Source organism: Shewanella sp. CG12_big_fil_rev_8_21_14_0_65_47_15 (assembly GCF_002783505.1).
Lineage (GTDB): Bacteria > Pseudomonadota > Gammaproteobacteria > Enterobacterales > Shewanellaceae > Shewanella.
In genome coordinates this window covers 57,672-115,342 of record NZ_PFGL01000045.1, presented here as the reverse complement: position 1 = coordinate 115,342, position 57,671 = coordinate 57,672, and the positions used below count along the sequence as shown (strand labels likewise).

General features: G+C 47.7%; 50 protein-coding genes, 1 pseudogene and 1 riboswitch (2 of these 52 cut by a window edge). Of the genes and pseudogenes, 33 read left to right on the top strand and 18 right to left on the bottom strand.

Features of this window, described 5'->3' with window-relative positions; genetic code table 11:
- The 7 genes from speA to COW15_RS12845 form a co-directional block, all read left to right on the top strand.
- On the top strand, nt 1–1,462 hold the 3' portion of the coding sequence (speA, locus tag COW15_RS12875; protein ID WP_293632936.1) for a biosynthetic arginine decarboxylase. Its footprint begins 452 nt before the window's first position; only the last 1,462 of its 1,914 coding nucleotides appear in the window; its start codon lies beyond the left edge, outside the window; its stop codon occupies nt 1,460–1,462.
- Between the two features lie 163 nt (nt 1,463–1,625).
- Nucleotides 1,626–2,567: an adenosylmethionine decarboxylase gene (locus COW15_RS12870; RefSeq protein ID WP_293632952.1), complete on the top strand. Its 942-nt coding sequence runs from the start codon at nt 1,626–1,628 to the stop codon at nt 2,565–2,567.
- Between the two features lie 28 nt (nt 2,568–2,595).
- Nucleotides 2,596–3,234, top strand: a complete 639-nt coding sequence (pdxH, locus tag COW15_RS12865) for a pyridoxamine 5'-phosphate oxidase (protein WP_293632935.1) — start codon at nt 2,596–2,598, stop codon at nt 3,232–3,234.
- 44 nt (nt 3,235–3,278) lie between these two features.
- Nucleotides 3,279–3,731: a YaiI/YqxD family protein gene (locus COW15_RS12860; protein ID WP_293632934.1), complete on the top strand. Its 453-nt coding sequence runs from the start codon at nt 3,279–3,281 to the stop codon at nt 3,729–3,731.
- Nucleotides 3,732–3,932: 201 nt separating this feature from the next.
- Complete coding sequence (locus COW15_RS12855; protein ID WP_293632933.1) at nt 3,933–4,508, top strand: YceI family protein; 576 nt, start codon at nt 3,933–3,935, stop codon at nt 4,506–4,508.
- 175 nt (nt 4,509–4,683) lie between these two features.
- Complete coding sequence (locus COW15_RS12850) at nt 4,684–5,040, top strand: DUF3802 family protein (protein WP_198780289.1); 357 nt, start codon at nt 4,684–4,686, stop codon at nt 5,038–5,040.
- 43 nt (nt 5,041–5,083) lie between these two features.
- On the top strand, nt 5,084–5,464 hold the full coding sequence (locus COW15_RS12845; RefSeq protein ID WP_293632932.1) for an STAS/SEC14 domain-containing protein: 381 nt from the start codon (nt 5,084–5,086) through the stop codon (nt 5,462–5,464).
- Nucleotides 5,465–5,520: 56 nt separating this feature from the next.
- On the opposite strand, the gene COW15_RS12840 is transcribed toward COW15_RS12845, so the two are convergent.
- The 3 genes from COW15_RS12840 to nhaB form a co-directional block, all read right to left on the bottom strand.
- A complete protein-coding gene (locus COW15_RS12840) occupies nt 5,521–8,133 on the bottom strand; it encodes a PAS domain-containing protein (RefSeq protein ID WP_293632931.1) in 2,613 nt (870 codons plus the stop codon).
- Between the two features lie 174 nt (nt 8,134–8,307).
- Complete coding sequence (gene dsbB / locus COW15_RS12835) at nt 8,308–8,835, bottom strand: disulfide bond formation protein DsbB (RefSeq protein WP_293632930.1); 528 nt, start codon at nt 8,833–8,835, stop codon at nt 8,308–8,310.
- A gap of 98 nt (nt 8,836–8,933) precedes the next feature.
- On the bottom strand, nt 8,934–10,532 hold the full coding sequence (nhaB, locus tag COW15_RS12830; protein WP_293632929.1) for a sodium/proton antiporter NhaB: 1,599 nt from the start codon (nt 10,530–10,532) through the stop codon (nt 8,934–8,936).
- A 304-nt stretch (nt 10,533–10,836) separates the two neighbouring features.
- On the opposite strand from nhaB, the gene fadR reads away from it, so the two are divergent.
- Nucleotides 10,837–11,553, top strand: coding sequence for a fatty acid metabolism transcriptional regulator FadR (gene fadR / locus COW15_RS12825; protein ID WP_007649088.1), 717 nt, complete (start codon nt 10,837–10,839; stop codon nt 11,551–11,553).
- Nucleotides 11,554–11,635: 82 nt separating this feature from the next.
- On the opposite strand, the gene COW15_RS12820 is transcribed toward fadR, so the two are convergent.
- The 4 genes from COW15_RS12820 to sodB form a co-directional block, all read right to left on the bottom strand.
- The gene (locus COW15_RS12820; protein WP_293632928.1) at nt 11,636–13,156 is read right to left on the bottom strand and encodes a SpoVR family protein; all 1,521 of its coding nucleotides are present in this window, start codon (nt 13,154–13,156) and stop codon (nt 11,636–11,638) included.
- 9 nt (nt 13,157–13,165) lie between these two features.
- On the bottom strand, nt 13,166–14,434 hold the full coding sequence (locus tag COW15_RS12815) for a YeaH/YhbH family protein (RefSeq protein WP_293632927.1): 1,269 nt from the start codon (nt 14,432–14,434) through the stop codon (nt 13,166–13,168).
- 66 nt (nt 14,435–14,500) lie between these two features.
- Entirely contained in the window at nt 14,501–16,435 is a 1,935-nt protein-coding gene (locus tag COW15_RS12810) for a PrkA family serine protein kinase (protein WP_293632926.1), read from the bottom strand.
- A 259-nt stretch (nt 16,436–16,694) separates the two neighbouring features.
- Nucleotides 16,695–17,279 carry a superoxide dismutase [Fe] gene (gene sodB / locus COW15_RS12805; protein WP_011622352.1) on the bottom strand — a complete coding sequence of 195 codons (585 nt, stop codon included), beginning with the start codon at nt 17,277–17,279 and terminating at the stop codon, nt 16,695–16,697.
- 225 nt (nt 17,280–17,504) lie between these two features.
- On the opposite strand from sodB, the gene COW15_RS12800 reads away from it, so the two are divergent.
- Nucleotides 17,505–17,837, top strand: coding sequence for a Grx4 family monothiol glutaredoxin (locus tag COW15_RS12800; protein ID WP_011789626.1), 333 nt, complete (start codon nt 17,505–17,507; stop codon nt 17,835–17,837).
- 108 nt (nt 17,838–17,945) lie between these two features.
- Here the strand turns inward: COW15_RS12800 and COW15_RS12795 are convergent, their stop codons facing one another.
- A complete protein-coding gene (locus COW15_RS12795; protein ID WP_293632925.1) occupies nt 17,946–19,184 on the bottom strand; it encodes a uracil-xanthine permease family protein in 1,239 nt (412 codons plus the stop codon).
- Nucleotides 19,185–19,401: 217 nt separating this feature from the next.
- Between COW15_RS12795 and COW15_RS12790 the strand changes: the two genes are divergently transcribed.
- Together COW15_RS12790 and hda are read left to right on the top strand one after the other, a co-directional pair.
- The gene (locus COW15_RS12790; RefSeq protein WP_293632924.1) at nt 19,402–20,493 is read left to right on the top strand and encodes a DUF2066 domain-containing protein; all 1,092 of its coding nucleotides are present in this window, start codon (nt 19,402–19,404) and stop codon (nt 20,491–20,493) included.
- Nucleotides 20,494–20,575: 82 nt separating this feature from the next.
- On the top strand, nt 20,576–21,286 hold the full coding sequence (gene hda / locus COW15_RS12785) for a DnaA inactivator Hda (RefSeq protein WP_293632923.1): 711 nt from the start codon (nt 20,576–20,578) through the stop codon (nt 21,284–21,286).
- 79 nt (nt 21,287–21,365) lie between these two features.
- Here hda and COW15_RS12780 read toward each other — a convergent pair whose 3' ends face one another.
- The 4 genes from COW15_RS12780 to COW15_RS12765 all read right to left on the bottom strand — a co-directional run bounded on the left by COW15_RS12780 (nt 21,366) and on the right by COW15_RS12765 (nt 25,985).
- Nucleotides 21,366–23,318 carry a hypothetical protein gene (locus COW15_RS12780; RefSeq protein ID WP_293632922.1) on the bottom strand — a complete coding sequence of 651 codons (1,953 nt, stop codon included), beginning with the start codon at nt 23,316–23,318 and terminating at the stop codon, nt 21,366–21,368.
- A 243-nt stretch (nt 23,319–23,561) separates the two neighbouring features.
- Nucleotides 23,562–23,942 carry a DUF2069 domain-containing protein gene (locus COW15_RS12775; protein ID WP_293632921.1) on the bottom strand — a complete coding sequence of 127 codons (381 nt, stop codon included), beginning with the start codon at nt 23,940–23,942 and terminating at the stop codon, nt 23,562–23,564.
- Nucleotides 23,943–24,023: 81 nt separating this feature from the next.
- On the bottom strand, nt 24,024–24,374 hold the full coding sequence (gene arsC, locus COW15_RS12770) for an arsenate reductase (glutaredoxin) (RefSeq protein WP_293632920.1): 351 nt from the start codon (nt 24,372–24,374) through the stop codon (nt 24,024–24,026).
- A 141-nt stretch (nt 24,375–24,515) separates the two neighbouring features.
- Nucleotides 24,516–25,985 (bottom strand): M48 family metalloprotease, encoded by a 1,470-nt coding sequence (locus tag COW15_RS12765; RefSeq protein WP_293632919.1) that lies wholly within the window; start codon nt 25,983–25,985, stop codon nt 24,516–24,518.
- A gap of 114 nt (nt 25,986–26,099) precedes the next feature.
- Between COW15_RS12765 and COW15_RS12760 the strand changes: the two genes are divergently transcribed.
- Both COW15_RS12760 and COW15_RS12755 read left to right on the top strand, forming a co-directional pair.
- Nucleotides 26,100–26,324, top strand: a complete 225-nt coding sequence (locus COW15_RS12760; protein ID WP_293632918.1) for a sulfurtransferase TusA family protein — start codon at nt 26,100–26,102, stop codon at nt 26,322–26,324.
- 94 nt (nt 26,325–26,418) lie between these two features.
- Entirely contained in the window at nt 26,419–27,501 is a 1,083-nt protein-coding gene (locus COW15_RS12755) for an AI-2E family transporter (RefSeq protein ID WP_293632917.1), read from the top strand.
- 77 nt (nt 27,502–27,578) lie between these two features.
- Here COW15_RS12755 and COW15_RS12750 read toward each other — a convergent pair whose 3' ends face one another.
- Nucleotides 27,579–28,499 carry a LysR family transcriptional regulator ArgP gene (locus tag COW15_RS12750; protein WP_293632916.1) on the bottom strand — a complete coding sequence of 307 codons (921 nt, stop codon included), beginning with the start codon at nt 28,497–28,499 and terminating at the stop codon, nt 27,579–27,581.
- Between the two features lie 112 nt (nt 28,500–28,611).
- On the opposite strand from COW15_RS12750, the gene COW15_RS12745 reads away from it, so the two are divergent.
- Nucleotides 28,612–29,229, top strand: coding sequence for a LysE/ArgO family amino acid transporter (locus COW15_RS12745; protein ID WP_293632915.1), 618 nt, complete (start codon nt 28,612–28,614; stop codon nt 29,227–29,229).
- Nucleotides 29,230–29,379: 150 nt separating this feature from the next.
- On the opposite strand, the gene bcp is transcribed toward COW15_RS12745, so the two are convergent.
- Nucleotides 29,380–29,850, bottom strand: a complete 471-nt coding sequence (bcp, locus tag COW15_RS12740) for a thioredoxin-dependent thiol peroxidase (protein ID WP_293632914.1) — start codon at nt 29,848–29,850, stop codon at nt 29,380–29,382.
- Nucleotides 29,851–29,853: 3 nt separating this feature from the next.
- Entirely contained in the window at nt 29,854–30,402 is a 549-nt protein-coding gene (locus COW15_RS12735) for an ACT domain-containing protein (protein WP_293632913.1), read from the bottom strand.
- Between the two features lie 172 nt (nt 30,403–30,574).
- Between COW15_RS12735 and dapA the strand changes: the two genes are divergently transcribed.
- The 4 genes from dapA (at nt 30,575) to COW15_RS12715 (ending at nt 37,093) form a co-directional block, all read left to right on the top strand.
- The gene (gene dapA / locus COW15_RS12730; RefSeq protein WP_293632912.1) at nt 30,575–31,459 is read left to right on the top strand and encodes a 4-hydroxy-tetrahydrodipicolinate synthase; all 885 of its coding nucleotides are present in this window, start codon (nt 30,575–30,577) and stop codon (nt 31,457–31,459) included.
- Nucleotides 31,460–31,462: 3 nt separating this feature from the next.
- A complete protein-coding gene (gene bamC / locus COW15_RS12725; RefSeq protein ID WP_293632911.1) occupies nt 31,463–32,560 on the top strand; it encodes an outer membrane protein assembly factor BamC in 1,098 nt (365 codons plus the stop codon).
- Nucleotides 32,561–32,918: 358 nt separating this feature from the next.
- Complete coding sequence (locus COW15_RS12720; RefSeq protein ID WP_293632910.1) at nt 32,919–34,001, top strand: efflux RND transporter periplasmic adaptor subunit; 1,083 nt, start codon at nt 32,919–32,921, stop codon at nt 33,999–34,001.
- The gene (locus COW15_RS12715; RefSeq protein WP_293632909.1) at nt 33,998–37,093 is read left to right on the top strand and encodes an efflux RND transporter permease subunit; all 3,096 of its coding nucleotides are present in this window, start codon (nt 33,998–34,000) and stop codon (nt 37,091–37,093) included. Before COW15_RS12720 ends, COW15_RS12715 begins: the two co-directional genes overlap by 4 nt.
- Nucleotides 37,094–37,470: 377 nt before the next feature.
- Here COW15_RS12715 and COW15_RS12710 read toward each other — a convergent pair.
- Nucleotides 37,471–37,665 (bottom strand): annotated as a pseudogene (locus tag COW15_RS12710) (PQQ-dependent sugar dehydrogenase); the annotation flags it as partial.
- 545 nt (nt 37,666–38,210) lie between these two features.
- Between COW15_RS12710 and COW15_RS12705 the strand changes: the two are divergent.
- The 9 genes from COW15_RS12705 to COW15_RS12665 all read left to right on the top strand — a co-directional run bounded on the left by COW15_RS12705 (nt 38,211) and on the right by COW15_RS12665 (nt 51,432).
- Nucleotides 38,211–38,561 (top strand): cytochrome c3 family protein, encoded by a 351-nt coding sequence (locus COW15_RS12705; protein WP_293632907.1) that lies wholly within the window; start codon nt 38,211–38,213, stop codon nt 38,559–38,561.
- A gap of 492 nt (nt 38,562–39,053) precedes the next feature.
- Nucleotides 39,054–41,933 (top strand): molybdopterin-dependent oxidoreductase, encoded by a 2,880-nt coding sequence (locus COW15_RS12700; protein WP_293632906.1) that lies wholly within the window; start codon nt 39,054–39,056, stop codon nt 41,931–41,933.
- Nucleotides 41,933–42,838: a uroporphyrinogen-III C-methyltransferase gene (cobA, locus tag COW15_RS12695; protein ID WP_293632905.1), complete on the top strand. Its 906-nt coding sequence runs from the start codon at nt 41,933–41,935 to the stop codon at nt 42,836–42,838. Before COW15_RS12700 ends, cobA begins: the two co-directional genes overlap by 1 nt.
- A complete protein-coding gene (locus COW15_RS12690) occupies nt 42,831–44,258 on the top strand; it encodes a hypothetical protein (protein WP_293632904.1) in 1,428 nt (475 codons plus the stop codon). The genes cobA and COW15_RS12690 overlap by 8 nt, the downstream gene beginning before the upstream one ends.
- Nucleotides 44,258–44,857, top strand: coding sequence for an ANTAR domain-containing protein (locus COW15_RS12685; RefSeq protein WP_293632903.1), 600 nt, complete (start codon nt 44,258–44,260; stop codon nt 44,855–44,857). The genes COW15_RS12690 and COW15_RS12685 overlap by 1 nt, the downstream gene beginning before the upstream one ends.
- Nucleotides 44,858–45,103: 246 nt before the next feature.
- Complete coding sequence (nirB, locus tag COW15_RS12680) at nt 45,104–47,743, top strand: nitrite reductase large subunit NirB (RefSeq protein WP_293632951.1); 2,640 nt, start codon at nt 45,104–45,106, stop codon at nt 47,741–47,743.
- Complete coding sequence (nirD, locus tag COW15_RS12675; RefSeq protein WP_293632902.1) at nt 47,740–48,087, top strand: nitrite reductase small subunit NirD; 348 nt, start codon at nt 47,740–47,742, stop codon at nt 48,085–48,087. The genes nirB and nirD overlap by 4 nt, the downstream gene beginning before the upstream one ends.
- 6 nt (nt 48,088–48,093) lie before the next feature.
- The gene (locus COW15_RS12670; protein ID WP_293632901.1) at nt 48,094–49,554 is read left to right on the top strand and encodes a NarK family nitrate/nitrite MFS transporter; all 1,461 of its coding nucleotides are present in this window, start codon (nt 48,094–48,096) and stop codon (nt 49,552–49,554) included.
- 117 nt (nt 49,555–49,671) lie between these two features.
- The gene (locus COW15_RS12665; RefSeq protein WP_293632900.1) at nt 49,672–51,432 is read left to right on the top strand and encodes a bifunctional protein-serine/threonine kinase/phosphatase; all 1,761 of its coding nucleotides are present in this window, start codon (nt 49,672–49,674) and stop codon (nt 51,430–51,432) included.
- Between the two features lie 122 nt (nt 51,433–51,554).
- On the opposite strand, the gene COW15_RS12660 is transcribed toward COW15_RS12665, so the two are convergent.
- Nucleotides 51,555–52,301: a cytochrome b/b6 domain-containing protein gene (locus COW15_RS12660; RefSeq protein ID WP_293632899.1), complete on the bottom strand. Its 747-nt coding sequence runs from the start codon at nt 52,299–52,301 to the stop codon at nt 51,555–51,557.
- 299 nt (nt 52,302–52,600) lie between these two features.
- Between COW15_RS12660 and COW15_RS12655 the strand changes: the two genes are divergently transcribed.
- Nucleotides 52,601–53,236, top strand: a complete 636-nt coding sequence (locus COW15_RS12655; RefSeq protein WP_293632898.1) for a LuxR C-terminal-related transcriptional regulator — start codon at nt 52,601–52,603, stop codon at nt 53,234–53,236.
- 169 nt (nt 53,237–53,405) lie between these two features.
- Here COW15_RS12655 and COW15_RS12650 read toward each other — a convergent pair whose 3' ends face one another.
- The gene (locus tag COW15_RS12650) at nt 53,406–55,172 is read right to left on the bottom strand and encodes a peptidase M61 (RefSeq protein WP_293632897.1); all 1,767 of its coding nucleotides are present in this window, start codon (nt 55,170–55,172) and stop codon (nt 53,406–53,408) included.
- A gap of 145 nt (nt 55,173–55,317) precedes the next feature.
- Between COW15_RS12650 and hinT the strand changes: the two genes are divergently transcribed.
- The 5 genes from hinT to COW15_RS12625 form a co-directional block, all read left to right on the top strand.
- Entirely contained in the window at nt 55,318–55,674 is a 357-nt protein-coding gene (hinT, locus tag COW15_RS12645; protein WP_293632896.1) for a purine nucleoside phosphoramidase, read from the top strand.
- Nucleotides 55,671–56,198 carry a PaaI family thioesterase gene (locus COW15_RS12640; protein ID WP_293632895.1) on the top strand — a complete coding sequence of 176 codons (528 nt, stop codon included), beginning with the start codon at nt 55,671–55,673 and terminating at the stop codon, nt 56,196–56,198. Before hinT ends, COW15_RS12640 begins: the two co-directional genes overlap by 4 nt.
- On the top strand, nt 56,185–56,718 hold the full coding sequence (locus COW15_RS12635; RefSeq protein WP_293632894.1) for a PaaI family thioesterase: 534 nt from the start codon (nt 56,185–56,187) through the stop codon (nt 56,716–56,718). Before COW15_RS12640 ends, COW15_RS12635 begins: the two co-directional genes overlap by 14 nt.
- A gap of 13 nt (nt 56,719–56,731) precedes the next feature.
- Nucleotides 56,732–57,127 (top strand): YcfL family protein, encoded by a 396-nt coding sequence (locus COW15_RS12630; protein ID WP_293632893.1) that lies wholly within the window; start codon nt 56,732–56,734, stop codon nt 57,125–57,127.
- A gap of 90 nt (nt 57,128–57,217) precedes the next feature.
- A riboswitch (TPP riboswitch) is annotated at nt 57,218–57,342 on the top strand.
- 54 nt (nt 57,343–57,396) lie between these two features.
- A protein-coding gene (locus tag COW15_RS12625) for a TonB-dependent receptor (protein WP_293632892.1) crosses the window boundary here: on the top strand, nt 57,397–57,671 show its 5' portion. The gene runs 1,915 nt beyond the window's last position; 275 of the gene's 2,190 nt are visible here — the first part of the coding sequence; the start codon lies at nt 57,397–57,399; the stop codon falls past the right edge of the window.

The window sequence follows — 57,671 nt, the reverse complement described above, 5'->3', positions numbered from 1 at the left end:
TGGTTATAAAGACAACGAATATATCCGCTTAGCTTTGATTGGTGAGAAATTAGGCCATAAGGTTTATATCGTTTTAGAGAAACTGTCAGAGCTTAAGATGGTATTGGCAGAGTCTAAACGTTTGGGCGTTAAGCCGCGTTTAGGTCTACGTGCGCGTTTAGCATTCCAAGGCAAAGGCAAATGGCAGGCGAGTGGCGGCGAGAAGTCTAAGTTTGGTCTATCAGCTGCACAAATTTTGCTGGTGGTTGAACAGCTTAAGCAACACGATATGCTGGATTCGCTGCAGTTACTGCATTTCCATTTAGGTTCGCAAATCGCCAACATCCGTGATATTCGCCAGGGTGTGAGTGAAGCGGGTCGTTTCTACTGTGAATTACGTGAATTAGGTGCAAGTGTTAACTGCTTCGACGTCGGTGGTGGTTTAGCGGTGGATTACGATGGTACTCGTAGCCAAAGTAATAACTCGATGAACTATGGTCTGACCGAATACGCCAACAATATCGTTAACGTATTGACCGATATCTGTAATGAATACGAGCAACCTATGCCACGTATTATTTCAGAGTCTGGCCGTTACTTAACCGCGCATCACGCTGTGCTTATCACCGATGTTATCGGTACCGAAGCCTATCAGCCTGAAGATATTCAAGCACCAGCGGAAGAGTCACCACAGTTATTGCATAACATGTGGCATTCATGGTCAGAGATCAGCGGCCGTGCCGATCAACGTGCCTTGATTGAGATTTACCACGATAGCCAGAGTGACTTACAAGAAGCGCATTCGCTATTCGCTCTAGGTCAATTGAGCTTGGCGGAGCGTGCATGGGCGGAACAAGCTAACTTGCGTGTGTGCCATGAAGTGCAAGGACTATTGAGTGCGAAGAACCGTTATCACAGACCTATCATTGATGAACTCAATGAAAAGTTAGCCGATAAGTTCTTCGTTAACTTCTCATTATTCCAGTCATTACCGGATGCTTGGGGTATTGACCAAGTGTTCCCAGTATTGCCGTTATCGGGTTTAGATAAAGCCCCTGAGCGCCGTGCTGTGATGCTCGATATCACCTGTGACTCCGACGGTATTGTTGATCAATACGTTGATGGTCAAGGGATTGAAACCACATTGCCAGTACCAGCCTGGAGTGCGGATAGCCCGTATTTGATTGGTTTCTTCCTAGTGGGAGCCTACCAAGAAATCTTGGGTGATATGCACAATTTGTTTGGTGATACTAACTCTGCAGTGGTTCGCATCGAAGATAACGGTGTGACTAACATTGAGTCGGTATTGGCGGGTGATACTGTCGCTGACGTATTGCGTTACGTTAACTTAGATGCGGTCGATTTTATGCGCACCTATGAAGAGTTAGTGAATCTGCATATCGCCGAAGATGAACGTGCACAAATTTTAGAAGAACTGCAAGTTGGTCTGAAAGGCTACACTTACTTGGAAGATTTTTCTTAAGATATTTTTCTTAAGATTTAGTGTGTTAAAATAAATCAGCCTAGGGTGACTTAGGCTGATTTTTGCTTTCTGGACGATATCTATTTATCGTTCGCGGGAGCCAAATTGGTGTAAAGGATGTCAACAGCAAGGGCGTATAGCGTTTAATGGGGTTAAGGATTTGATGTTTTTTGAAGGCTCAGAAAAGAAACTTGAGATTATCGTGGCGGCGTCTGCGCCGAATTTACGCGAACTCGATGTGAGCTTTTGGTCTGCCTTAGTCAATTGTGCCCATGCCGAGATTTTGTCGCAGCTAAGTAATGCTGACTGCGATGCCTACCTATTGAGTGAATCCAGCTTATTTGTATGGCACGACAGATTTGTCATGCTCACCTGCGGCAATAGCACTTTAGTGGATGCCGCCTGTTATTTTATCGACGCGCTTGGCGTACCTGCCATGGCGTTGGTGAGTTATCAGCGTAAAAACGAATACCAAGCCCACCTGCAGGCCAGCAGTTTTGCCGATGATGTTGGCAAGCTGCGTCAGCGTATTGCGGGTAAGGCAATGAGAGTGGGGCATTTAGACTGTCATCATCATTATTTTTTCTGCTCTGATAGTGATTATCGTGCACCAAAGGATGATCAAAGCTGTGAGCTGTTGATGTACCACATTCGTGGTGAGCTAGCCGATTATCTAAATGGTGGCTCGCAAAGCAAAGCTGAAATTTGTGCCGCGCTCGAGCTTAACGATTTATTCCCAGACTTTGAGCTTGACGCCCATTTATTTGACCCCTCAGGTTTTTCGATGAACGGTCTCTGGGGCAAGTATTATGTGACCTTGCATATCACGCCCCAAAGCGAGAATGCCTGCGCTAGCTCCTATGTGAGCTTTGAAACGAATCTGGATTTAACCCACTATCCGCAAGAACTCTTAGGGCGATTATTAGCGCTGTTTTCTCCCATTAGTTGGGACACCATCGGCTTTAATATCGACGACTCAACGCAGGGTTTTCCTGCCCATTTATGCTTAGGGCGTGGCTCATTAACGACCGAGCAAGGTTATGATATTAGCTTTAGCCACTATCAGCAGCTTGATGCTGAAGTGCTGATCCCTGAATTCATGTAAATTTTTGGCATTTGCTTAAGGAAACCCCATGACAGATCTCAGTGATATTCGCCGCGAATACGCAAAAGGTGGCTTACGTCGTGCCGATTTACCGCAAAACCCGATGGACTTGTTCGAACTGTGGATGACGCAGGCGAGGGATGCAGAGCTTAGCGATCCAACGGCCATGTGTGTGGCGACTGTGGATGAGCATGGCCAGCCGTTTCAGCGCATCGTATTACTTAAACGGTTCGATGACACAGGTTTCGTGTTTTTTACCAACTTAGGTAGCCGCAAGGCGCAACAAATTGCCGTCAATAATAAAGTCAGTTTGCATTTTCCTTGGCATCCTTTAGAGCGACAAGTCTCAGTGCTCGGAGAGGCGCAGCCGCTCTCAACCGCAGAAGTCATCAAATATTTTATGACACGCCCTAAGGACAGCCAAATTGCCGCTTGGGTGTCGCAGCAGTCGAGTAAACTCAGTGCTAGACAAGTGCTCGAGGGCAAGTTTATGGAGATGAAGGCAAAGTTTGCCAAGGGGGATGTGCCCTTACCCAGTTTTTGGGGGGGATATCTGATTAAGCCTTCCAGTATTGAGTTTTGGCAAGGTGGAGAACACAGGCTGCATGATCGTTTTATTTATACGCGTCGTGATGGCATATGGGATATTGACCGCCTAGCACCATAATGCCGCTGGTTCGCGTTGATGTTAATGATATTGGAGTGACCTCGTTGAGTCAGTATAAAATTTGGGTAGATGCCGATGCTTGCCCAAACCCCATTAAAGAAATCCTCTTTCGGGCTGCGGAGCGTAAAGCGATACCGCTAGTGCTGGTGGCTAATCAACTGATCCGTATACCGCCATCGCCTTATATCAGCCAAATTCGCGTTGGTGCGGGTTTTGATGTGGCGGATCAATATATTGTTGATCATGTCGAGCCAACGCATTTAGTGATCACCGCGGATATTCCCCTCGCGGCATTAGTGGTTGAGAAAGGGGCTTTGGCACTCAATCCCCGTGGTGAGTTGTATAGCGTCGATAATATTAAGCAAAAGTTGACTATGCGGGATTTTATGGAAGATCTGCGTGGCTCAGGTGTACATACTGGCGGTCCAGAGGCATTTTCCCAGGCGGATAAGCAAGCTTTCGCCAACAGTTTAGACAAGTGGTTAGTGAGAACTTAAACGATAGTTTACTGGTCGCTAATGGATAAACAGAGTATCTTTAGTGACGCTTAGTTGATCGACACCTACACTTATCTAAAATTGATATCTTAGGGTGGTTTGGGTAGTAAGTGACAGATAACTGAGCAAAACCTTAGCCCGATACCGAGGTTGATTACAGCCGCGGTATCCTTTTCAACCCCACTGTTGAGGACCGATACAATGAACAAATGGATTGGAATTGTCGCCTTATCTGCAATGGCCAGTTTTAGTTGTGCCGCACAATGGCAAGTGATGGAACAGGATTCGAGAGTCAGTTTTATTTCGGTGAAAAAAGGCGATATCGGTGAAGTACATCATTTTAAGCAGCTTAAAGGGACGTTAGCAGATAGCGGTCAATTTGACTTGACTATCCCCTTAGTGGGGGTGGCAACAGGCATCGAAGTGCGTGATGAACGATTACAGAATCTGTTGTTTGAAGTCTCACTCTATCCTGAGCTGAAGCTCACTTCACAGGTAGATAGTAAACTGGTTAAGGATTTAGCGGTTGGTGAAAGCAAAGTCGCCGATTTTGATGGTAAAATTTCACTGCATGGCAAAGAGCAAACAAAAACTTTTTCGGTAATTATAACCAAAGTATCTGATAATAAACTGATGGTTAGCAGTTTTCAGCCGATTATAATCAATGCCAATGAGTTCGATTTAGTGGCTGGTGTCGATAAATTGCGTGATATTGCGGGTTTATCGAGTATTAGCCAGGCTGTTCCAGTGTCATTTGTACTAACCTTAACTCAGTAACTTCAATAAGATTGGTGTAGATCAACACGTCAGCTAACTTATTTAGGATATGGTGAGTCGGTGGCTGACGTGATGCATTGAGTGCTTGATTGAGTGTAAAGTGTGTCAATGTTTGCATTTTTGTTGTAGATGGGGCCGTGAGTGGCACTAAGTTTATGGGTGTTAAGGGTAAAAAATGGTCACAGATAAAGACGGTTACATGCATTTGATCCAGTATTTGACTGAGCACCTTGGCTTATTTGAAACGCCAGATACCCAAAGTGTTTCCGATGATACAGTGATGGAATTATTCGAAGAGCAATTGTCTGCCCAAATTATTATGGTGTGCGGCCAGAATCCTTCCTTATCCTTTGCCGAGCGCAATATGATCATCCGAGAAGTGGACGCCATAGTCTACGACTTAGAGGAAATTTTAGCCTCGGTGGCAAATCATAAAGCCACTCCCGCGCAGATGCTATTTGTGGCGGAGTTTTCCGGTTTGATTAAAAATCTATTCGACCAAGAAATTGCTAAATTGCAGGCCCATGCTTAATTGATATCTGCTTCCCATGTTATCTGTTGATAGGGGATCTTGTATGTTGACCATATCGCCCGGTTATGCCGATGATATTTTGACCATTGCAGTTTCTGGCAGAGTGAGCCATCAAGATATCGCTTCCCAACTTATCCCTGCCATTGAGGCTAAATTACAGGATCACGCCTGTATCCGTTTATGGTATGAGTTTAGTCCAGAATTTATGGGCATTTCAGTGGGCGCCCTGTGGGATGACGCTTGGTTGAGCCTATTTCATCTCAGCGATTTTGCGCGCGTGGTGATGATTGCCGACACTGTAAGTATGGGGACTATGGTCAATGCATTAGCCTTGATCTTGCCTTGCCCCGTCAAAGTGTTTTCTGCCAGTGAGCGTCAGCAAGCTCAGATTTGGTTAGATCGAGTCGAAGTGACAGAGGTGTAATTTCATGATTTTTGCGGCATGAAATAGATTTGAATCTAGGGTAAGTACAGTGGTACTTACAATGGCCAACTGCAAACCACCCGCGTGCCTTTATTGAGTTCACTTTCAAGGTAGAACACACCGTTAAGATCGTTTTTCACCCACAAACTTAAGCAGGAGAGCGTGCCAAGGCAGAGATCCAGCGCCATTTCCTGTCTTAATTGGGTGAGCTGTGACTCGCTCATACCTACACCATTATCTTCGAGTTGTACATGGAGTTTATTGGCTTGCCTGGTGATGTTTATGTGCAATTCACGGGACTGATTGTGCTCTTTAAATGCATGATTCAAGGTGTTGCTGATGAGTCGGTAGAAGAATTGTAGGTATTGCCATGAACTGCCATCGACAACTAAATTTTCATCGCATTTTAGGCTGACGTTGACATTCACCCGCGTAAGTTGCCCCTGCAGTAACCCAAGTAAGTGGCGAATAAATTGGGCAAGATGTAATGGCCTAATATCGGATTGATGGGCGGTAAATAATTGTGAAATATGCCTTAATCTATCGGCTTGGTGTGCCATCAACTCGATGGTATGAGTTTGATATTCAGGGGGCGCCTCGGCTTGGGTTTGACAAATTTGCCCAAGTAGATGGTCTTGCTCCTGCATCAGCTGTGTCATGATATCGGCAAGAAAATTCTGCATTAATTTTTGGCTTTGTAACCGACTGAGATTAAGTTGCTGTTGTTGCTCTATTTCATGGTGGGCGCACGCAAGTTGTTGGCGTAGTTTAGTGTTTTCATCGCTGGCTAATTGGGTTTTAGTTTGCTGTTTTTGTATGCTGACGACCTGAGTTTGCAACAGCTTTTCTAGCTCCAGTTCTTGGCGTTTACGCAGATCCATATCGAAGCCGATTGCACCAACGGCGATCGAATGATCTTCATCATCCCTAATATCGAATTTTGTCATTTGATACACTAATTCTCCGCGGTGGGAGGGGATCACTTCTTCAAAATTGATAGTGTCACGGCTGTGGGTGACCCGTTGATCGTTTTGTTGGTAAATCTGGGCAAGTTGGCTGTGGAACAGATCGAAGTCAGATGCACCGATAATTCGTCGGCGTTCAATTCCAAGCACTTCACAATATTTATCGTTAACGAGAATATACTTCCCATTTAAATCTTTGATGTAAATCAGATTGGGTGAGAACTTTAACAAAGCTCGTAGCTGTTCTTTATGACAATTGAGTTCCTGTTGAAAGAGCTGTTGACTCTGTAGCTGTTGCTCTAGGGCAAGATTGCTGGCATCTAAGCTGGCCATCGCCACTTCAAGTTGTTGGGTGCGGGATAAGAAGGTTTTTGCCAATAAGCCAATTTCATCGTGGCGTTGATTCGCTTTGATTTCAATGGAGGCCGGATCGTTGCGTTTGAGCGCCTGAACCATCTCCATAATGGGTGAAATCAGCAATCTATGTTGCAACAAGAACAGTAAAATGAGCCCAAGCAATTGAATCAAAACCAGATATATGCCTATTTTTTCAACCAAATGCATTGCAGTATCTTGTAATGGCGCAATGGGCGTAACGACTACTATTTTCCAATAGGTATTAGGCATAAGGAAAATGGACACGAGCGAGGGCGTGTTCAGGATAGGGTCCGTCGCTAGGGACATCGAGGCCAATAGCTTAGGTACGGTAAATTGATTTAGCGCGCTGCTATTGACTATGGCGGCAAGCATTTCCCGTTCGTTACCTTTACTTAAGCGGGTGAGGTTGTCCATTTGTTCTTGGGTAAACACGCGCTGGGCAATAGCTTGCTCGACAAAGGCGCGATCGGCACTGGTGAGCGCCGAGGCAACAGGTGCAAAGGCTAATGTGGATTTGGCTAGTGCATCGAAGGTGAGTAACGTTTGCATGGAATTGGCTTGAGGTTGATTGTTATCCTCAGCGTGTGGATAGGCGAGTACTTGATTTTGATGATCGAGTGCGATGACATAGCCACCGACATCCGCCATCGTATTTCGCAGTAGGATATCGAGCTTGCCTAAACTGATATCCACAGTTGCAGCGCCAATAAACTGATGCTCCATCCACATTGCCCCTGAGGCCGTGATCATGGGTTCATGGGTAGTTGGGTCGACGTAGGATTTAGACCAAAAGGTTCTTCCTGTCGGGAAAAAGCGTGTCGGGCGATACCACTCCTCGGTGTGATAACTGGGAAAAGCCTCATCGTTGTAGGTGTCTATTGCAATCAATTCATTGTGGATATTATGTGACCAGAAGAGGCTGTCGCGAAATTTCTGCTGGTTGAAACTGCCTGGCTCTGGCCAGATCCCACCTCCTGAAATAATCTCTTTTTGATTTTCAATAGAAAATAAGGCTGGTATCGCTTTGCTCAATTGCTGCTTATCATAACGATATAGCATGGCAATATTACTGATAGCACCGACGAGATTTTCAACTTGGGATGTCATTTCCTGTAATTTGGCGATGACAATTTGGCCATGATTTTGATTCAGTACCGCCTGTTGCTCTGTGACCTGTTGATTTTGAATACTAAGCATCACCCAAGCCGTGCTAAAAATCAGAATACTGGCGATAACGAGTTGAATAAGACTGAATTTAAAGGGCAAGCTATTTTGCCATTGAGTCGAGGCGGGTTGTGATTCAGTGGTTGAGCTTTTGTCCGTCATCGCAGCGTTCCGTAATACGCTTTCCATTGAGCCAGTGTAGCGCTTTTTAGCTCTTTTGCTATTAGCTTATATCAAAGATAGGGGGATTTTTATGGCGGGAACTCACTGATTAAAACCGTAAACTTCGCCAGAAGTAGTGTAGAAAGGCAGGTATAACACCTGCCTTAGCTTAAGCTATTTATACAGCGAAGGTTTAGTCGAGCGGCTGAGGATTGGCACAATAAACAGTAGCCATACGACCAGGAAACCACTGAATGCCACCACCATCCATTCCGCCATTGTCACTCCCATAAAATGCCATGGAGCATCGGTACACATGCCTGTGGGGAGCATAATCGATGGAAACCATTCGTGAAGCGGCATCCAAGCAGGAAAGTCAGGTAAAAAGGAGCAGGTTGAAAAAGGCGAGGGGTTATTTTGCATATCTACTAATGCGAGGGCGAGTTTCAACCCCCATGTTGCACTCACAGCCCAACCGAGCGCCGCAACAATCCGCACGATCAGAGACTTAGGCGCTATCATTCCAATGAGCCCAGCCGCAAAAATACCAAACACGGCCAACCTTTGGTAGATACACATCACGCAGGGATCGAGTTTCATAACATATTGAAAATACAGTGCAGCAGCCTCTAAGGATAGTGCTGTGCCACCGAGGGCCAACCAAGAGACTCGAGAATGGGCAAAGCGAGTAAGTACAGTCAAAGATATGGGCTCCATAGTAACTAAAACGCCCTCAAAGGCTGGGGGCGTTTTTTGGACTCTACTCATTTAAGAAAGTTCAGTCAACTCAGAGATATATGTTAGTGCCCAGTGGCACCTCCAATCACTTCTTTTGCACTGTGGTGCATGATCATCTGTGAGTCGTAGAAGTATTGCGTTGCCTGTTCTAAGAAACCTGTCTCAATCGCTAACACGCCGACTATCGATAAAACGACAGTGTAGGGGAGAGCCATCCAGACCATTCTGCCATAGGACAAGCGAATGAGTGGGGCGAGGGCGGAGGTTAATAAGAATAGGAAGGCGGCTTGACCGTTTGGCGTGGCAACTGAAGGGAGATTAGTACCTGTGTTGATTGCCACTGCCAGCAAGTCGAATTGATCACGGCTAATTTGGCCGTTAATTAACGCGGCTTTGACTTCGTTGATATACACAGTACCCACAAACACGTTATCACTCACCATGGACAATAAGCCATTGGCGATATAGAAGATGACTAACTGTGTATTCCCTTGATAACTAAGTGCCCATTGGATAACCGGGGCAAACAGTTGTTGATCAATAATGACTCCCACCACGGCAAAAAATACCGCCAAAAGTGCAGTGAAGGGTAATGCCTCTTCGAAGGCTTTTCCGAGCGCATGTTCATCGGTCACGCCGTTGAGGGCCGTGGTTAAAATAATGACAGACAAACCAATTAAGCCGACGGATGCTAAATGTAAGGCTAGGCCTGCAATCAACCAGATCCCCACAAAAGCTTGCACGACTAGCTTGATATTGTCTTTGTTGGTGCGACGGGCATCTTCATAGGCCGCGTACTCACATAGGATCCTATGTACGGCATCGGGAAGTTTGGCTCCATAACCAAAAATATGAAATTTTTCAACTAAATAACAAGTCAGGATCCCCGCAATCAACACGGGCACTGTCACAGGAGACATACGGATTGCAAACTCACCAAATTGCCAATTTGCTTGGGCGGCAATGATCAAGTTCTGCGGTTCGCCCACCATAGTGCAAACTCCACCGAGTGCCGTTCCGACCCCGGCATGCATCAATAGGTTACGCAGAAACCCGCGGAATGACTCTAATTCTGCTTCATCAAGTTGATTATCATCGTCGTTCTTGTCTTCAGAGGTATGATCATGATCGGCCGAGAAGTCTTTTCCAGAGGCGACTTTGTGATAAATCGCATAGAACCCCACAGCGACCGCGATAATCACGGCAATAACCGTTAATGCATCTAGGAATGCGGATAAGAAGGCTGAAGCGAGACAGAACATCAATGACACTAAAATTTTTGAGCGCACTTTAGTGATCATTTTCGTGAAGGCAAATAACAGTAATTGCTTCATGAAATAAATACCAGCCACCATAAAGACCAGTAATAGTAATACTTCGAGGTTGGCTTCTATTTCATGCAAAACTTGACTGGCCGAGGTCATACCAATAGCAACGGCTTCTATGGCTAATAGACCACCGGGTTGTAGTGGATAACATTTTAATGCCATGGCTAAGGTAAAAATAAACTCAAGTACTAATACCCAACCCGCCACAAAGGGGCTGACATAGAAAAAGAGTATTGGATTGATTATTAAAAATGACAGTATTGCGATTTTGTACCACTTAGGAGAATTCCCTAAGAAGTTCCCAATAAACGCCTGGCTCATTGTCACCGGCATGGCATCCTCTCTTCTAATTATGTTGAAAAATTTACACGTGTTATGTTGTATTTACCCGTGTTTGGAAAATCAGTCTAGCCTAAAGAGAATGCTAATGTAATGAGATACTGGGACTCATATTCCAAAAAGCGGAGCTAATCGGCAAAATTGACTCAATAAGCCTTGATGTTAGTCTGTTTTTTGAACGCTTTTGTGACATTTATACTGACACTGTGCGGGGAATTTCAGTCAATGGTTTCCATTTTTTACCGCTCTGGTATGATCAGTGACCATTACGACGCACAACAACTGGATAAGTGGGCTGATGATTATCAATGCCAAAGGACCTGCAAGTTTTGCAGAGAAGTATATTGTGAGATCAATTTGGGAAAATAAATTCCCACCAGGGTCCATTTTACCGGCTGAACGTGAGCTTTCTGAGTTGATCGGCGTGACACGCACCACCCTGCGTGAAGTGCTGCAGCGCCTAGCTCGCGACGGTTGGTTAAAAATCCAACATGGCAAACCGACGCGAGTGAACAATTTTTGGGAAACTTCTGGTTTAAATATTCTTGAGACGATTGCCGATCTCAATCCTGAAGGTTTTCCTGTGCTGGTGGACCAACTGCTCTCGGCCAGAACGAACGTCAGTGCCATTTATTTTCGTGGCGCACTACGTTACAACCCTGAAACGGCGGTCGGTGTGTTGGCAAAAATCCACCAATTAGAAGACACGGCTGAATCTTTCGCTGAATATGACTATTTATTGCATCATACCTTGGCATTTTCATCTGGCAATCCACTCTATGTGCTGATCCTAAATGGCTTTAAAGGTTTATATAGCCGAGTGGGGCGCTATTATTTTAGTAGTCCAGAGGCGCGTTTGCTGGCCTTAAATTTCTATAAAGAATTAGAAGTGCTAGCAAAGGCAAAAAATTATGTGGATGTACCTGCTCTAATGCGTACCTATGGCATTAACAGTGGCAAGATGTGGTTACAATTACGGGACGATATGCCCGCATCCATCGCACAGGATAATTAACTCCTCCCTTTGATGTTAGCTAAATTGCTGATGGTTTTTAAAAAGCCGTTTCCATTGGAAACGGCTTTTACTTTTTACAATCCTACAATTCCGATTTAATGGGTTCTGGGCAGGTCGCTAAAATATTAATGCTGGCATCGGCATTTTTTTGCTCAAGTGTCACTGTAAATCCCCATAGTCGATGTAAGTGTTTCAATACTTCTTTATAGGTATTAGCGAGGGGGATATCGTTACTCGGCACATACCTTAAGGTTAAAGATCGATCACCGTTTATTTCCACATTGTGGACTTGGATATTGGGTTCAATATTCGACAGGTTATACTGCTGCGACAATAATTGCCGAATATCTTGATAACCTTGTTCATCATGGATAGCTGACACAGAGAGATAATTGCGTTTTTCATCGTCATGGATGCCAAATAATTTAAATTGGCGGATGACTCGAGGGGAGAGATATTGGCTGATAAAACTCTCATCCTTAAAATTTTGCATCGCAAAATGCAATGTTTCTAGCCAGTTACTTCCCGCAATCTCAGGGAACCAAACCTTATCTTCTTCGGTTGGACTTTCGCAAATACGCCGGATATCGGTGAACATGGCAAAACCTAAGGCATAGGGATTAATACCATTGTAATAGCGGCTGTTGTACTCGGGCTGTGCTACAACACCAGTATGGCTCTGTAAAAACTCCATTATAAAACGGTCTGTGACCACTCCGTCATCGTATAGGTGATTTAAAATAGTGTAATGCCAAAAGGTCGCCCAACCTTCGTTCATCACTTGTGTTTGCTTTTGTGGGTAAAAATATTGAGCCATTTTACGCACTATGCGAATGATCTCCCGTTGCCATGGTTCAAGTAAAGGGGCATTTTTTTCGATGAAATAGAGAATGTTTTCCTGCGGCTCTGCGGGGAAACGCCGTTTTTTAGCTTCAGATTGACCCTGTAGTTGGTTCGGGATAGTACGCCAAAGGTCATTCACTTGACTCTGTAGATAGGCTTCACGGTCCTTCTGTCTTGCTTGTTCTTCACGGAAGGAGATTTCCGAAGGTCGTTTGTAACGGTCAACACCGTAATTCATCAGGGCATGGCAGGAGTCAATCACACTTTCGACTTGCTCAACCCCGTACCTCTGCTCACATTCGCTGATATAGTTTTTGGCAAAGACTAAGTAATCGATGATCGAGCTGGCATCTGTCCAAGTTTTAAATAAGTAATTATTTTTAAAGAAACTATTGTGCCCAAAACACGCGTGCGCTATCACTAGTGCCTGCATAGTGATAGTGTTTTCCTCCATTAAATAGGCGATACAAGGGTTTGAGTTAATCACAATCTCATAGGCAAGGCCCATTTGCCCCCGTTTATAGCCTTGCTCGGTTTCGATAAAACGTTTGCCGAAGGACCAATGGGTGTAGCCGATGGGCATGCCTATCCCCGCATAGGCGTCCATCATCTGTTCGGCGGTGATGACTTCAATTTGATTAGGGTAGGCGCTGAGTTTGTATAGGGCGGCTACACGTTCAATTTCCTTCAGATAGTCCTGCAGCAACTCAAAGCTCCAATCGGGACCATCGCTCAGTGGTGTTCTTGGTTTCTTCCCCATAATACCCCCTTAAACCGCCTGCTTCTTAAACAACTCTCTAAATACAGGGTAGATATCTTCGGCTTGACGAATGTGTTGCACCGCAATGTTATCGTAATGCTGTTGTAGGGATTCGTATTCGCGCCACAGGGTTTGATGGGCGCGATTGGTGATTTCGATATAACTAAAGTAGCGTACTAACGGCAGAATTTTTTGCTCTAATAACTGCCGACAGGTTGGCGAATCATCCGCCCAGTTATCGCCGTCTGAGGCTTGGGCCGCATAAATATTCCACTCATCGGCGGGGTAGCGTGCCTGTTGAATGTCATGCATCAATTTTAAAGCACTTGAAACAATCGTTCCGCCCGTTTCTTGGGAGTAGAAAAACTCATGCTCGTCGACTTCTTTAGCCTGGGTATGGTGGCGAATATAGACCACCTCAAGGTTTTTATAAGTCCGAGTCAGGAACAGATAGAGCAAGATATAGAAACGTTTTGCCATATCCTTAGTGGCTTGATCCATTGAGCCTGATACGTCCATCAGGCAAAACATGACCGCTTGGCTAGAGGGGATTTCCCGTTTGGCAAAGTTATTAAAGCGTAGATCGAAGGTATCGATAAAGGGAACATTTGCAATCTTTTGTTTTAACTCCTCTATTTGGGCCTTTAAATCGAGGATTAGCTCTGCCTGCGTCCCTGGAATATTCTCAAGCTCCGCCAACTCTTGTTCTAATTCCGCTAATAGCTTCTTTTTACTCGCCGACATTGCAATTCGCCGCGCCAGTGATGAACGTAGGGAGCGGACAATATTAATGTTGGCGGGGACGCCATCGTTGGTAAATCCGGCGCGATAAACCTGATATTCCACCAATTTATTGAGGCGGTTTTTTTGTAGATTCGGTAATTCTAAGTCTTCAAATAGTAGCTCTAGGTATTCATCCTTCGATATTTCAAAGACAAAATCATCGTTTCCTTCGCCTGAATCCGAGGCATCGCCTTTACCCGCACCGCCGCCTGCGCCGCCGAGGGGTCTATCGATTTTATCTCCTCGGGCAAATTGATCATTTCCGGGATGTACTCTGTCCCTGACGCCACCTTTACCTTGGTGAAACATAGGTTCACTGATATCCCGCGTAGGAATACTGATTTTTTCGCCTTTATCTACATCCGTTACACTGCGACGAGTCACTGCATCGCTGACGGCTTTTTTAATTTGTTGCTTGTATCTATTGATAAAGCGTTGGCGGTTGACAGTGCTTTTCCCTTTTGCATTCAACCGTCTATCGATAAAGTTCGCCATACGCACCTCCCAAACCCTAGCGAAGGCTTTGGTAGCACCAAAGCCCTGTACTTAGTGAGCGCAAGTTTAAGAGGATTTACGAACCCGTAAATACCACTCAGACAAGAGTCGGACTTGTTTCTTGGTATAGCCTTTCTCCATCATGCGATTGACAAAATCATCGTGTTTGCGCTGATCGTCATTCGAGGTTTTGGCATTAAAGGAAATCACCGGCAGTAAATCTTCTGTGTTGGAGAACATTTTCTTCTCGATCACAGTGCGAAGTTTCTCGTAGCTGGTCCAGAGTGGATTATTACCCTCATGGTTAGCGCGGGCGCGCAGCACGAAGTTGACGATTTCATTACGGAAATCTTTGGGATTGCTGATCCCTGCGGGTTTCTCAATTTTCTCCAGTTCGGCATTGAGGGCGGCGCGATCGAATAGCTGACCTGTTTCTGGATCGCGGTATTCCTGATCTTGGATCCAAAAATCGGCGTAGGTAACGTAGCGGTCAAAGATATTTTGGCCGTATTCAGAGTAAGACTCTAGGTAAGCGGTTTGAATTTCTTTCCCAATAAATTCCACGTATTTAGGGATTAAGTAACCCTTTAAAAACTCAAGATAGCGTTCGGCGGTATCGCTAGGGAACTGCTCTTGTTCTATTTGACGCTCTAGCACATAGAACAAATGTACCGGATTGGCGGCGATTTCAGAGTGATCGAAGTTAAATACCCGCGATAGGATCTTAAAGGCGAAACGGGTCGATAGCCCATTCATCCCTTCATCAACGCCAGCATAATCGCGGTATTCTTGGTAGGACTTGGCCTTAGGATCGGTATCTTTCAGGCTTTCCCCGTTATAAACCCGCATCTTAGAGTAGATGGAGGAGTTTTCAGGTGCTTTTAGGCGCGATAGCACACTAAATTGCGCTAGGGTTTCTAGGGTGCCAGGGGCACAGGGGGCTTTCGATAGCTCGGAGTTAATCAGCAGCTTTTGATAGATTTGTAGCTCTTCAGATACCCGTAAACAGTAGGGCACTTTGACGATATAAACACGGTCGAGGAAGGCTTCATTGTTCTTATTGTTTTTAAAGGTTGACCATTCCGATTCATTCGAGTGCGCCAGAATAATCCCACTATAGGGCAGGGCCGATAGGCCTTCGGTGCCGTTATAATTGCCTTCTTGGGTGGCAGTAAGTAGGGGATGCAGCACTTTTATCGGTGCCTTAAACATCTCGACGAATTCCATCATTCCTTGATTCGCGCGGCATAATGCTCCCGAATAGGCATAGGCATCGGCATCATCTTGGGAAAAATGTTCAAGCTGACGAATATCCACTTTACCCACTAAGGACGAAATATCTTGATTGTTTTCATCCCCAGGTTCCGTCTTAGCTATCGCAATTTGATCTAGGATCGAAGGGAACACTTTAACGACCCGGAATTTAGAAATATCGCCACCAAACTCGTGCAGTCTTTTCACTGCCCAGGGAGACATTATGGTCTTAAGGTAGCGGGTAGGAATATTAAACTCATCTTTTAATAGTTGGCCATCTTCGTCGGCATCAAAGAGGCAGAAGGGATGATCGTTCACTGGGCTACGTACGCCGTTTGCGCTCAGGATATAAATGGGGACTTTTTGCATTAGTGCTTTGAGCTTTTCGGCCAATGATGATTTACCCCCACCCACAGGACCGAGCAAATACAGGATTTGCTTCGATTCCTCTAAGCCTTGAGCGGAGTGTTTGAGGTAGGCCACGATTTGCTCAATCGCATCTTCCATGCCGAAGAAATCTTTAAATGCGGGGTAACGTGAAATAAGACGGTTGGAAAAAATACGGCTAAGTATTGGATTTTTTGCGGTATCTATGACTTCTGCTTCGCCAATGGCAAGCAAGAGCCGTTCTGATGCTGACATGTAAGCACTGCGATCTTCTTTACAGATGTCGAGAAACTCCTGCAAAGTGTATTCTTCATCGAGTTTTTGTTCGTAGCGCTTTTGGTAATGCTCGAAAATGCCCATATAAACCCCCTGAAACGCCAGTGATGTCATGGAACGGAGAACTGGTTTGCCAGCTTCCTATACTAATCTTAGACACAAACTCGATACCTGTGTCAAAAAAAATATCAAATAAAACAATAACAAATGGTTGCAAATGCAATTGTTGCACTTGTAGTGACATCAACTCTAAGATGGGGGAAGAGGGAATATGGCAGGTTAATGATATAAAAAAGAGCCACAAGGGCTCTTTTATTAGCGTTAATTCTTTGGGTTAAAGAAATTAACCTGCGAAGTTTTGGTTCACAAAATCCCAGTTCACTAATTGCCAGAAGTGGGCAAGATAGTCTGGACGCACGTTACGGTAATCGATGTAGTAAGCGTGTTCCCACACATCTACAGTCAGGATTGGTGTAACAGTGCTGTCAGTCAGTGGTGTAGCAGCATTGCTAGTGTTAACGATAGCAACAGTGCCATCGGCTTTTTTCACTAACCAAGTCCAAGCGCTACCGAAGTTGTTTACAGCTGAATCGGTAAATTGGGCTTTGAATGCGTCAAATGAGCCGAAAGCCGCATTGATGGCATCGGCCACAGGGCCTGTTGGCTCGCCGCCAGCGTTAGGTGCTAGGCAGTTCCAGTAGAAAGTGTGGTTCCACACTTGAGCCGCGTTGTTAAATACGCCACCAGTAGAAGTTTTGATGATTTCTTCTAAAGATTTACCTGCGAAATCGGTTCCTTCGATTAAGCCGTTTAGCTTAACAACATAGGTGTTGTGATGCTTGCCGTAGTGGTATTCAATGGTTTCTTGAGAAATGTGTGGTTCTAGTGCGTTCTTTGCATATGGTAATGCGGGTAATTCGAAAGCCATTAGTATCTCTCCATGGTCTTAGGTTATCGTTTTTTAAACGTGCTCACTGGGGACTATTGTACCGATAAAATTTGTGATGTGAATCATTGTTTGGCTAATTGATTAGATAGGCGTCATCGAAAAATCAAATCTCGACATAACCTTACAAACTGTGGGATTTTGTTCTGTGACTAGCTGTCGTACAATAGCGCCATTGAGTCAATGTCATCGCACTTAGGAATTAAAATGGAAACAGTAGAGAAAATTAAGCAGCAGATCGCCGAAAACCCTATCATTGTTTATATGAAAGGCTCGCCTAAGTTACCGAGCTGTGGCTTCTCGTCTCAGGTCGCCCAAATCATGATTAACTGTGGCGAGCAATTTGCGTTTGTGGATATTCTTCAGCACCCAGACATTCGCGCCGAATTACCTAAGTATGCAAACTGGCCAACTTTCCCACAGTTGTGGATTGAAGGCGAGCTGATCGGTGGTTGCGATATCGTGGTGGACATGTTCCAAAAGGGCGAATTACAACCCTTAATCAAAGCGACTGCTGAAAAGTACAAAACGGCAGAATAAACGCTAATTTGAACGCCATAAAAAGCCGCTGTGATTGATATCCCAGCGGCTTTTTTATGCTGCAAATCTAGGTGAGCAGCTTGGTTCAATCAGCTCCTGTTGGAGCGACTAATGCGAAGCGAGATCCTGTTTGTGGTGTTTAGTCGCGGGTAACAGTAAGTTCATCGTGATAGCCACAATACCGCACAAGCTGATACCTGTCAGGCTAAATGAGCCGATACCAAATGCCATGCCACCAATGCCAAATACCAAAGTGACGCCCACAATGCTTAAGTTGCGTGGCTCGGATAAATCCACATGATTGCGGATTAAGGTATTAAGTCCAACAGCGGCAATTGATCCAAATAACAAGCACATAATACCGCCCATCACAGGGACGGGAATGGTCTGCATCAGCGCACCTAGTTTACCAACGAAGGCTAAGGTAATGGCCGTGATGGCGGTCCAAGTCATAATCCTAGGATCAAAATTTCGGGTTAGGGTCACTGCACCTGTCACTTCTGAATAAGTTGTGTTTGGTGGGCCACCGAAGGCCGCCGCTGCAATAGTGGCAATACCGTCGCCAGTTAGCGTGCGATGTAGGCCGGGTTTTTTCATAAAATCCTTACCCGTGACATTGGATATCGCCAGAATATCGCCAATGTGTTCAACCGCCGGGGCAATAGCTACAGGGATCATAAAGGCGATGGCATGCCAGTTAAACTCGGGGGCGACAAATTTAGGGACCGCAATCCAACTCGCTGCGGCCACTACCGCAAAGTCGACGATACCAAAGGCGAGACTGAGTCCATACCCCACAACGATACCCGCTAGGATCGGCATCACTTTCAGCATGCCTTTGGCAAATATCGCGACCGCAATGGTAGTACAGAGTGACGCGAGTGAAATGATCAGCGCCGTATTGGTTGAGACTAATGTCAGACTGCCATCGCCACTTTTACCGAGTGCCATATTGACCGCAACGGGCGCTAAGCCAAGGCCGATAATAATGATCACAGGCCCCACGACCACAGGCGGTAACAGCCGATGAATGAAGTCGGTGCCGCGCACTTTGACCAAGGCGCCGAGTATGACGTAGACCACGCCTGCGGCCATAATGCCGCCCATAGTGGATGGAATGCCCCAGGTTTGCACGCCATACAGAATTGGGGCGATAAAAGCGAAGGAGGATGCAAGGAAAATAGGGACTTGGCGTTTAGTTACCAGTTGGAATAGTAAGGTACCAATACCCGCGGTGAACAGGGCGACACTGGTGTCGAGTCCGGTCAGTAACGGCATTAATACCAAGGCACCAAATGCCACAAACAACATTTGGGCACCCTGTAGGGGAATTGCGAGTCGTCTCATTTATTATTCTCGTTAATTTTAGGGTAAACCGCGAAATGATATCAGTTTGTTGCATTGAGGGCACAATAAAATACCCATATTTGTGGGTTGCGATCACTGTTTTGGGGAGCGGGGTTAACTGTACCGAATTAAAGCGGGCTAAATTTTGCCAAGACTCGCTTAAGGCGTTAACTATGGTACAATTTGCCCTATCTGACGTTACTTCAACTACTCAAAGATGCTGAAATTCCTATTGAAGCCGAGCTTAATTGCGTTTTTATACTGCCTGTTCACGATTAATAGCCTGCAGGCTGTTGAGGTGAGTAAATTAGATGAGGCCGACGTACCCGTCTCCTCCCGTGCCGTGCCTGAGCGTAATCAAGCGCTAAAAAAAGCATTGGAAAAAGTGGTCATCAAAAATACGGGTACTGCGCGTTCACTCGAAAATAGCGTTATCCAAGCCCAACTGGCCAATCCAGATGCGCTGCTGAGTCAATATGGTTACCTTGAACAGAATGGTCAGTTGTTGCTTAAAGCAAATTTTGAGCACCGCCGGATTGTTTCTTTGCTGCGTCAAGCTCAACTACCCGTATGGGGCACCCAACGTCCGTTAACACTGTTTTGGGTGGCCATGCCGAGTGAAGGCGACACCATTTTATTAAGTGATTCTTCGACATTAGCCGAGCGTCAAGAATTCTCGACTTTTTCCGATGAACGCGGCATTCCAGTGCTGCTGCCTATTTTAGATCTTGATGAGTTGATGGGAATAAACCCCAACGATGTCAAAGGGATGTTCGCCGATATCGTGGCCAGTGTCTCTGGACGTTATCAAGCAGATTTTCTCGCTTTAGCGGCTATCGATCCCGCGGGTAATCAAGTGCGCTATCGCTTAAATCTTTATACTAAGGCCACGATTGATTCGTTAACGCCGCCGCTGTTTAGCTTTAATGGCAGCGCAGAAAACGCGGCTCAGGCGATAAGTGCCATGATGGCGGCATTAGGGGATTATTATTTTACTAAGTATGCCATTGCCGATACTGGTACTCAGGTCGGTGCCAGCGTTACTTTTGTCAATATCGAAAAAATGACACAAGTTGTTGAGATTGAAAAATATTTAAAACAACTGAGTGCAATAAAAAGTGCGACCTTGACACGTATTCAGGGAAATACAGTAACCTTCTCATTGGATTTATTCGGCTCAGAAACTGATTTTGAGCGTTTATTGAGCCTCGAGCCTAGGATCTCTGTCGTTGCCCCTGCGAGTTCTGGGGAGTTCAGCCCTATGTCGAGCCAATTAGGTAAACCCGTCTACCAGTGGCGCTTACCTTAACACTGTGGATAGGCAAGCTGGGGTGAATACACATCTTCGCCCACTTTGTGTGATTTTTAGCTAATTTTATTGAGGCGTACGAGTGCCATTTAACTCACCGCTACAACTCTCATTACCCGTGTATTTACCGGATGATGAAACCTTTAACAGTTATTACCCCGCCGCGGGTAATGATGAACTGATCCAAAAGCTTAGAGCCAATGCCGAAGGTCATGGTGAGGCCGCGATTTATTTATGGGGCCCAGTTAAATCGGGTCGTACCCACTTAATGCATGCGGCCTGTGCCCATGCCAATGAACTCGACCGCCGTAGTTTCTATATTCCCCTTGGCATTCATGCGAGTATCTCTACGGCGTTACTCGAAGGCTTAGAGCAATTAGAGTTAATTTGTATCGATGATGTGGACGCGATTGCGGGACACCCAGTGTGGGAAGAGGCGATATTCGATCTCTACAACCGTGTTGCCGAGCATAAAAATTGCGCTTTAGTGGTCAGTGGTCGTTCATCTCCAGCGGAGGCTGGATTCCTGTTACCCGATCTCGTTTCCCGGATGCAATGGGGGCTTAATTATCAACTTCAGCCTATGGCCGATGATGAGAAACTCGCCGCGTTGCAGCGCCGGGCGGCCATGCGAGGCTTACAATTGCCCGAGGACGTTGGTCGCTTTCTGCTCAATCGTATGGCGCGGGATCTACGCACGCTATTTGATGTTCTCGATAAGCTAGATAAAGCCTCATTGGTTCACCAGCGTAAGCTCACTATCCCGTTTGCGAAAGAGACGTTGCATCTATAGCGATAGCAAATTAGGATCCGCAAAAAGCCCGCCATGCTGAATGCATGCGGGCTTTTTGTTTATCTAAAACTCAAACACTCTATTGCTGTGGATGACGGTGATGGTCACCACTTAAACGTAGTTCGGGTTCGGTGATTGTTTGGCCGTTCGGCGCCACATTCTGCAGGCCTTTAAACGACGCATTGGTCGGTGAAATCCCTAAGGCTTGGCGCCAGCTCTGACCTTGGATCATGGCGATGGGATCGGGCAGGCTCGCTATTAAGCTTATTCCATCAAGTTCGGGCAACATCTCGTCTATGACTAATGCGGCGCGGTTTTCTAGGCTGCTTTCACCAATTCTGCCCCTTTGTCCCCAATCGACAATGACAGTATCTGCGGTTAAGACCGCGGGTTTATTGGTGACGGCGACATCCCGCAGTATGTGGTAACGGTAACTCATCATAGCCTCTTCAAACAGCATCGCCGTGTCTTCACGAGTGCTGGAATAAGCATAGAAATCACTGGCGATATCCGTAGAGAAAAAAGTTGTAATATCTGATGGTTGATAAGCCTTTTGAGTCGCATTGGCACTGGCACCTAAGAAGCTGACCCCCGCAAGCCCTGCCATTTCTGTGCTCGTGAGCGGATACTGCTTGCTCACTTGATCCGATACCAGACTCTTATTGGTATTGCGGCGATTATAGTCATCAATCAATCTGGGCCCTGTGAGTGAGGCATGAACGCTACGGGGGAAGAAGTCATTGGCGTGTGCCAGCTCATGGTACAAGAGTGACGCCAAATCTGGGGTGATTTGGGCGAGGGTGCGAGTGGCGCGGGTCGTCACGGGGAATCCCAGCGACGCATACTGATTATCTTTGACATAACGCCAGGGCATAATGAAATTCAGGTCGTTGCCAAAGTCGCTGCGATAATCCGGAGCTTCGTTGATGCTGTCTCGCTGTGCGGGCGTTAGCCACAGATCGTTTGGGTCCAAATAAATTGCTCCCGTCAGCACCCAATAGAAGGAAGGACGAACATCATAACTGATGACTACTGCGGTAACGGATTGTAATAGGCGGGCAAAATCGCTATTAGGGTCCATTTGTGCTAAAAAAGCGGCGAAATTATCGCCCATCCAATCGTGTGAAACTAGCACTCTATCGAGGATAGCCTCTGTATCGAGTGTATTGGATATTTGGCCAATCAGAGGTAATTTATTGATAGTGCACGCATTATTCAATTGATTTGAATAAACGCAGCTTGTGAGTGTGTTGGCATAGGGTGAATCCCCACGATAGGCATAGGTGCGTGCGACTGGCGTATCGAAATACTGTGAGCTAATCGCAGGTGCCGCTGTCGTCAGGACAAAAGCATCGTCTTTGACTAGGGAACCATTGATATTGGCGCTAGCTTGGAGTCTTAACACTGTGTCTTGACTGGCGGCGGGGGCGGTAAACAAAGGCCTAAAGGGATCGCTAAGATCGAGGGAGATGTCAGGGCCTGAGGTGATACACCAAGAAATATTCGTGGCACTGAGCCCGGCTTGCTGGCCAACCCTTAGACTGACCCCATTACCTTCAACAACTTGATGATCCTGACGAATATTGAGTAATCCGTCCGTTGCAGTATCGGCGTTAATGCCAATTTCCCCGGTCACATCTAGATTGCTGCCGGTCACATGCAGACTAAAGCGGTAACTGCCGCTGGTGGGAATATCGAAGGCTAACACTGGGCTATTTTGGCTGACGAGTTCAATGGCTGGACCATCTATTTGCTGCCAACGAAAATGCAGATCTTGGCTATCACGGTTTTGAATACTGGCGATTATGGCGCTGGATTGTCCTGTAACATACTGCGCTTCCGTTTGAAAACGGATTGAGGATGAGCTGGTGGTGACTAATGCCGGAAGGGTTGAAGTACAGCGCGGTATATTACTCGAGGGTGGAGTGACGGTTCCTCCATCTGCCTCGCTATCCCCACCGCCGCCACAGGCAACCAGTATTGCAGAGCAACTAATGAGCCCTAATAGGCGAATTGGATCCCATATCCCCATAATTCCACACTCCAATGCTAACTGACTTTAGTGGTTAGATTTATCGTCATGCTATCGACCCTATGCAGACCATAGCTCGGCATGAAAATGACTATAGCATGGTAATCAGGTTGCAAAAAAGTGATAAAAGGTAACTTAAGTGTTGTGAACTCAGGACTCGGTTGGGAGTAAAAAAGCGCAGTCCTACAGGGGACTACGCGAGGGTGCAGGTTTTTTATGGGTATATTGTCGCTATGATCCGCCCTAAACCTCTTTAGCGGATTTTTTCTTTAAGCCTAAGCCTAATTCTCGGCCACGAATACGGGCGTAGAAGGGAAAGGCAACAAGGAGGGCACCAATCAGTAATGCTTCTATTAACGCAAAGGCAAAGGCATCCGTAGTGACATAGAGCAGGGTGAGAGCGTGTAGCATGTACAGGCATAAAATAAAGCTCGCCCATGCATAGGTATAGGGATGGCCTTTGAGAATGCCTTTGATGGGTAACAGGAGTGGCACAAGCCATAGGAGGCTAAACAATAACGTATATTCGCCATTGAGCCCTTGACCAATAAACCAGCCGCCAAGCAGCAGTACCAGAGCAAGATAGCCTAAGCGGCTAAGAGTAAATAGGGTATTTGAGGTCATGGCCTACCTAATATTGATAAATAATAGCGTATTGAAAAATAACAGCATATAAAAAAATAACAGAGAAAATAACGGCTTCAGCTACAGGATCGCCAACACATTTTCAGGAGGACGGCCGATAGCAGCCCCTTTCACCGTCAGCACAATTGGGCGTTCAATCAATTTAGGCGTGTTAACCATGGCGGCGATCAGTTGTTCTTCAGTGAGTGACGCTTCTGCCAGCCCTAGCGTCTGATATTCATCTTCTTTGGTACGCATTAACTCGCGGGCACTGATATTAAGTTTGGCTAACATGTCGCGGATGTCAGTGGTGCTCGGCGTATTTTTGAGATATTCAACCACAGTAATTTCACAGCCTTGCTGCTCGAGTAAGGCTAAGGTCTCACGGCTTTTGGAACAACGTGGGTTATGGTAAATCGTCGCTTGGGTCATAGTGCAATAGGCTCAATGTGGGCTGAAATGTGGGCTGAAATGACAATGCTGCGGATGATAACAGAAAAATGTGCGCCCCGTCAGGGTGTGCGGGGCGCAATTGGCGTGACTAGATTGAATTTTTAACCACAATTTGGCCGCTTATTTAAGGGCTTCCATTTCTTTATCTGCTTGTTTAAATTGACGAATGCGCGCTTCAATTCGAGCAAGTTGCAGTGGATTATCTTCCGATGCGCGATAGGCAAAGTTGAGTTGATCAATCGCCCCTTTATAATTGGCCCCTAGTGCCATTAATTCGGCACTGGAGAAGTATTCCATGCCCTGGTTGCCTATCTTTTTGTAGGCCAGATTGAGCAGTTGATAGGGCAGTTGATTCTGTTTATCGAGGAAAATCATATCCTCTAGCAATGGGATGGCCTTGGTGGGTTCTCCCGCCTCAATGTAAATATTGGCTAAGTTAGCGTTAATGACCTGCGAGGTTGGCTTCATTTTACGCTGGGCCTCGAGGAGTTTAATCGCCTTAGGGTAATCTTTGCGCTCGGTGAGTAAATCGGTTTTAGTGTCGAGATAGAATAAGTTGTTAGCGTCGATTTTTAACAGTTCATCGATAAGCTTCTCTGACTCATCAAATTTTTTGAGTCTAAAGAGTGCGAGGGCTTTGCCATAGAGTGCAGCTTCTTTAAAACCATAGGTTTGTTTATTTAGCTGCTTTTCAAACAAGCCCAACACAGCATCATCGCTGTAGCTCGAAAAACGCACTTGGATACGTGCCTTAGCGAGTTGGAAGTTGAGGTTATCAGGGATATATCTATGGGGATATTGATGTGCCCGGTCGCGGGCCTCGGAGATCCGAGACTCTGGTAAGGGGTGAGTTAACAGCATTTGCGGTGGCGTGGTAGTAAAGCGATATCGAGTCGCGAGCTTACCAAAAAACTCCGCTGCCGCATTGGGATCAAAACCCGCATCCACTAAAATTTGCATACCGATACGGTCGGCTTCTTTTTCATGCAAACGGGTATAGTTAATTTTGGACTGAGTCGCTAAGGCTTGGGTGGTGGCCAGTGCTGCCATCCCCGCCTGAGGTACGGCAATGGTCAGTAAAATCGCCCCGAGTAATCCCGCGACTGTCGCTGGACCGCTCTTTTGTTGTGCTTCGAGGGAGCGGGCTAAGTGACGTTGGGTTACGTGGGTGATTTCGTGGCCTAAAACCGAGGCCAGTTCGCTCTCATTGTCGGCGTTGAGGAATAATCCCGTATGCACGGCGACATGACCGCCGAAGAAGGCGAAGGCGTTAATCTCATCATTTTGCAGTAAAAAGAAATAAAAGGGCGTTTTAACCCCCGTGGCATGGGCGACTAATTTATTGCCAAGTTCGGTAAGATATTGACTCAATACGGGGTCATTGAGCATCGGGGCCGAAGAGCGAATGACGCGCATATAGGCATCGCCATAGACCATTTCTTTTTCGAGGCTGAAGGTGTTAACCGCAGCCGTCCCTAAATCCGGTAAGTCATTGTTTGCAAAACTTTTGGCGGTGCCAGTCAACAGCATCAAAGAGAGAGCACCAACGACAAAAGGTTTACATTGAGTCAAAAACGTCAATTTACGCAAGCGGATCCTTTATTTCTTCTAATTATCTCAACTAAGGCTGCGACACTGCAGTTAGCTTGTAGTTTGAGTGGCAACTTAGGATAATAGCCCAAGTTCGTTCATAGCAAGTTCATTATGATTTTTATTGATTTAACCCCATTTCGCTGTCCTGTCCCTTTGGTCAGAGTCAAGCTTGCATTGAAGTCCATGTCTTCAGGCGAAACCTTACATATTTTACTCTCTGACTCAGGTTCACGGCGAGATGTTCCCCTCTTTTTAAAAAAACAGGGCCACAATATCCAAGTCCTGTGTGATGATGCGATCCAACTAGCCTTAATAGTCACTAAAGTTGATTTATGACAGTGTTAAGTCAATGATATAGCGTTAATGATCTCTGAATAAACCGCTTTCTTGCATATAGGGAAAGCCTAACCATCATTATTGGAACGAATCCATGCTTACTTTTTTCTCTCGTTGGTATCAAGAGCGGTTTAGCGATCCACAGGCAATCACCTTAATGGCTATTTTGGTGGGTTTGGCTTTAGTTATTTATTTTGCGGGGGGATTGCTTGCCCCTTTGCTTGTGGCGTTAGTGTTGGCATTTTTACTCGAGTGGCCCGTCGCACAAATGCTCAAATTAGGCATTAATCGCACGACGGGGGCATCCCTGATGTTAGTGCTTTTTCTTGGGGTTGTGGTGCTGCTGACCTTTGGCTTGATCCCGAGCATTTGGCGTCAAGGCGTGAGCCTAATGACAGATTTACCGAGCATGATAGATAAAGGGCTGCAAACTCTGCAGGCGTTGATTAATCAATACCCACAATTTATTAATCCAGAGCAGCTCAATGTGATGGTGGCAGAGCTTAAAAAACTACTGGATACTCAACATGTCATTGATATTGCTAAACAACTTATCGGTTATTCCGCTTCGCTGCTGGTACTGATGGTGTATGCGATTTTAGTGCCTCTGTTGGTGTTCTTTTTTTTAAAGGATAAAGATCAACTGATTAATGGCAGTAAGCGATTTTTCCCCACCAATCGGCAGCTAGCCCGTAAGGTGTGGTTCGAGATGCACCAACAGATATTTAACTATATTCGTGGAAAAGTGATTGAAATCGTCATTGTAGGCATAGCGAGTTATGTCTTATTCGCCGTGATGGGACTCAGCTATGCGGCTTTGCTCGGGGTGCTCACAGGTTTATCGGTGCTCATTCCCTATGTGGGGGCCACCTTAGTGACTCTGCCAATTACCTTAGTGGCGTTTTTCCAATGGGGATTTAGCGCTGAGTTTGGCTATCTGATGTTAGGTTACGGCATTATTCAGGCATTAGATGGTAATTTGCTGGTGCCGATTTTATTTTCCGATGCGGTGGACTTGCACCCTGTGATTATCATAGCAGCGGTGTTGGTTTTTGGTGGACTGTGGGGGGTATGGGGAGTGTTCTTTGCTATCCCCTTGGCATCTTTAGTTAAGGCTGTGATTAATGTCTGGCCGAAAACGGAAATTGAACAGCCGCTCCCTTTGCCGGAGAGCTAAGCCGGTAGGGATGTCATATCAACCTAAAAACTGCGCCAAAGTGCGCAGTTTTTTGTTTTATATCAGAGGCTCAATGGCTAGTTTTGCAGCAAATGGTGCTGCGCCGTGGCGGCAAGGGCGCGGTAAACTAAGGTTGTCTGTTTAGCTTTGATATTCCAATGTTGCCAGTAAAGCGGCACGCGCATTCGCTGCTGCGGGGTTAATTCGATAAGGATCCCGTTATCGATTAAGGGCTTGGCCTGTAAGTGGCCCACTAAACCATAACCAAGGCTTAAGTTAATGGCCTCTAAAAAACTCTCCGATGATGGAATGCTATGTTGCCACCATTGGCCTGGCAGCATTTGAAAATACTGGGCAAGGTATTTTTCATGCATTTTATCTTTGGTCGAAAACACCACGGCCGGGGCTTTAGTAAGCTGAGCTTGGGTAATTTGTGCACTGGTATTGTCGCTGGCTTTTGTCCATTCAAAATAGCGCGCCGCAAATTCAGGAGTGGCAACCGCTAAATATTCCATTGTGCCTAAAAACTCACTGCTACAGCCCGCCATCGGATTTTCAGTCGTGGTCACGCAGCCGACGGCTTCACCATTTTTCAGTAAGTGATGGGTATAGGACTCGTCATCGACGATCAATTCCAATAGCCAGGCATGGCGACTGAACATGCCTGCTATTGCGGGTAAAAACCAAGTGGCAAGACTGTCGGCATTCACGGCAATGCGTACTGTCGTTGGATGGTTGGGATCGTCGGCATCTAATTCAGATCTTAATTCGCTTTCTAATAATTGTACCTGCGAGTAGTGGCGTAAAAGGCGCTTACCCGTGGGCGTTGCCACTACGGGATTTGAGCGAATAAGTAATGACTGACCGACTTTTTCTTCCAGTTGTCGAATGCGCTGTGAAACCGCCGATTGGGTTATGTGCAGCACTTTGGCGGCGCGGTCGAAGCCGCCTTCCGAGACCACAACGGCAAGCGCCTTAAGATTGGCATATTCCAACATTCCATTTACCCTTATGATTATTAATATTTCTTATGATATGTAAAAAACATTAGTTATATTAATTTTGTTGTTTTGATTATGCTAGCGCCTTCTTCGAATAGGTGAGGTGGTTATGCAAGCGGCGTTTATACAGGGGATGGGCATTGGGGGCAGTTTGATTATTGCCGTTGGGGCGCAAAATGCCTTTGTGCTCAAGCAAGGCATCAAGCGTGCTTACCCGTTACCTATTGCACTGCTTTGTTCGGTGATCGATGCACTGATGATCACCGCAGGTGTGGCAGGGCTTGGACATATTATTGAAGCATTTCCTACCATTAAACATGTGGCGAGTTTTGGTGGTGCCGCTTTTTTACTCTGGTACGGTGCCAATGCACTGAAGGCATCCTTCGTGGCAAAAGGCATGGAAATGGAGCAAACGCAAAATGCCGATACCCTGCGAACCGCCATTCTCACTACGCTTGGGATCAGTCTGCTTAATCCACATTTGTACCTCGATACTGTGGTGTTGCTCGGCAGTATTAGCACTCAGTTTGATGATATGCACCGCCCCTGGTTTGGCGCGGGCGCCGTGCTGGCTTCTTTTCTGTGGTTTTTCGGTTTAAGTTTTGGTGCGCGTTTGCTCGCGCCGATATTTAGTCGCCCGGCTGCCTGGCGATATCTCGACCGTTTTATTTGGCTAACCATGTGGAGTATTGCCGCCGCGATTATTTGGCCCTATATGGCTGGATAAATTGGCGTTGGGATGTCATGAAATGCGGACATGGCTGAATGCCTTTGCGGATTTTTTGCTCGATCAGACCGTATCTTATGATATGAAAGTGAAAATTTTTCATAAAAAGGTCCCGAAATCAGGACCTTTTTGTTATCGATTGCCGATTATTTATTCAGCCGCAAGCTGCGCGAGCACGACTTGATGGTGATCACTGGTCTTAAACTTATCAAACACATGGGCGATAGTGCCGTCGGTATTGATAAGGAAGCTGATTCTATGGATCCCGTCGTAGATTTTACCCATAAACTTTTTCTCACCCCATACGCCAAAGGCATCGGCGACACTGTGGTCTTCATCGCTCAGTAAGGTGAAGTTTAGTGATTGTTTTTCAGCAAACTTAGCCAGTTTTGCGACCGGATCTGGGCTAATGCCAAGTACTGTGACTTTGTGGTTATCTAATTCGGCTTTAGTGTCACGCAGGCCACAGGCTTGCACTGTGCAGCCCGGGGTTGAGGCCTTAGGGTAAAAATACACTAAAACGGGGCCTTTATTTAAACATTCCTGCAGTAAAACAGGGTTACCCTGTTGATCTTGTAAGGTAAATTGTGGCGCCTTGGCGCCAACTGTTAGTCTGTTCATCGATTATCCTCTATCACTTGCAGTTGCCCCTTGCATACGTTTAATGGTGCAATCTAACGCCATCTCTTGGGCGAGTTGATAGATACTCTGCTCGAGTTTTTCTAGTTCAACTTTTTCAGGAATATTAATGGTGAGCGATACATTTTGTGTCTGCTCACCATCCGGCAGTTCTTCTGAATAGGAGCGCACCGCCGCTAAATCTAATGAGCGATCGGCCAGAAACTGGGTAATGCGTTTCATGGTGCCGCGTTGATCTTTACCCGTGAAGCGAACTTCGAGGCGTGAAATATAATTTTGCGGCGTGTGTTTAGAGGTACGCTTCATCACAGTCATCAGTTCTAGTTCAACACTGAGACTCGGGAGCATGCTTTCAATTTTCGTTATGGATGCCCACGAACCTGACAACATCATGATCAGGGTAAATTCGTTACCAAATAATGCCATACGACTGTCGACGATATCGCAGTCACAGTCACTGGCAAGCCGTGCGAGTTTACTTACGAGTCCAGGGCGATCTACGCCCATTGCGGTGACGACCAGGAAATTGGTCATGAATTTTCCTCACTTTTTCGATATCATGGAGCGAAAACTCAGGGTTAATGCCGAGTTTTTGTGCGGGATGTAATGCTACCATAACTAAATCAATTTGAGAGCCCCGTTAATGCTTGTCATTAGTGGTTGGCATCAGTACCATAGCGAATCCTGAAATCTTGGGGAAAGTCAGATGATAAACGGAAGCATCGTAGCCTTAATCACGCCTATGAACAGTGATGGCTCAGTAGATTTTGCAAGTCTTGAAAGATTAGTCGAATTCCATATAGACCAAGGCACAGATGCCATTGTGGCCGTGGGCACGACCGGCGAGTCTGCGACTCTGCCAATGAATGAGCATGTGACTGTGGTCGCGCAAACGGTGAAATTTGCTGCGGGCCGTATTCCCGTCATTGGTGGTAATGGCGCCAATGCAACATCTGAAGCCGTCGAACTCACCAAGTCCCTCTCTAAGGTGGGTGTTGCCGCCATGTTAGGCGTAACGCCTTACTATAATAAACCGACGCCCAAGGGCTTAGTGGCACACTACAAAGCGGTGGCGGCAAGCACTGATATTCCACAAATTCTCTATAACGTCCCAGGTCGCACCGCCGTCGATATGAAGCCCGAAACCGTGGCTGAACTCGTTAGCGTCAGCAATATTATTGGTGTGAAAGAAGCCACGGGTGATGTATCCCGGGTAAAACGCCTGCGTGAGCTGTGCGGCAATGACTTTATGTTGTATAGCGGTGATGACGCGACGGCGCGGGAGTTTTTACTCCTAGGCGGTAATGGCGTGATTTCAGTTGCCAACAACATAGTGCCTAAAGCCTTTAAAGCTATGTGTGATGCGGCGCTTGCGGGCAATGCTGAATTGGCGGCAAGCATTGATGAGCCGCTGCGTGGGCTCTATAGCACACTGTTCTGTGAAGCCAATCCTATTCCTGTGAAGTGGGCAGCCCATCGCATGGGATTGATTGAATGTGGCCATATTCGTTTACCTTTGACTGAACTTTCTGAGCAATGTCATGGTCTGTTGATAGATGCAATGACTCGTGCCCAGATAGAGGTTAAATAATTAATGCTAAAGAAAGTCACCCCACTGTTCTTAGTCGCTGCCGTTGCAGCCTGTAGTTCGCCACTCGAGCGTCGCCAAGCAAACGGCGGTGAAGACTATGTTCAGGCCGAGCAAGTGCCTTTGCTTAAGATCCCCGAGGGATTGAAAACACCGCCCTACAATAAAGAATATCAAGTGCCTTCCATTGGCCCAAAAGCCAATCCGACACTTGTGGGTAAGAATCTCGATATCCGTCCACCACTGCAGGTTCTGCCAATGGCAGAAGGAACCCATGTGGAAGAGGGCAGCGATAACATCAAGATTGTGGTCGAATCTATCGACAACAGTGTGGATTTGAAACAGGAAATCTTCACCAATATTGATGGTTTCTTAGCAAAGCAGTCCATTCCTGTGCGTAACCGCAATTTTGATAAGGGCAGTATCGAAACCGATTGGATTGAAAGCCGTGAAGTGATCGAATCGAGCATGTGGGGTTCAGATAAGGTTTACCTGCTGCGCCAACGCTACCGTTTCGATGTGGAAACCCGTCCCCATGGGCGTACTGCGAATATCGTGATCCACTTAGTGGAACATGAAGAGTTTTATGACGATAAAGCGCAAGAAGTCCTGTTAAGCGGTGAAGATAAGCAGCGATACACTATTGATATGCTCAACAGTGCTATTGCTTATATGAGTATCAAACGTGAACAAGCGATCCAAGCCAACCGCTTGAAGCAAACCTTAGGCATTAATGTCGACTTAGTCACACCAGAAGACGGCGTCGCCTATTGGTCAGCCAAGGCTCCTTACAAGCAAGTATGGGATCGTTTACGGATCGTACTGCCGGAAATGGGCTTCGAAATTTCCGATATGGATAGTGCTAAAGGATTATACTTCATCAAGTTTTCAGATAACTCTGGTTTCTGGAGCTCCCTCTGGAGTGACGATAAATTATCCTTAAAAGAAGGTAGTTACCGTTTACTGCTCGAAGACGGTGATACGCCTGAAGAGACTAAACTCTTTATCCGAGACGCCGAAGATAAGCCGCTCGATAATGATGTGATTACGGGTGTGTATCAATCCTTGTCGAACCTGATGAAGGAAGAACGTAAGTTACGTTAATCCTATCTTGAGACTAAAAAAGGGCGATTATCGCCCTTTTTTATTGGCCTAGATCCACAAAGCGCAGTGTATTCAAACCACCACAATGTTTGCTTTCCCACTTTTTATACCAGCATTTTCTGAGTGGATTTAGTTTTAACATGCGGTCATTTTAATATAATTAGCGTTAATCACTACCCCATACCGTTATTGCGCAATTTTCAGATGCCGTATCTCTTTTTTAGTGCTAAAGATAAATATTTACACATTTTTTGCGCTATGGTCGTAATTTGTAAGAAAAAGTAAAACGTATTGATGTGATGATACGAGTGGGTAAACTAGCCGTCACTAATGCGAGTCTTCATCATTTGGAAGCCAGATGAAAAAAATTATCATAACAATCGCCATTTTGGCGTCGGCATGGTTTGGATATCAAGCCATGCAACCCCAAGAGACAGGTCAGGCCAAAGCTAAACTCGTGCCTAATGTGGTGATTGCTACCGCAGCAATCGCGCCCGTACGCGATGAGGTTGAAGCCATAGGCACGAACAAGGCCTATGAGTCTGTGACTATTACGCCTAAAGTCACCGATGTCGTGATCTCATTGAAATTTAACGACGGTGATATAGTCAAGAAAGGGGACTTACTGGTACAGCTACAAAATGCCGAGCAAATTGCCCAGGTGAAAGTCGCCCAAGTGAAGGTGAGTGATAATCAGCGGGAATTTAACCGGATAAGCTCTCTGGTGACGAGTCGCACTGTGGCCGAGTTAGAGCGTGATCGTCTGCAAACCTTAATCGACACTACCCGCGCCGAGTTAGAGCAAGCACAATCCTCCCTTAACGATCGCAGCATTCTAGCCCCTTTCAATGGCCGGCTAGGGTTACGCCAAGTGAGTGTGGGAAGCTTAGTGACCCCAGGCACTGAAATTACCACGCTCGATGATATTTCTACGATTAAATTGGATTTTTCGGTTCCTGAGCGTTTTATTCAAGATCTGCTCCCCGGCAAATTGGTCGAAGCTAAAGCCGTGGCATTTCCAGATTTTACCTTTAAGGGCGTGGTGACTTCCATTGACAGTCGTGTGAATCCAACGACCCGTGCCGTGATAGTGCGTGCCGAAATTCCCAATCCAGAGCTGCGCTTGCTACCCGGCATGCTGATGAAGGTTAAGCTCATCAAACGTAGCCGCGAAGCCTTGATGCTGCCGGAGTCGGCCATTATTCCCATCCAGAACAATCATTTTATCTACAGCGTGAATAAAGACAATGTGATTGAACGTAAGCAGGTCACTATCGGCATCCGCACCCGTGGTTGGGTGGAAATCCTCGAGGGGATCGATGTTGGTGAAAAGGTGGTGATCCGCGGCCTACTTAAAGTGCACCCTGGCGATGTGGTCAAGACCGAATTGGCTGAAAAGTTTAGCTATCTTTCCGATGCCAATGCGGAGCCAAGTGTATGATCCTGACAGATCTTTCAGTTAAGCGCCCGGTATTCGCCTCGGTTATCAGCTTGCTGCTAGTGGCCTTTGGTCTGGTGGCGTTTGATAAATTGCCCCTGCGGGAATACCCCAATATCGATCCACCGATAGTGTCGATTGAAACTAACTATCGCGGTGCCAGTGCCGCGGTAGTGGAGAGCCGCATTACCCAGTTGATTGAAGACAGGATCAGCGGAGTAGAAGGCATTCGCCATGTGAGTTCATCGAGCAGCGATGGTCGTTCCCAGGTGATCTTAGAGTTTGACATCAGCCGCAATATTGAAGATGCGGCCAACGATATCCGCGATAGAATTTCAGGCCTGCTTGATAACTTGCCGGAGGAAGCCGATCCCCCAGAAGTACAGAAGGCCAATGGTGGCGATGAAGTGATTATGTGGCTCAACCTAGTGTCGGATCAGATGACGACCCTAGAGCTGACCGACTACACCCGCCGCTATTTAGCTGACCGCCTGTCAGTCGTCGATGGTGTGTCTATGATCCGTATCGGCGGTGGCAAGGTTTATGCGATGCGGGTTTGGCTCGACAGACAAGCCTTAGCCTCACGCAGTTTAACGGTTACCGATGTTGAAGCGGCGCTGCGGGCGGAAAACGTCGAATTACCTGCAGGTTCGATAGAGTCTAAGGAACGTCACTTTACCGTGCGCTTAGAGCGCAGTTATCGCACCGCGGAGGATTTTGCTAATCTGGTGATTTCCCAAGGGGAAGACGGTTATTTAGTCAAATTAGGCGATGTGGCTAAGGTGGAAATTGGCTCTGAAGAAGAGCGCATCATGTTCCGCGGTAACAAAGAGGCCATGATAGGGCTTGGGGTATCGAAGCAGTCGACCGCCAACACCTTAGAAGTCGCACGAGCGGTCAATGCCTTAGTCGATAAAATCAACCCAACCTTACCCGCGGGTATGTCGATTAAACGCAGCTATGACAGTTCAGTGTTTATTGAAGCTTCAATCAAGGAAGTGTATCAAACCCTGTTCACGGCGATGATCCTCGTGATTATCGTGATTTACCTCTTCCTGGGCAGTGTGCGCGCCATGCTGATCCCCGCGATTACAGTACCTGTGTCACTGCTCGGTACTTTTATTGTGCTGTATGCGCTTGGTTATACCATCAACCTCTTGACCTTATTGGCGATGATCCTTGCCATCGGTATGGTGGTGGACGATGCGATTGTGATGCTGGAAAACATCCATAGACGCATTGAAGAAGGAGATTCACCCTTAAAAGCGGCCTTCCTCGGTGCCCGTGAAGTGGCCTTTGCGGTTATTGCCACCACCTTAGTGTTAGTTGCGGTATTTATGCCGATCACCTTCCTCGAGGGAGACTTAGGTAAACTGTTTAAAGAGTTTGCCGTGACGATGAGCGCCGCGGTGATTTTCTCCAGTATTGTGGCCCTAACATTGAGCCCTATGATGTGTTCGAAATTACTGAAACCCGCCGCGCAGGATTCATGGTTGGTGCGTAAGGTCGATGGCATCATGACTCGCATTTCCAATGGTTATCAAAACGCACTGGAAAGGGCGATGGCACGGCCAATGTTGATGTCGATTCTGGTGCTGTGCGCCTTAGGGAGCAGTGTTTTCTTAGCACAGAAAGTGCCGCAGGAATTCGCCCCTCAAGAGGACCGCGGCTCCTTATTCCTAATGGTCAACGGCCCGCAGGGCGCGAGTTACGAATATATCGAATCCTATATGAACGAAGTGGAAAATCGCTTGATGCCATTGGTTGATTCGGGCGATATAAAACGACTGTTGATCCGCGCTCCCCGTGGTTTTGGTCGTGCCGCCGATTTCTCTAATGGTATGGCGATTGTTGTGTTGGAGGATTGGGGACTGCGTCGTCCGGTGAAGGAAGTGATTGGCGATATTAACAAGCGCCTCGCCGATTTAGCGGGTGTACAGGCGTTCCCTGTGATGCGCCAAGCCTTTGGCCGCGGTGTGGGTAAACCCGTGCAGTTTGTGATTGGTGGTCCAAGTTATGAAGAGCTTGCCCGCTGGCGCGATATTATGATGGAAAAAGCGGCGGAAAACCCACAACTGCTCGGATTAGATCACGATTATAAAGAGACAAAACCTCAGCTGCGGGTGGTGATCGACCGGGACAGGGCGGCAAGCCTTGGGGTGTCGATTTCCAATATCGGCCGCACCTTAGAATCTATGCTGGGGTCTCGCTTAGTCACCACTTTTATGCGTGATGGCGAAGAGTACGATGTGGTCGTGGAAGGTGAGCGCAGTAATCAAAATACCGCCGCCGATCTGCAAAATATCTATGTGCGCTCCGAGCGCAGTAAGGAGCTGATCCCACTCTCTAACTTAGTGACAGTGGAAGAGTTTGCCGATGCCAGTTCCCTTAACCGTTATAACCGCATGCGGGCTATCACCATTGAGGCCAGTTTGGCAGATGGCTATAGCCTAGGTGAAGCCCTTGATTATATGAATCAACTGGCGCGTGCCTATTTGCCTGCAGAAGCGGTGATCAGTTATAAGGGGCAATCCCTCGACTACCAAGAATCGGGCAGTTCCATGTACTTTGTATTCCTGCTGGCCTTAGGGATTGTATTCCTGGTCTTAGCCGCGCAGTTTGAAAGTTATATTCATCCTATGGTGATTATGCTGACAGTGCCATTGGCGACTGTGGGTGCCTTGGTTGGCTTGTGGTTTACGGGGCAAAGCCTCAATATTTACAGCCAGATAGGTATTATTATGCTCGTGGGTTTGGCGGCTAAAAACGGCATTTTAATTGTAGAGTTCGCTAACCAACTTAGGGATAAAGGGGTGGATTTCGACCGCGCAATTATCCAAGCCTCCTGCCAGCGCTTACGGCCCATTCTAATGACGGGGATCACCACAGCCGCAGGTGCCGTACCTTTGGTATTGGCCGCGGGCGCGGGTGCAGAAACCCGTTTCGTGATTGGTGTCGTTGTGCTATCGGGAATTTTGCTGGCAACCCTATTCACTATTTTTGTGATCCCCTCGGCATACGGGCTTTTCGCCCGTAACAGTGGCTCACCCGAGGCCATCGCCCAACAGTTAGAAAAAGAACTCGCGCAGGATTAACAGCGCTTCGTTTAAATTAAGGCTCGCTCGAGTCTATTGCTAGTCAGTTAAACCCCGTACAAAAATAGGCGCTTAAGTCATCTTAAGCGCCTATTTTGTTTGTAGATAATTGATGATCAGCAATGGCCTATAGCTTGAATATAGCGAAAAGAGGTTTTCTCAAACCCTATGGCTTCATAGTAGGCCTGCGTCTTTTCCCTAGATACTTTTGTAATTGTTCTGGCGTTGCACTATAGCCAAGCTGATTAAGTAACGTTTGGATTGTCTTAAGATCTGCTATCTCGGCTTGTCTAATCTGAATTAAGTTCATCGTTATTCCTTAGTCATTAATCTAGGGAAGTGAGCTGGCGGCTCCGAATTTAGTGCTATTCATCGTCGCCCTGTGGACCATGCTCGCTAGTCCACAATACTTTGCTAATAGGATTAATTGCTGTGCCCTGCATATTGCGATGGCCAATTGACCAGATCTCAGGCAAAGCGCCTGCCGTATTAACGAATGAACCATCGGCATGAATACGCACCACTTTGCCTAAATGATTGTCTAATGTTTGCGCGCTCTCTTTTTCGCTATAACATGCTGCCGTCGGGTAAAAATACCATGCCCCAGATATTTTTTAACCCTTCTGCTAGGGTGTTGGCTGATGGTTTTGGCGTTAGCGGCTTGGGTAAACATCGCCAGTGAGCTTGCAAGCAGACACAGCACAAGGCTTAGGGTTCTCTGTTTCATTATTTTCCTTAAAAACACTGGGCTCCAAGATGAGGGTTCAGGGTAACAAGTCAGTCACTTAAGGGCAATTTATCCGCATAAAATTGAATCTAAATGTGGTGATGGGTTTTTAGGGTTTCAATCAGATTTTTAACCATTACGCTAGGGCATTTTACCATGTAACCTTGGGGTTGTATGAATGTAAAACTCTTATATAAGCATGTGGTTACATGATACAGCGCACATTTTACCCTTGAGTATATTGGTAAAGTTACCTTTGCTTAGACTAAGGTTGCTTATTGTTCGATCCTTAGCTAAGTTAAATCGAGTCGTGCTATTTACTTTAGGTTGCGAGATGGAAGTCACCCTGACAAGAATTTCCACTGACAATCGCCATTGGAGGATACAATTGTGAGCAAAAAACTATTAAGTGCGCTTTTCGGGGCAAGTCTCGCAGCGTTAGCGCTGTCGCCAACCGCATTCGCAGCAGATCAAAAATTATCTGATTTCCACGCTGAGTCCGGTGGTTGTGAAAGCTGTCATAAGGATGGTACGCCTTCATCCGATGGTGCTTTTGAGTTTGCCCAGTGCCAAGACTGTCACGGTAAGCTTTCTGAAATGGACGCAGTGCATAAGCCACATGATGGCAATTTAGTTTGTGCTGACTGCCATGCGGTACATGATATGAACGTAGGTGAAAAACCGACCTGTGAAAGTTGCCATGATGATGGTCGTACACCTGCGACTATTCTGAAGAAATAAACCAAGCTAGCGCATGTGATGCGCTATTTGTCGTTTTCGTAATGCCAGCCTAGTGCTGGCATTATTGTGTCTGATATAAAATTTATGTTCGCTTCGCTTACAAAACATACTTTGGTTGATGCCTTTTAACACTACTATAACACCCATGCCAACTTCCACATGTTGAACTATGCATTTATTGCTGGTTGTTTTTAAGCCGTTAAGGTTGTCCTGCGGTAGTTGAAGCCTCGGGTAAAGAGATCACTTTTTAACTTAACACTCAGTAGTGATATACCTCTTTATAGGTAGTAAATATCTTTGTTATTCAATAAGATGATCGAAATTGGTGCGTATTGTTGCACCTATGTTGCGCACGGTTGATGTGCAGTGTGGAAGTTAAAAAATCAACCTTTAATAAATCAACAACTTAATTTTTGGCATAGCTTTTGCCCTTATCTTAGTCTGCGTTTAACAGGATTAATGGGGATTAATCCCGATGGATGAGGTGTGCAAATGTCACTAAAACGAACGAGTTGTGCATATTGCGGAGTGGGGTGCGGCGTGATGATCGCATCGCCTAGCGATGAAGAGAATGGTGGTTCATCGGCACCCCACCTGTCGCTGCGCGGTGATCCTGAGCATCCTGCTAATTGGGGGGATTTATGTGCTAAGGGTGAACGCTTACTCGACAGTTTGCCGCTACCATCTCGATTACTTTATCCCCAGCAGCGAGCGACCAAAGCATTGTCTTGGTCTGATGCCATCACACTCATTGCCGATACATTTAGCCAAACCATTATCGAACACGGTCCTGGTTCAGTGGCATTTTATCTCTCGGGGCAATTACTGACCGAAGATTATTATGTTGCCAACAAACTGGCAAAGGGCTTTATCGGCACGCCAAATGTGGATACTAACTCCCGCCTGTGCATGTCATCGGCGGTCAGTGCCCACATTCGCGCCTTTGGTGAAGACGTTGTCCCTGGCTGCTATCAAGATTTCGAGTTAGCCGATGTCGTGGTATTGGTCGGTGCCAATTCGGCCTGGACACATCCCGTATTGTTTAAGCGTATGTTGGCCGCCAGAGCGTCACATGGCTGTAAAATAGTGGTGATTGACCCGTTAAGTAGTGCAAGTGCTAAGCGGGCCGATTTGCACCTTGCACTTAGGCCCGGAACCGATAGCACCTTGTTTGCGGGGCTGCTGGTGCATTTGGCAGACAATGACTTACTCGATAACGCATTTATTGATGGCCATAGCGACGGCTTTTACCCCGCATTAACCCGTGCCCGCGCCATTGCGCCAAGTATTGAGCGTGTCGCAGGTGTGTGTGGTTTATCACCAGCGGCGGTGGCGCAGTTTTATCGCTGGTATCAGCCAAGCCTAAATACCGTCACCGCAAGCTGCCAAGGGGTGAATCAAAGTATCTCGGGTACAGATTGCACCAATGCCATTATCAATGTCCATTTGGCCTTAGGTCAGGTAGGGCGAGCGGGTGCGGGCTTTTTCTCATTGACGGGACAACCCAATGCCATGGGCGGGCGCGAAGTCGGCGGACTGGCGACGCAGCTTGCTTGCCATCTGGGATTTTCAGCACCTGAGCGTCAAATCGTTCAAGACTTTTGGCAGGCGCCAGCGTTAGTCGATGGCGCTGGACTTACAGCGGTCGAATTGTTTGATGCTATCGAACAGGGTGATATTAAAGCGCTGTGGATTTTGGGCACTAACCCCGTCGTCTCCTTGCCCGATAGTGCCAAAATTGCGCGGGCGCTTGAGGCCTGCCCGTTTGTGGTGGTGTCTGATATCACGGCGGATACGGATACCGCGCAATATGCGGATGTACTGCTCCCCGCCCAAGGCTGGGGCGAAAAATCCGGTACGGTAACCAACAGTGAGCGCTGCATCAGCCGGCAACGCAGTGTTGTTACCGCCAAAGGGCAGGCAAAAAGTGATTGGTGGGCCTTGTGTCAAGTCGCCAAAGCCATGGGTTTTATCGGCTTTGACTATGACAACAGCGCGGCAATTTTTCGTGAGTTTGCAGGGTTATCGAAAGTGGTCAATCAGGCTTTTCCGGCCAAACAGTTCTCGATAGCGGCATTTGCCGACATTACAGACATTGAATACGACGCCTTAGTACCGACTCAATGGCCAGTGCACCACAAAGCGCAAATCGGCCAACAACATCAGCGGGTATTTACCCATCAACGGTTTGCCACCGAAACGGGGCGGGCGCAGTTTGTGTGTGCAAGTGAAGGTTCTAGCCATAATGCCGCAGGGATTTTAAACACACATGGCGATCACCACCCCTTAGAAGAATTAGCAACAGATGGCCGCAGCCAAGGGTTATACCTAAATTCTGGCCGTAGCCGCGATCAGTGGCACACCATGACGCGCACCGGGCATATTGCAAGCCTTCGCGCCGCGCAAACTGAACCGACGGTGTTTATTCATCCTGATACCGCAAGAGACTTAGGCATTGAAAACGCGGGCTTTTTGCGAATTGCACGCGTAGGTGAGCCGATAACCGATAAGCGCCAGCTCGACATGATACCCGCAAGCGCCGATGGCGTTGCTGCCGATAGTGTTATTGGCCGGGCGCAGTTTGATGACAGTTTGCCGCCCCATTTACTCAATATGCCGATGCATTGGTCGCAGCAGTTTAGTTTAACGGGCGGCGTGAACCTGGCGCTCGATAGCCGCTGGGATCCGATATCTAAGCAACCCGCATTTAAGTGCCAGCGGGTAGATGTGTCTGCGGTATCCATACCGTGGCAGGGCATAGTGTTTGGCGCTGTCGTTAACCCAGCAAACGAGGGTATCGGTCAACGTACCTTTCCAAATGCGCTGTGGCAGGTGCAGCAAACCTTAACGACAGGAGAATGCATTTATCTCGGCTTTAGTTCGCAGGTGCTGGCACTGCAATCATTAAACTTTGAGCGAAGCTTATCTTGGCATTATGGCCCGCATCAGATCAGTTGTTCATTGTCGCAGGGCAAGCTGGTGGCGCTTTGTATTCTTGCCGAACATGCCATTGAGATTGATGTGGCCGTGGTCGCCAGCTTAATTGGCGAGCCTATGGTGCCCGCACTGGTCAAGCGCCTGCACCAACTTCTGTTAGCGGGCAACAGCCAAATTATCTGCGCCTGCACAGGTGTCACAGCGTCGCAAATTAACGATGCCGTTAATCAGATTATTCAACAAACGCGCGCGCAGGGTGCAAGCACGAGTCTTAGCGCCAACGCCTTTGATGATGAAACGATTGATAAAGTGCAGCAAAGGCTAGGGTGTGGCCGGCAATGTGGCAGTTGTTACAGTGAAGTGCAAACCGAAGTTCGCGCGCAAATTAGCCATTGCCGTAAACAGCAAGTTCACCCCGCAGAGGAGGTCGCCTAATGTCTATCGAATCGATTTTTACGGCAACTAAGGTTATCGAACGCATTCCGAAAAGTCTGTCGCCAAAGCTGTTATTGCCAGGCAGTGTCGCCATTGTCGGAGCAGGATGTGGCGAGCTTGATTTATTGACCATTCAAGCGGCGCGCCTTATCCAAAGTGCGAATGCCGTGGTGTATGACAGCTTAGTCAGCCAAGAGATATTGAGCCTGTGCGCATCAGATTGTGCCCGCTATTTTGTCGGAAAACGTTGGGGGCAGCCCAGTGCTAAACAGGATGATATTAACGTCTTGTTGCTTGCATTAGCGCAAGATGGCAAGCGTGTGGTGCGGTTGAAGGGTGGCGATCCCCATGTGTTTGGTCGCGGCGCCGAAGAAGCGCTTTATCTGGCTGAGCATGGCATAAAAAGTCAGTTTGTTAGCGGTATCACTGCCGCGCTGGGCTGTGCGGCCAGTAGTGGGATCCCGCTGACGTTTCGCGGACTCGCGCGCTCGGTCACGCTAGTCACTGGGATGCAGTGTGACGACAGCGCCGCCCATTGGCACGCACTTCTATCGCATCAGTCGACCTTAGTATTTTACATGGGTAAAGAGCAAGCGAGTCATATTGAGCAGCAGCTACTCACAAAGGGTGCATCGGAGCAATTGCCACTCGCGTTTGTTACTAATGGCGGCCGCATCGACCAAGTGGTGACCTACGGCACGTTAGCGACCTTGGCACACACCGCCAGCGCAATTCGTGTTGCCGGGCCGAGTTTGTTGATCATCGGCGAGGTGGTCAATATTGCCATGCAGCTCAATCAGTTATTAGCGCAAATATCGACAAATGATGATGGCCTGCGGATAAATGGCGAGGTGCACTACAGTCCAGTTTACGCCGCCAATGGCGCGGAGGTGGTTTATGGATAATCCCGTCGCTGACAGAGAATATGCAACTGACCCGAGCCGTACTCACCACGATGGAGCTGTGCATGATGGAACTGCACATAATGGCGCCGTGTCAACGGATCTGAGTATCGCCAATGGGGCATTGATTGCACTATTGCCACCCGCGAGCCCAGGGTTTGATGCCAGGCAGCTGATTAAAGCGCTGGGTAAAGGCATCAAGGGCTCGCGCACCCTGCAGCTGAATGAGGCGCGGCAATTAATCGTCGCGTTTGCGGCCAAGCGAGTGAGCTCGGCGCAGATGGCGAGTGCCATGGTGTTAATGCGTGCCCGGGGTGAAACGGCAGCTGAAGTGGCGGGTATCACCCTAGGGCTTAGGGATATCATTGCAACGGATTGGCGCCAGTTGGATGTCGATGTCGACTGGCCGGTTTATGCGGGCAAGCGTGGCCAATTGCCATGGCTATTGTTGGCGGCAAAAGCCTTAGCCGCCGATGGCGTGCGGATTATGTTGCATGGTGATAATTTATCTTTGCCCCATCGTTGTCATGTGGCCGATTGCCTCGCAGCGCTGGATATTACCGTAGCCCATACCCCAGAACAGGTCAAAGTGGCCTTAGAGAGTCATCATCTGGTGTATGTGGCCGTTGACAGTTTTTTACCTGTGATGGCGAGTTGCCGCGCACTGCACCAAGAGTTAGGTTTACGCAGCTTGCTACAAATGGCGGTGCGCTGCGTTAATCCGACCAATGCCAAGAGTGGCCTACGCAGTTACTTTCATTCTGGTTTAGATAAACACTATGCCGCGATCGGTGAGCTAATGTGCGCCAATTCGCCAAGCTGTGTATCGACGTTGGCAATATTTAAAGGCGTGCAAGGCGAAGCGGAGTGGAATCCAAGAGTCAGCACTCAGGTCACTATGCTGGGGGCAAACCTCAGCACTTGCGAGCCGGGCGCTGTGGTTGAAGATGATAAAAATGTTGGACGGTATCAACTAGAGATCCCAACCTTAGTCGCCGCCGCTCTGGGGATAAATGGCGCCAACCATACCGATATGGCTGAGCTTAGCACTGCTTGGGAAGGTGAAAACCCGCCAAATGAACGCCCGCAGCAGGGGCTATCTCGCGCTAATACTTACCGCGACAATACCTCCCGTGATAGCGCCTCCCGCGGCAATGTCTCCTGCGATAGCGCCAATTATTGGAGCGTTATTGGCACTATTTTGTTGGTCAAATTAGCCCTGCGTGACTCGCCCTTATTGAAGGATAGCGGCCATACAATGGCGGCATCGGTTCAACCGGGGGCAAGTGCCGAGTGCGATGCGGCGCTTGTTGAGGCCATCACCCAGGCAGAGGACCTCTGGCGGCAGCGCCATCTTAGTTCTCCCCTTACTCGTCAATGCCAAGTGCTGACCGAAGAGTCTATCCCGCAGGAGGTGGCTTAATGCAAACAGTTATCTATTGCGAACCGGATTGCCTGCAGGATAGCGAAGTGCAAGCGGGGATCCAGTATTTACAAAGCCACATATATTCTCAAGGCATCAGCCATCCGTCAGCACTGTGTACGACACTGCGGGCACTCGAGCAGCGATTGGCTGCAAAGCACTCCGAATGCTTGACCGTGCTGTATTTGACGTATTTATCCGATGTGCATCAAGCGCTGATTGCGCGCTGTTTAGCGCTGTGTCCCATGCCGGTCGTGGTGGTGGCGCAAACCTTTGATGGCGCTGCCCTATCAGAGTTACTGTCATGCGGGCGGGTGACCTTTATTCCATCCAGTTTGAGTGCGGCGCGCATCAATAGTGTGCTGCAACTAGCGCAGCTGCGTTTTGCGGTGGCCACTGTGAATCTCGCCAAAACATCGCAGTTGCAAGAGACCATCGACGGCATCGAGGTCATTAAACAGGCTAAGGGATTATTGCAGGCGCAGGGGATCTCCGAAGGGGAAGCCCATGCCTGTTTGCAGCGCCAAGCGATGGCGCATCAATTGCCTATGGCCGTAGTGGCTAAGCGTTATATTGCGGTCACGCTAGGCACAAAATAATATTAAATTTAAAGTTAAATTAAAGCGTTAACACACAATTTGAAGAATACGGCAATGGCGCCACCTCGTTTATGCGAGGTTGGCGCCATTTTGTTTTTAGCGGTTTTGCCAGCAGTTTTCGACTTAACATTTGCACAGGAGCGAGTGATGGAAACCACAACACACTTAACGGATCTGGTCTTCGATAGTTCAAATATGGATAGTCCCAATATGGATAGTCCAAACACCGATAGACTTGGCATTGACATGGCGCCATCTCGGCCCAGATTAATGGTGATTGGTAATGGGATGGTCGGTCACCATTTTATTGAACAATGCACTGAGCAAGGGCTCAATCATATTTACGACATCACAGTGTTCGGTGAGGAGCCCATTGCCGCCTACGATAGGGTGAAGCTGTCATCTTACTTTGAACAGGGCAATGCCGATGACTTGATGCTGGCAAGTTCACAGGATTATCACGCCGCCGGCATCGCACTTGAACTTAATTGCCGTATCACAGGCATCGATACCCTTGCTAAAACGCTGCAAAGTCAGGATGGTCGCCGTTGGCATTACGATGTGTTGGTGCTGGCGACCGGTTCATATCCCTTTGTGCCGCCGATCGCAGGAAACGATCGCCGTCAATGTTTGGTGTATCGCACCATCGCCGATTTAGAAGCCATTCAAGAGGCGGCGATGCAATCAAACTGTGGTGTGGTGGTCGGTGGCGGTTTGCTGGGCCTTGAAGCCGCCAATGCGTTGTTACAGCTCGGGCTCGACACCCATGTGGTGGAGTTTGCGCCGCAGCTGATGCCAGTACAGCTAAACGATGCCGCGGGCAAAGTGCTCGCCGACAAAATTAGCGCATTAGGGGTGAGCCTACATTTATCCAAAGCGACAAGTGAAATCGTCGATGGCGAGCGGGCGCTGCACAGAATGAACTTCAATGACGGCAGTTTTCTTGAGGTCGATTTGATCGTGTTCTCGGCGGGTATTCGGCCGCAGGACAGTCTGGCTCGAGTGAGCAATATCACCCTCGGTGAACGCGGCGGCATAGTGATTGACGATCATTGCCTCACCTCGGCAACCGATGTGTATGCCATTGGCGAGTGCGCTTTATGGCAGGGCAAGATTTTTGGCTTAGTGGCCCCTGGCTACCAAATGGCGCGCAGCGCGTTATCCCATATTCGTGCGCGCCATGGAAAGCATCCCGTGGTGCCATTTTTAGGGGCCGATATGAGCACTAAGCTCAAATTACTCGGCGTGGATGTGGCCGCCATTGGCGCCAGTCGTGGCTTTGAGGGTGCCCAATGCGTTGAGCTAAGCGATAACGTCAGCGGGATTTACAAAAAACTGTGGGTTGATGATACCGGCACCTATCTTAAGGGCGCCGTACTCGTGGGTGATAACAGCGATTATGCGCGTTTGCTCGAATGCTATTTATCGGCTGAACCCTTAACTGGGCCTGCGGTGGATTTATTGCTGGCAGGCGAGCTTGACAGTTGCGACATGAAAGACAGCGCTATGGTGTGCTCGTGTCATCAAGTCACTAAGGGCGATATTGTTTCTGCCGTGGTGGCGGGCAGCCACACCCTAGGGGAGATAAAAAGCTGCACCCGCGCCGCATCGGGTTGTGGCGGCTGCGCCTCGCTGACCCAATCGATTATCGACACTACGCTAGTGGCCCAAGGGCTCGAATGCCAAAGCGGGATCTGCGCGCATTTCGACCACGACAGACAAAGCCTGTATCACCTGTGTCAGGTTGATGATATTCGGGATTTTACCGATTTGATTCGCCGTCATGGCACGCCCGCGAGCCAAGCTCTCGCCCAGGGCTGTGATATTTGTAAACCCGTTGCCGCCTCGATATTTGCCAGCTTACACAACGATTATGTGTTAACCGCCGCCAATGCGGTGCTGCAAGACACTAACGATGCGTATTTAGGCAATATCCAAAAAGATGGCAGCTACTCAATTGTGCCAAGGATAGCGGGCGGAGAAATTACCCCAGATAAACTGATTGCCCTGGGGCAAGTGGCTAAGGAATATCAACTTTACACTAAAATCACCGGCGGTCAGCGTATCGATCTCTTTGGGGCGGCGTTATCTCAATTGCCTGAAATTTGGCAAAAATTGATTGATGCGGGTTTTGAAACCGGCCATGCCTACGGCAAATCGCTGCGCACCGTTAAGTCCTGCGTGGGCAACACTTGGTGCCGCTACGGGGTGCAAGATTCCGTGGGCTTAGCCATCGAACTTGAGCAGCGCTACAAGGGATTGCGCTCCCCCCATAAATTAAAGTTTGCCGTTTCCGGCTGCACCCGCGAATGCGCCGAAGCGCAAAGTAAAGACATAGGAGTTATCGCGACCGATGGCGGCTGGAACCTATACGTTGGCGGTAATGGTGGTATGCGCCCGCGCCATGGCGATCTTTTTGCGGTGAATCTCAGCACCACAGAGCTTGTGACCTATATCGACCGCATTTTGCTGTTTTACGTGAAAACCGCCGCCCGCTTACAGCGTACCTCAGTGTGGCTTGAGAGCCTGCAGGGCGGAGTCGACTACCTTAAAAAGGTGATTATCGACGACAGTTTAGGCCTCAATGCCAGCCTAGAGCAGCAGATGGCGCATATCGTCAGCTCATATCAATGTGAGTGGAAAACCAGCCTTGAATCGCCGCAGTTTTTAGCGCGCTTTAATGAGTTTATTAATCCCGATGCGGCGCCTGCCGAGCCGACTTTAGCCTATCAAATAGTACGCGAGCAGCGTTTGCCATTGGCGGCGCCCGCACGCCCTGACGCTAATAGAGTCGGTGGCGAGATAGCGCTTGGGGCAGATGATGCGTCGCCCTATTGGGGAGAGCACATTGTTATCAAGGTATTAGAAGAGGAGGGGGCGCTATGAGCTGGGTCAATGTAGGGAATTATTCAAACTTGCCCGTCAATACGGGTGTCGCGGCTTGGGTGAACGGGAGAGCGGTAGCGATTTTTAATCTGAGTGAACAGGGGCTTTTTGCGATTGAAAACTATGATCCGGCATCCGGTGCCAGCGTGTTATCCCGCGGGCTTATTTGCGATATGCAGGGCGAGCTGTGCGTGGCATCGCCTCTGTATAAACAACATTACCGCCTAAGCGATGGTGTGTGTTTAGAAGATAACAAATTGAATATACAAGTGTTTGATGTAAAGCAGCAGGATGGCCGCGTATTGGTGCGCGCCAATGCCCAACTTAACCAGCACAGGGGATAGGCAATCATGGAAAAATTTAATCTGTTCTCTTTTCGGGGCAAGATGAGAATCATGCATTTAAGTTGGATGGCGTTTTTCATCACTTTTGTGGTGTGGTTTAACGCTGCGCCTTTGTTGAGCGTGATCGCTGCCAGCTTAGGATTAACCACAGCCCAAATTAAAACCTTACTGATCCTCAACGTCGCATTAACCATTCCGGCGCGGGTGATCATTGGTATGGTGACCGATAAATATGGCCCAAGGCTCACCTATTCGGTGCTCTTGGCCGTGTGTTCGATCCCCTGTTTTATGTTTGCCTTTGGCAGCAGTTTTGAGCAACTGGCACTGGCGCGCTTTCTTATTGGCTTTATCGGTGCGGGCTTTGTGGTCGGTATTCGTATGGTCAGCGAGTGGTTTCCCGCCAAAGAACTGGGCACGGCCGAAGGCATTTATGGCGGCTGGGGTAACTTTGGCTCGGCCGCCGCGGCCTTTAGTTTACCGGCTATCGCCTTGGCATTTGGCGGGGCAGATGGATGGCGTTACGCCATTGCACTGACGGGCGTAATGAGCCTAGTGTTTGCCTGTGTGTATTATGTGGGCGTCACCGATACCCCAAAGGGCGCGACTTACTTTAAGCCCAAGAAAACCGGCGCCATGGAGGTGACCAGCAAGGGCGACTTTATGTTGTTGGTTGTGATGAAAGTGCCGATGTACGCCACCTTAGCCTTACTTGGGTGGAAGTTATCGCCTGTGGGCGTCAACATGCTGGCCCAATCGACGGTTACCTTGATTTATGTGAGTCTCATTGCGATATTTATCTACGATTTTTATCATACTTATCAAGTTAATAAGGGGATTTTTGCCGCGCCAGTTCCCGAGTTTGAGCGCTATCAGTTTAAGCAAGTTGCGGTATTGAATGTGCTGTATTTTTCAACCTTTGGGTCTGAGTTAGCCGTAGTGTCTATGTTGCCACTGTTTTTTGCCGAAACCTTTTCACTTGGGATGGCACAGGCGGGCATGGTGGCTTCCTCCTATGCCTTTATGAACTTGATGTCGCGCCCCGGTGGCGGCTGGTTAAGCGATAAATTTGGCCGAAAATCGACCTTGTTAATTCTGACCGCAGGCTTAGCAATAGGGTATTTCGGGGTCGCACAAATCGATAGCACTTGGTCTTTGCCCTTGGCGGTCGTGATGGTGATGGCGTGCTCTTTTTTTGTTCAAGGTGGTGAGGGGGCCGTCTTTGCTGCTGTGCCATTAATTAAGCGGCGTTTAACCGGGCAAATCGCCGGGATGACAGGCGCGTACGGCAACGTGGGCGCGGTGTTTTTCTTAACTGTGTATTCTATGGTGTCGACTCAGGCCTTCTTTTATGTGATAGCCGCCAGTGCATTGCTTGGTTTTATCACGTTGTTTTTTATGACTGAGCCCAAGGGCCATATGGCCGAAGTGAATGAACAGGGCGAAGTCACGTTAATCAGCGTCGGTTAAGGTTATCAAGTTGTTCAACAGTATCGGGCTGACGTACTGATTGGGCTAATCGATAGCCTGCACATACTGAAATGACCATTACAGGTGTTAAGTGAGCGATAATTTATGGTTCAAGACGTGTCTACCCCGTTACCCTTTGATACCCATTTACGAATTGCGGTAGGACAGTGCTCTGAAAAAGGCATCAAATCGCGCAACGAAGATGCTATCGGTATTCGGATCCCCGATGGCAGTTTGTTGACCACCAAAGGCATAGTGGCGGTATTAAGCGATGGTGTGAGCGCCGCTGAATGCGGTGCAAAAGCATCTGCGATCAGTGTGAGTAATTTTTTGGCAGATTATTACTCTACACCTGAAAGTTGGAGCGTCGAAACCGCCAGCACTAAAGTTATCAACGCGCTTAACCGCTGGCTCTATGGATTAGGGCAAAATTACCGCGATGCCCGAAAAGGCTATGTGTGCACCTTTAGCGCCTTAGTGTTTAAGTCGTGCAGTGTGCATGTGTTGCATGTGGGCGATAGCCGAATTTACCGTTTGCGCGATGGCCATTTACAGCGATTGACCCAAGACCATGCCAGCCAAGTCAGTGACAAGCAGCGTTATCTTACCCGCGCCATCGGGATGGACCTCAATTTAGCGGTAGATTACCAGCAACTTACTTCTCGGGTGGGCGATCTGTATCTCATCTCTAGCGATGGCGTGCACGATGTGCTTACCGATGATGAAATCGGTCAGGCATTAACTCGCGTGTGCCATCAATCGCCCAGCGATAACCAGTTGGCAGAGGCGAGTGAGCAGCTTGTGACCCACGCACTTGATGCGGGCAGCCAAGATAACCTCAGTTGTCAGTTGTTGTACGTTGCAGGATTGCCGAGCCAAGATAAGGCCGATGTTTACCGCAGACTTGCCGAAAAGCCGTTTCCACCGCCGCTCGATGTTGGCATGGTACTCGATGGGTACCGTGTCGATAAGGTACTGCATCAAAGTCAACGCAGCCAAGTGTATCTGGTCACCGATACCCATAGCGACAATGCTGGGCGGCAACTGTGCATGAAAACCCCGTCGGTGAATTACCTTGATGATGGCGCCTATATTGAACGCTTTATGCTCGAAAGTTGGATAGGTAGTCGCATCAATAGCACCCATGTGGTGAAAGTCCTCGATAATCATAGGGCGAAATCGGCGCTTTACTATCTGACCGAATACCAACGCGGTCTCACCTTAAGTCAGTGGTTAGTGCAGTACCCGCAAACCGCAGTTGAAGAGGTCTTGTCCATGCTAAAGCAGCTCGAATTAGGGCTCAGAGCCTTTCATCGGCGTGAAACGCTCCATCAAGACTTGAAGCCTGACAACATTATCGTGGGCCAAGATGGGCGGGTTCGGATTATCGATTTTGGCGCCTGTTTAATCAAAGGCGTCACCGAAATCAACAGTCCATTGCAGCGCGATAGCCTATTGGGCACCGCCGATTATACCGCGCCTGAGGTGATTTTAGGTATGGCGTCCAGTGTGCGTAGCGAGCTGTTTTCCCTTGCTGCGATAGCATATGAAATGTTGTCCGGTCACGCCGTGTACCAGGGGAAATTATCACACTGCCGTCATGTAAAGGACTATCTCAGGCTAGAGTATATTCCGGCATACCAACTTAACCCTATGATCCCTGAGTGGCTTGATGAGCCACTAAAAAAAGCCTTGAGTATCGACCCAAGACATCGCCAAGCCGATACCTGTGAGTTTATTGATGCTTTGATCCGCTCGGAAAATCATCAAAAAATCAAGCCGTTCCAACCACTCATTGCACGGGATCCCATCAAGTTTTGGCAGAGCCTATGTATTATTCAGTTGTGTTTGTTGATTTACTTGCTGATTTCAACTTAAGGCCCATCGTTGAGCTTTAATCCAGAGTAAAGCCATTTAAGCTAAAAAAGCCAAGGCCACATTAAGTGCAGCCTTGGCTTTATCGCTATCTTACCTTCGTGCCTAAGCCTTACACCCGAGAATTACTCGTCTTTGGGTTGACCTTGGATGATTTTTTTACCTGAGAACATGGCCGAAATGATCCCCGGTTGGCGTTTAACTTCGGTATAAATGACGGCGGACACATGTAATAAAATCAGTAGTAAGAGTAGATAGACCCCATAAACGTGCACTTCACCTGCTAGTCCCTTCAGCGGTTTAAGTGCATCCGCTTTTTCGGGATCCACCCCAGTTGCATCATAGGGTTTTAAGCTCGCAGGGTCGACATTGGTCTCGGCAAGATAGCTTTGTACGGTACTACCTAACGGCGGGTAGTAAATATCGGTTCCTGCGCGTAGAAGTCCCGTTACCATGATAGTGACTAAGAGCAACATAATGCCGAGGACGGCAAATTTGCCTTTAGGATTATGACCTAAATACTGCGGATTTTTACCCGCGACCAATTCTGACTTGTAAGCCATTAATTCATTTTTGCTATTGGCATTGGGAAACATATGGCTGAAACGGGCATATTTGTTGCCGACAACACCCCAGACTAGCCGCACCAGTAGGTTTAACGCAAATCCATAGCCGATATAAACATGTAAGGTTTTTAAGCCAATTTTGCCCGATAGCTCTGTTATACCTAATTCAGTTCGATACATCATCATGCCGCCCACTAAGGTGAGCGCGAGCACCAGAATGACGTTGAACCAATGGAATAATCGTGTGGGTCTATCCCATACTGCGTAGGATTTTATCTCAAGTGGGGTGGGTTTGCTGCTGGACATCGCATTTCCTTATAGGCGCTATCTATTGAGGCGATTTTACGCCTTTATTTTAAAAATACAGCCATTTTTTCAGTTTAAATTCAGACTTCTGATTGAGAGTAATGAAGGTAAAAGTTGTAGAAGTTTTTGATTTGCGTACGGTAAATATTTTTTTAGTAAGTCTTTTGAATCTGTTTTATCTAATGCTAATATCGTAAACCAATAGACTCGGAGGTCTATTGAACGGATGTTGAAGTAGTATTGAGAGTCTGTTGAATTCTCAACATAAATAATCGTTAACCAGACAGGGAGTGAGCAGGATGTTCAAAATATTACATTGGATTGTAGTGTCAAGATCACAACTTTTAATGGAGTTACTCGCAGGGCGTTGGCCACAGGAGTTTCTTGTGAAGTTATCACAAGTGAATCCCGATGGCATGTGTGAGCACCTCAAAGATAGCCAAGCTTCTATGGTGGTGATTGATCTCGCCACGGTCGATTTACAAAAAGCCTATCAATTTCAGCGATTGCTCGCCCGCGAACAGCCGAGTGTACGGGTGGTGTATCTTCAATTTCCGAAACTGGTGGATGCGCGTTTTTTAATGCAGGCAGCGACGACGGCTGGTGTGTTTTATCTCGATGCGGGGTTAACGGAAATTAGCCTAGGGCTTTCTAATATTTTGCGCGGTCATAGGGTGATACCCCCTCAGCTCACTAACGGAGTGAATGATGACTTTGGGCTATTTGAAGATACAGAACCTTTGACCATCCGCGAACGTGAGGTGTTGCAGGCCCTATTGTCGGGTAGTACTAATCTCGATATTGCGAACCAGCTATTTGTCAGTGAAAGCACGATTAAAACCCATTTATATCGGGTATTTCGTAAGATTGGCGTCTCCAGTCGCGGCCAAGCCATTGCCTGGGCGCAGACCTATTTGCACGATGTGGTGGTTTAAGTCTGTATTAGCACTGATAAAAGACACTGATTTGGCAAGGGAATACTGATCTAGACATAGATGTGTTCGTTTAGATATTAGTACCTAAGTTAAGTGTTATCTCAGAAATGATAAAAGGGGCTTTTGCCCCTTTTATCTTTCTTAAAACCTCCCTGATCAAAACGTTAAATTAACGTCCTAACCATGTCGCGAGTTTGGTTTTATCGCTGATCGCTAGGGCAACGGTATCCTTAGGCGCCGCAGCGATAATCAGTTCACCTGTCATTAATTCATCCCGCCTAAACCAGTGCAATGGCAAGCATTGTCCGAGAGGATACTGTTGCAGCTGCGCCTCAAATTGGCCTGTTACCTGTAGATTATCCGCCGCAATTAACACATCACCCGCGCTTAGGCCTGCAAGATGGGCAGGACTGCCTTGGGTGACAGTCACGATTTTTAAGCCCAAAGGGGCGGATTGTGTCTTAGCACCAAAGGCGATCTCATAGCCCTTAGCTGTGCCGCCGCCAACATCCTGTGCGCCATTGCTCGCCCGTAAGTTAAACTCAACGCCAAACTCGGCAAGCAGTGGGCCGAGGGGAATATCGTCGGTATTATCTAAATAGGCGAACAGGTCCTGACAATCACGGCCGAGTAAGCGCTCAACAATCTTTTGATGGCAGTGATCTGTGGTGCCACGGTTTTGCAGGGCGTATTCCTGCCATAAGATTTTCATCACCGCATCTAGAGTGTATTTGCCTTGGGTTTCACTTCTCAATGTGAGATCTAAATACAGCGCAAATAGGGCACCTTTAGTGTAATAACTGATGATGGCATTCTGGGCATTTTCATCCTGTTTATAGAATTTAGTCCAAGCATTAAAGCTCGAGTCCTTAATACTTTGTTTGAAACGCCCTGGGCTGCGATAAACGCGGGTAAAGGTTTCACTGAGCATATCTAAATAGCTTTGCTCATCGACGAGTCCCGCGCGATAGGTGAGAAAATCATCATAGTAGGAGGTGATGCCTTCATAGGCCCAAAGCTGTGGCGTATAGGTTTCGGCTTCGAGTCGATAGGACAAGAAACACTCGGGTTTAATGCGTTTAACATTCCAGCTATGGAAATATTCGTGGCTGCACAGGGATAAATAGGTGCGATAGTCGTTATTCATCGACATCTCTAGCGACAGCGGTAAGTCCTTACGTGAACACATTAAGGCGGTAGAGGCTCTGTGCTCTAGGCCACCAAAGCCATTGTCTAATACCGTGGTCATAAACACATAGCGTTCGAAGGGCGCTGGTGTACCGAAGAGCGTAATTTGATACTCACAAATGGCTTTTAAGTCTTGGCAGAGCCTTGGCATACAGGCGCGGTGGCGACCATTGAGTACGATATCGTGCCGCACACCACAGGCATCGAAGCTCCCTAGGGTGAATAACCCCATCTCCACCGGATGATCGATTAAATCATCATAGCTTTCGGCGCAAAATTGGCCGAAGGCGAAGTCCTCTCCACTGGTGCGCGTCATGCTGGTAGCAAGGCGCCATTGGCTCAATGTTGGCTCCGTTGGTGGTGCCATAGTGACGGTATGCAAAGTGTCTTCAAATCCGTGGACGGCTAAAAACACACTGCTGCCGTTAAAGAAACCGTGGGTCATGTCTAAGTGGGCGGTTCGCACCGAGAGATCCCAGGCGTAGACGTGATAGCTCAGGGTGATTTCAGCGCTGTTACTGTCAATCGACCAGGTCTGTTTATCGAGCTGTTTAAGCTCAAGGATTCGGCCCGTTTCGTCCTTCGCCTTAAGTTCGATAATATTTTTGGCAAAGTCGCGCACCATATAACTGCCGGGTAACCAAGCGGGGAGGCTGAAGACTTGCACTGTGTTGGGTTTAGATACCGTCATAGTGACGGCAAATAAATGGGCTTTCGGATCGACGGGGGTTATCTGGTAATGGATCATTATTTATCCTGCAAAACCTACGAATGCTAATGGGCGTCATGCTGCCAAAAATACCGACAACTGGCAAATGCAACGTAAAATATCTGGAGACACAAAGCGTTGAATTGCTAGTATACTATGCCAATTAACCCAAGGAGGATCCCCCATGGTCGAAGAAACGATTTTCAGCAAAATTATTCGTCGCGAAATTCCAGCCGATATCCTGTATCAAGATGATCTCGTCACCGCCTTTAGAGACATCTCCCCTAAGGCACCGATCCATATTTTGATCGTGCCGAATCATTTAATTCCAACGGCGAACGAGGTGAAAGCCTCGGATGAGCCTGCACTGGGTCGCATGATGACGGTTGCGGCTAAGTTGGCGGCCGAAGCGGGCATTGCGAAGGATGGTTATCGACTGATCATGAACTGTAATCAACATGGTGGGCAGGAAGTGTACCATATCCATATTCACCTCGTGGGCGGAGAGCCGTTGGGACCCATGTTGAGCCAAGGTCGATGAAATTAAATCCGGAGTTTTTCCCGCTGACTCAGATGGCACAACGATTTGTGGATCAATTAGCCCAGTGCCGTCGCCTTGGATTAAAGGTTCTCGAGGCGAGTGAGCATCATGTGCTGATTGAGTTGCCCTATAGCACTGAATTAATTGGTTACCCCGATACTGGCGTTATCCACGGTGGCGTGATCACGACCTTGATGGATACCGCCTGTGGCAGTGCGGTGGTGAGTGCTATTTATCAAAAATATCAATCACTAGAAATCTCCCCCACCTTAGATTTACGGGTGGATTATATGAAGCCAGCTCAGCCCCATAAACCCGTGTATGGTTTTGCTGAGTGCTATAAGCTGTCATCCAATATCGCTTTTACCCGCGCCATTGCCTATCAGGACAGTATTGACGACCCCATCGCCCATGCTGTGGGTTCATTTATGCGCATTAGCCCTGAAATGGTTGGTGATGCCTTTCGGCAAGCATTGATGGGAGAAGCTGTGCCAGCACAGGGAGAAAGTGATGAACTCAAATAAACACGAATTAGGGACGGAGCGAATAAGCCCAAGCCCAGACGTGAATACCAGCGTAGCCAATAAACCTGCGATCGAAAGTAAAACGCCCCTCGATGTGCAAAGTATTGTCAAACGGGCAACCGAGCTTAACGATTTCGGGCATTTACTCGAGCACGTTCCCTACGCCAAGTTTATCGGCATGCGGGTTGAGCGTTTTGGCGATGAATTAATTTTTAAACTGCCCGCCAAAGATGACAATATAGGTAACCCTGTCTTACCCGCCATTCACGGTGGCGTGATCGCGGGCTTTATGGAAATGTCGGCAATTGTGCAGTTAATGGTGTTTATGCAAACGGCAAAAGTGCCTAAAGTGGTCGACTTTTCTATCGATTATCTGCGCGCGGGTCTGCATAAGGACAGTTTTGCCGAATGCCGTATCACTCGTCAGGGGCGACGGGTTGCCAACGTCAATATCGATTGTTGGCAGACCAACCGCAAGCAATTGATTGCCACGGCAAGGGCACACTTTCTGATTGATTAAAGAGGGAAATAAGATGAAACGCATCTATACCGGATTGATATTGGCCGCAGCACTGGCCCTTGGCGGCTGCGCCTCAGATACGGCGGGGATCTCAGTCAGCTCACTGGGCGAGACCCGTATTGACAGTAACAGTTTTGCCCAGGATATCGCCCTTGAAAGTGTCGATGCCCGCCGGGTGGGGGATTTAATTCAAGGCTCTGCGCTGATAGTCAGCAAGTCCGCTAGCGATATGCGCGTGCAATATAAATTCACTTGGTACGATGCCAGTGGTTTTACCATCGAAGATGAGGCCAGTAGTTGGAAGTCGGTGAAACTCCACGGTAAACAACAGTTGCAAGTGTCTGCCGTTGCTCCCAATGCCCAAGCGGTGAAATTTGATGTGTATGTGCGTGAAACCTATTCCTATTAAGCTTAGGTGAGGTTTAAAAAATGCCAGCGCTGCTGGCATTTTTCATTTTATGACATAAGTGTGTCATCCTCCCATTCCTCATGTATACTAGACGCCGCCAAGGGGTGTTTGCAGCGAATTTACTTTAATCCGTACTGCAGACTGAGATGTCATCCGACGAACCCTTAGAACCTGATCCGGCTAATACCGGCGTAGGAATGGGCCAATCAACAGCACACTTCTGAATCGCTTATTCGTTGCCGGATCTCAAACTAGATATTTGAGGTCCTATGTTTAACTGTAAAAATCCAGTCTCCACCCAACCGTTAATGAGAGCGCCCTTGGCGTTAGCCATTGCCGCTGCGCTTAGCACATCCGCATTCGCCCAAACCGATGCTATCGATAAACCCGAACCTAGCACTGAGATGGAAGTCATGGTGGTGACGGCGGATTTTCGCAGTGCCAGTTTAGAGAAAATGCCCTCAAGCATTACTGTGGTCGATGCCCAGCAAATTCAAGATGAAAGCGCGCAGCATTTCGAGGATGTGCTTAATTCCATTGCTAA

What these genes read in the sequence shown, in the direction of transcription:
- COW15_RS12870 (WP_293632952.1), top strand. Translation starts at nt 1,626, where the DNA reads ATGTTTTTTGAAGGCTCAGAAAAGAAACTTGAGATTATCGTGGCGGCG.
- pdxH (WP_293632935.1), top strand. Translation starts at nt 2,596, where the DNA reads ATGACAGATCTCAGTGATATTCGCCGCGAATACGCAAAAGGTGGCTTA.
- COW15_RS12855 (WP_293632933.1), top strand. Translation starts at nt 3,933, where the DNA reads ATGAACAAATGGATTGGAATTGTCGCCTTATCTGCAATGGCCAGTTTT.
- COW15_RS12850 (WP_198780289.1), top strand. Translation starts at nt 4,684, where the DNA reads ATGGTCACAGATAAAGACGGTTACATGCATTTGATCCAGTATTTGACT.
- COW15_RS12845 (WP_293632932.1), top strand. Translation starts at nt 5,084, where the DNA reads ATGTTGACCATATCGCCCGGTTATGCCGATGATATTTTGACCATTGCA.
- COW15_RS12840 (WP_293632931.1), bottom strand. Translation starts at nt 8,133, where the DNA reads ATGACGGACAAAAGCTCAACCACTGAATCACAACCCGCCTCGACTCAA.
- nhaB (WP_293632929.1), bottom strand. Translation starts at nt 10,532, where the DNA reads ATGCCGGTGACAATGAGCCAGGCGTTTATTGGGAACTTCTTAGGGAAT.
- fadR (WP_007649088.1), top strand. Translation starts at nt 10,837, where the DNA reads ATGATTATCAATGCCAAAGGACCTGCAAGTTTTGCAGAGAAGTATATT.
- COW15_RS12820 (WP_293632928.1), bottom strand. Translation starts at nt 13,156, where the DNA reads ATGGGGAAGAAACCAAGAACACCACTGAGCGATGGTCCCGATTGGAGC.
- COW15_RS12815 (WP_293632927.1), bottom strand. Translation starts at nt 14,434, where the DNA reads ATGGCGAACTTTATCGATAGACGGTTGAATGCAAAAGGGAAAAGCACT.
- COW15_RS12810 (WP_293632926.1), bottom strand. Translation starts at nt 16,435, where the DNA reads ATGGGCATTTTCGAGCATTACCAAAAGCGCTACGAACAAAAACTCGAT.
- sodB (WP_011622352.1), bottom strand. Translation starts at nt 17,279, where the DNA reads ATGGCTTTCGAATTACCCGCATTACCATATGCAAAGAACGCACTAGAA.
- COW15_RS12800 (WP_011789626.1), top strand. Translation starts at nt 17,505, where the DNA reads ATGGAAACAGTAGAGAAAATTAAGCAGCAGATCGCCGAAAACCCTATC.
- COW15_RS12795 (WP_293632925.1), bottom strand. Translation starts at nt 19,184, where the DNA reads ATGAGACGACTCGCAATTCCCCTACAGGGTGCCCAAATGTTGTTTGTG.
- COW15_RS12790 (WP_293632924.1), top strand. Translation starts at nt 19,402, where the DNA reads ATGCTGAAATTCCTATTGAAGCCGAGCTTAATTGCGTTTTTATACTGC.
- COW15_RS12780 (WP_293632922.1), bottom strand. Translation starts at nt 23,318, where the DNA reads ATGGGGATATGGGATCCAATTCGCCTATTAGGGCTCATTAGTTGCTCT.
- COW15_RS12775 (WP_293632921.1), bottom strand. Translation starts at nt 23,942, where the DNA reads ATGACCTCAAATACCCTATTTACTCTTAGCCGCTTAGGCTATCTTGCT.
- arsC (WP_293632920.1), bottom strand. Translation starts at nt 24,374, where the DNA reads ATGACCCAAGCGACGATTTACCATAACCCACGTTGTTCCAAAAGCCGT.
- COW15_RS12760 (WP_293632918.1), top strand. Translation starts at nt 26,100, where the DNA reads ATGATTTTTATTGATTTAACCCCATTTCGCTGTCCTGTCCCTTTGGTC.
- COW15_RS12755 (WP_293632917.1), top strand. Translation starts at nt 26,419, where the DNA reads ATGCTTACTTTTTTCTCTCGTTGGTATCAAGAGCGGTTTAGCGATCCA.
- COW15_RS12750 (WP_293632916.1), bottom strand. Translation starts at nt 28,499, where the DNA reads ATGTTGGAATATGCCAATCTTAAGGCGCTTGCCGTTGTGGTCTCGGAA.
- COW15_RS12745 (WP_293632915.1), top strand. Translation starts at nt 28,612, where the DNA reads ATGCAAGCGGCGTTTATACAGGGGATGGGCATTGGGGGCAGTTTGATT.
- bcp (WP_293632914.1), bottom strand. Translation starts at nt 29,850, where the DNA reads ATGAACAGACTAACAGTTGGCGCCAAGGCGCCACAATTTACCTTACAA.
- COW15_RS12735 (WP_293632913.1), bottom strand. Translation starts at nt 30,402, where the DNA reads ATGACCAATTTCCTGGTCGTCACCGCAATGGGCGTAGATCGCCCTGGA.
- dapA (WP_293632912.1), top strand. Translation starts at nt 30,575, where the DNA reads ATGATAAACGGAAGCATCGTAGCCTTAATCACGCCTATGAACAGTGAT.
- bamC (WP_293632911.1), top strand. Translation starts at nt 31,463, where the DNA reads ATGCTAAAGAAAGTCACCCCACTGTTCTTAGTCGCTGCCGTTGCAGCC.
- COW15_RS12720 (WP_293632910.1), top strand. Translation starts at nt 32,919, where the DNA reads ATGAAAAAAATTATCATAACAATCGCCATTTTGGCGTCGGCATGGTTT.
- COW15_RS12715 (WP_293632909.1), top strand. Translation starts at nt 33,998, where the DNA reads ATGATCCTGACAGATCTTTCAGTTAAGCGCCCGGTATTCGCCTCGGTT.
- COW15_RS12700 (WP_293632906.1), top strand. Translation starts at nt 39,054, where the DNA reads ATGTCACTAAAACGAACGAGTTGTGCATATTGCGGAGTGGGGTGCGGC.
- cobA (WP_293632905.1), top strand. Translation starts at nt 41,933, where the DNA reads ATGTCTATCGAATCGATTTTTACGGCAACTAAGGTTATCGAACGCATT.
- COW15_RS12690 (WP_293632904.1), top strand. Translation starts at nt 42,831, where the DNA reads ATGGATAATCCCGTCGCTGACAGAGAATATGCAACTGACCCGAGCCGT.
- COW15_RS12685 (WP_293632903.1), top strand. Translation starts at nt 44,258, where the DNA reads ATGCAAACAGTTATCTATTGCGAACCGGATTGCCTGCAGGATAGCGAA.
- nirB (WP_293632951.1), top strand. Translation starts at nt 45,104, where the DNA reads ATGGCGCCATCTCGGCCCAGATTAATGGTGATTGGTAATGGGATGGTC.
- nirD (WP_293632902.1), top strand. Translation starts at nt 47,740, where the DNA reads ATGAGCTGGGTCAATGTAGGGAATTATTCAAACTTGCCCGTCAATACG.
- COW15_RS12670 (WP_293632901.1), top strand. Translation starts at nt 48,094, where the DNA reads ATGGAAAAATTTAATCTGTTCTCTTTTCGGGGCAAGATGAGAATCATG.
- COW15_RS12660 (WP_293632899.1), bottom strand. Translation starts at nt 52,301, where the DNA reads ATGTCCAGCAGCAAACCCACCCCACTTGAGATAAAATCCTACGCAGTA.
- COW15_RS12655 (WP_293632898.1), top strand. Translation starts at nt 52,601, where the DNA reads ATGTTCAAAATATTACATTGGATTGTAGTGTCAAGATCACAACTTTTA.
- COW15_RS12650 (WP_293632897.1), bottom strand. Translation starts at nt 55,172, where the DNA reads ATGATCCATTACCAGATAACCCCCGTCGATCCGAAAGCCCATTTATTT.
- hinT (WP_293632896.1), top strand. Translation starts at nt 55,318, where the DNA reads ATGGTCGAAGAAACGATTTTCAGCAAAATTATTCGTCGCGAAATTCCA.
- COW15_RS12640 (WP_293632895.1), top strand. Translation starts at nt 55,671, where the DNA reads ATGAAATTAAATCCGGAGTTTTTCCCGCTGACTCAGATGGCACAACGA.
- COW15_RS12635 (WP_293632894.1), top strand. Translation starts at nt 56,185, where the DNA reads ATGAACTCAAATAAACACGAATTAGGGACGGAGCGAATAAGCCCAAGC.
- COW15_RS12630 (WP_293632893.1), top strand. Translation starts at nt 56,732, where the DNA reads ATGAAACGCATCTATACCGGATTGATATTGGCCGCAGCACTGGCCCTT.